Below are 57,671 nucleotides of genomic sequence, written 5' to 3'. Positions count from 1 at the left end.
TGGAATCGCACACGTGAACAGCACTGACTCCAACTCCGACTCCCACCGTCTGATCCTGCGCCCCTCGCGGATCGAGGACTACGACGACATCGCCGAGATCATGGACCGGGTCTACAAGGGCCTCGACGGTGCGTGGGAGCGGGAACAGTTCGAATCGCAGGTCACGCGCTTTCCGGAAGGCCAGATCTGCATCGAGGACAACGGCAAGGTGGTGGCCGCCGCGATCTCGCTGATCGTCAAGTACAGCCGCTGGGGCCAGAGCCACCGCTACTGGGACATCGTCGGCAACGGCTACCTGACCACGCACGATCCCAACGGCGACGTGCTCTACGGCGTCGACGTCTTCGTCCACCCCGATTATCGCGACCTGCGCCTGGGCCGGCGCCTGTACGACGCGCGCAAGGAGTTGTGCGAAAATCTCAACCTGCGCGGCATCGTCGTCGGCGGCCGAATCCCGGGCTACAAGCAGTATGCCAACGAGATGACGCCGCAGCAGTATGTCGCCAAGGTGCGCGCGCGCGAACTGGTCGACCCGATCCTGACCTTCCAGCTTTCCAACGACTTTCAGGTGCGGCGCATCGTCAAGGGCTACCTGCCGGACGACAAGGATTCTTCCGGTTACGCGGTCCTGCTCGAATGGGTCAATATCTACTACGACGAGGCCGACCAGAAGATGATCGGCGGGCGGCCGTCGGACGTTCGCGTCGGTGCCGTGCAGTGGCAGATGCGGCCGATGAAAACGCTCGACGACCTCTACAGCCAGATCGAGTACTTCGTCGACGCCGTCTCCGGCTACCAGGCCGACGTCATGCTGTTTCCCGAGTTCTTCAACGGGCCCTTGATGGCGCCGTGGAACGACCAGGGGCCGGCCGAAGCCGTGCGCCAGCTGGCCGGTTATACCGAGGCCATTCGCGACCAGATGCTGAAGTTCGCGGTGTCCTACAACATCAATATCATCGCCGGCTCCATGCCCGAGTACGACGGCGAGCGACTGCGCAACGTTTGCTACCTGCTCCGGCGCGACGGTACCTGGGACCGCCAGTACAAGGTGCACGTCACGCCCGACGAGGTGGCCTACTGGGGTCTCAAGGGCGGCGACAAGGTCAAGGTCTTCGACACCGACTTCGGCCGGATCGGCATCCTGATCTGCTACGACGTCGAATTTCCCGAACTGCCGCGCCTGATGGCCGACGGCGGCATCAACATCCTGTTCGTGCCCTACTGGGTCGATACCAAGAACGCCTACCTGCGCGTGCGCCGCTGTTCCCAGGCCCGCGCCATCGAAAACGAGTGCTACGTGGTCATCACGGGCTCGGTCGGCAACCTGCCCCGGGTCGAGAACATGGACATGCAGTATTCCCAGGCGGCGGTGTTCACGCCCTCGGACTTCGCCTTCCCGCACGACGCCATCGCCCACGAGGCCACGCCCAACACCGAGACCATGCTGATCGCCGATCTCGACCTCGACAATCTGCGCGAGATTCGTTCACACGGCTCGGTGCGCAACCTGGCTGACCGGCGCCATGACCTCTACGAGCTGCGCTGGAAGGATCGGGACGAATAACGGGGCACTAACGTGTGGGTTGTTATGATGCCCGCAGGCTTGAAGGCAGGAGAATTATTCGTGAGCACCTTCGCATGGGTCATCATCGGCCTGATCGTCGGGGCTGCGCTCGGCGCCGGCGCCGTCTGGATGTTCGCCGTTCGCCGTGCCGGACCGATGTCCGTGAACGAGATGAAGAAGGAAAACGAGCGGTTTCGCGAGGAGGTCAATGCTCACTTCGTGCAGACGGCCGAACTGATCAACGAGCTGACCGACAGCTACAAGAAGGTCTTCGATCACTTGAGCGACGGTGCCGAGCGACTGGTCGACAATGAAGCCGTCCGCGAACGTATGCCCCAGGTCGGGCACGCGGAAGTGCGCCTGCGTCATATCGGTGCGCCGAAGGACTACCGGCCTTCCGCTCAGGCGACCAAGCCTTCGGCTTCGCAAACGTCGGACAAGAAGGACGACTCGGTCAGCAAGGGCGATTCCGAAGACGACAAAGCCAAGTAGCCGAATGCGAGGAGTGTCCGTGCAGTCGTTTTCAGGGGCTTCCTAGAACCGCCGGCTGTAGACCAGCGACCACGAGTTGATCCCCTGGTTGGGGTCTTCCAGGCCTGCGTTGGAGTAGTGGATCACCCTGAGCCGAAGTGCATCGCGTTCACTCATCTGAACGCCCACGGCGAATCGGTCCTCGAACAGGGCTTGCGAGCCCAACCGGCGGTCGCCCACGAGATCGTCGCTGAAATAGGCCGCTCCGACACCAGCCTCGACGAAAGGCTGCCAGCCGTCGGCGTTGAAGCGATAGACGAACACCGGCGAGACCGAAACCGAGTGCTCGTCGCTTTCGAATCGCCCGGCTTCCCACCACGTATACGCCACGTTCCAGTAGGCGCTCAGGTGGCCGCGCTCGCTCTCGAACCAGCGCTTGTTCCAGTCGAACGCCAGACTGGCGTTGGCCGTGGTATCGCCCTGGCTGGTGAGGCCGGGAGCCAGCATCAGCTCGGCGGCGTGAGCCGAACCTGAAAACATGAAGATGAACAACAAGGAATGCAACACGAACCTGGCGGGCTGGTTGGTGATCATTTGCATGTGCGGGCTCCTCTGAGGCGAGTTGGCAATGCCGGTAGATTACCCCAATGGCGGGGTCTGGCTGTATTCGGTTTCCACGTAGTTGGGTTGTCACGCGATGACCAACTGGAAACGCTCGGATAGAACTCAGCCGAAGAGCGAATCCAATCGCGCCCGCAGGCTGTCGCGAGCGCTTCGAAACCGATCCAGAACCTCTCCATCGGACAATTGATCGGTGCGTTCTGTGGCCGGATCGGGAATCGGCCAGTGCAAGTGCTCGACGCCGCCGGGCAGGGCGGGGCAGACCTCCTCGGCGCATAGCGTGATGACAAGGTCCAGATCGGTTGGATCGAATTCGTCGATGGACTTGGAACGATGCTCCGAGATATCGATACCGATCTCGGCCATCGCCTTCACTGCCCAGGGGTTGACGGTCGACGGCTGCGAGCCGGCGCTCATCACCTCGGCCCGTTCACCGAGCATTGCCCGGGCCAGCCCTTCGGCCATCTGGCTGCGTGCCGAATTGGCGACGCACAAAAAGAGGATTCGTTGCCTGGTCATGAATTCAAAAACCCTGAATGTCCACAGATGAACACAGATAAACACAGATATTGACTGAAAAACAAAGTATGAAATCTGCGGTTGTTGATCCCGGCTTTTGGACTATCGATAGATTCTCGAACGTGGATTTGTGTGTTTTTCATCTGTGTTCATCAGTGTTCATCTGTGGACAATTAAGGTTTTAAAACGAAGCGCCCCCAGATACCGGCTACTGTCTACCGCTCAGGAGCACCCGCCGCAAACCACCGCCGCTTCAGCCACAGCGCCACGGTGACCAGGCTGATCAGCACGGGTACTTCGACCAGCGGGCCGATGACCGTGGCGAAGGCCACCGGCGAGGCCAGGCCGAATGCGGCGATGGCCACGGCGATGGCCAGTTCGAAGTTGTTGCTGGCGGCCGTGAAGGCGATGGCTGTGGTACGCGGGTAGTCGGCGTTGATCAGCCGGCCCATCCAGAAACTGACGATGAACATGATGACGAAATAGATGACCAGCGGCACGGCGATGCGCAGCGCGTCAAGCGGCAGGCCGAGCACGGCCGAGCCCTTCAGCGAGAACATGATGGCGATGGTAAACAGCAGCGCAAACAGGGTGATCGGCGCGGTGGTCGGCACGAAGGTGCCTTCGTACCAGTCGACCCCGCGTCGCTTGATCAGGATGCGGCGGGTCAGGTAGCCGGCGGCGAAGGGAATCCCCAGATAGATGAACACCGCCTGCGCGATGGTGCCGAAGCCGACATCGATCACGCTGCCTTCCAGGCCGAACAGCGGCGGCAGGACGGTCAGGAAAATCCAGGCGTAGAAGGTAAAGAAGACCAGCTGGAACAGCGAGTTGAACGCCACGAGCGCGGCCACGTACTGGTTGTTGCCGCCGGCAAGCTGGTTCCAGACGATGACCATGGCAATGCAGCGTGCCAGGCCGATCAGGATCACGCCGGTCATGTACTCGGGATAGTCGCGCAGGAAGATTATCGCCAGCGCGAACATCAGCACCGGCCCGATCAGCCAGTTCTGGACAAGCGACAATGCCAGCACCCGTTTGTCGCGAAAGACCAGCGGCAGTTCCTCGTATTTCACCCGCGCCAGCGGTGGATACATCATCAGGATCAGGCCGGCGGCAATGAGCAGGTTGGTGTGGCCAATCGAGACCGCGTCCAGCGCCTCGGGCAGGCTGGTGAACACCGTCCCGAGGACGGTGCCGGCGGCCATCGCCACGAAGATCCACAGCGTCAGGTAGCGGTCGAGGAACGACAGTCGTTTGCGGGGCGCTTCCGGCATAGGCTTGGGTCCGTGGTCAGCGTTCAGCAGCAGCTTTCTACTTGTGAAATCAGCTCGGACAGCGCGGTCAGGCGCTCCGATGAGAGTGAGTAGCATACGCGCGGGCGCTCGATTTCGCCGACCACGATGCCAGCGTCCTTGAGGATGCGCAGGTGTTCGGAAACCGTCGACTGCGCCAGGCCGATTTCGTCGACGATATCGCCGCCGATGCAGCGGTCGCGTTCCAGAAGAAGCCGCACGATCCGAACGCGAGCCGGGTGGCCCAGAGCTCGTGCGACTTCGGCGATTCTTTCATCGTGGGACATCATGAATACCAATCGCAAATCGACGATAAGCGATAGCTTATCACGAACATCCGGCAGGGGGCCCTTGTCCGGATCAGGCGCTTGCCCGGCGCTCTCTCAGTTTCAGCAGCGTCACCAGCAGTGCCGGCAGGAAGGTCAATGTGACCAGCGTGGCGAACAGCAGGCCCGCGAGTACGACCACACCAACACCGCGATACAGTTCGGTGCCCTCGCCGGGGATGAACACGAGCGGTGCCAGGCCGAACAGGGTGGTGATCATCGACATCATGATCGGGCGGATGCGGGTTGACACGGCTTCGCGCACCGCCTCGACGGCGTCGGTCATGCCCTCTCGCAGGTTACGCAGCGTGCGGTCGACGATCAGAATCGGGTTGTTGACCACCACGCCGAGCAGGATCAGGAAGCCGAGCATGGTGATCATGTCGAACGGCTGGCTGATCTCCGGGCCGCCGACCAGCGGGAGCAGGCTGCCCACCCCGTTGAGCAGGGCCAGGCCGGCAATGCCCCCCGCGATACCCAATGGCACCGAGGTCAGAATCACAAGCGGCCAGCCCCAGTGCCTGAAGATGGCGACCATGACCAGGGCACAGAGGATAATGGCAACGATGTAGTTACCCCCCAGCGCTGCGCGGGTTTCCATCAGCTGGTCGCTGGCGCCGGAGATGTCCAGGCTCATGTCGTCCGCCAGGTGGCCCTCCCGGGCGAGCCAGTCCACCACTTCCGTTTGAACCTGGCCAAGGGCAGTCTCGAGGGCGACCGAACGCGGCGGAATGATGTTGAGGGTGACGGTCCGCCGACCGTTGAGCCGGCGAATGGCGTCGGTGTCGACGGTCTCGACGACGTCGGCCAGGCTGGCCAGTGGTACGACGCCGACATCGGGGACATGCACGGGCAGCTCTTCGATGCGGTCGAGACGCTGCTCGCTGCCGGCCTGGCTGAACAGGAAGATGTCGATCTTGTCGTCGCCGCGAAAGTACTCGTCGATGAAGGCGCCGTCGGTCAGCGCCGCTACCGAGAACCCGAGGTCAGCCCCGTCGATGCCCATTTCGGCGGCGCGCTCCCAGTTGGGTCGAATCTCGACCAGCGGCTGGTCGAGTGACAGCGAAGAGGGTGAAGAGCCGAGCCTGGGATCGTCGAACAGCGTTTCGGCCCGATCGTAGGCCAGCCGCGCCACACGGTAGATATCGGCCAGCTCGCGGCCGGTGATATCGAGGTTGACGCTGCGTGTGCCGCCATCGTTGCTCGAGATGATCGAGCCGCGGCTGACGAAGGCGCGCATGCCCGGATAGGTTTCGTAATGGGATTCCAGGGCATCCATCAAGGGCTCGATGTGGCCGGGATCGATCGATTCGGCCAGCACCCAGATACTGTCGGTGCTGACCGACAGGTTGATGTAGGCGATGGCCGGTACCTCCGTCTCACCGCGTTCGAAGCGTTCCGGGTCGTCGCCGACGAAGGGCATCAGGTAGTCCTCGACCTGTTTGCCGATACGCCGCATTTCTTCGAGGTTGTAGCCCGGCGGGGCGATCATGGTCGCGAAGGTCTTGGGTTCTTCGCCTTCGGGCAGGTATTCGGCCGGTGGCGTGAGCGTGATGATGATCACGGCGACGCCGACGAAGACCGACGCAAGTGTCGCCCATCGCCGCCGGGTCGATTCGATCAGCCATCCCACACCGGAGAGAATGCGGTCGCGCAAGGCATGACCGTGCGCCCGGCCGGTATCACGCACGCCGAAGTTCATGCGTGCGCTCAGCGTCGGTACCACCGAGATGGCGACCAGCATGCTCGCCAGAATGGAGGCCGATATGGCCACGGCCACGTCGGAATAGAGCTGGCCGGCTTCCTGCCGGATGAAGAAGATCGGCGCGAACACCAGCACGGTCGTCATGGTCGATGCCAGCACCGCCGGCCAGACCTGCCTGACGCCATCCAGCGCGGCGGCCATGCGCTCCAGACCCTCGCGCCGCCGGCGTTCGATCGCCTCGAGCACGACGATGCTGTTGTCGAGCGTCATGCCGACGGCAAAGGCCACACCGGCGAGCGAGATGACGTTGATGGTCCGCCCGGCCGCCAGCAAGCCGAGAAAGGCGGCGAGGGTGCAGATCGGTACGCCGATGACACCCACCAGGGTGGCGCCGAATGAGCGCAGGAACAAAAACATCACCACGGTGGCGAGCAACGCGCCCAGGATCAGGTTCTGCCAGACATTGGCGACCGAGGCCTGCACGTAGCGCACGTCGTCGCTGGTCAGTCCCATCTGCATGCCGGCCGGTTCGAGTACTTCGGCGTTGATTCGCTCGACTTCCGGCAGGAGAGCTTGCTTGATGTCGATGACGTTGGAACCGGGTTCGCGGTCGACGGAGATGCTCATGCTCGGCTGCCCGCCTGCGAAGCTCAGGTCGCGCTGCTCGTAGTAGGACTCCTCAACGTTAGCGACGTCTTCGAGCCGTACAAGGCTGTCGTCCTGGCGATCGACGATCAGACGCTCCATTTCTTCGAGGCTTTCGAATCGCCCCACCGTGCGCAGCAGGTAGCGGCGCTTGCCCAGTTCGACGTCGCCGGCCGAAGTGTCGCGGTTGCGCCCGCGCACGGCGTCGCGCACCTGAGTGAGCGTGATGCCGCGTTCGGCCAGGGCGCCGGGGTCGACGAGAATGCGGATCTGGCGTTCGGCGCCGCCGCCGATGTTGATCCGCGACACGCCATCGACCCGCTCCAGGCGCGGGCGTACGTTGTCGTCGAGAAAGTCGTACATCAGCCGCATGTCCAGCTCGAAGGGGTTGCCCTCCAGCGGTGTGATGCGGAAGTACATGAACGAATTCTGCGAAAACGAACTGGCTTCGAGCCGCGGCTCGTCGACGTTTTCCGGATAGGAGGGCACTTGACTGAGCGCGTTGTTGACCCGGATCAGCGCCTCGTTGATGTCGGTGCCAAAGGGAAACTCCAGTTCGATCTCGGCCCGACCGTAGCTGGCCGTCGAGATCATGCGGTCCATGCTCGGGATGCTGCGCAGGTACTGCTCCTGCTCGATCAGGATTTCCTTCTCGATGTCCTGCGGTGTAGCCCCGGGCCAGCTGGTTTCCACGCCGATAACCCGCACTTCCAGGTCGGGAATCATCTGCACCGGGATGCGCAGGGCCGCAAGCACGCCCAGTACCGCAATGATCAACACGACCACGGTGACGATGACGCCGTGGCGGATGATGCCCTCGAACATCAGTTTTCACCCTCGACGATGCGCACCGTCTCGCCCTCACTGAGCACCTCGTTACCGCGGGTAATTACCCGCGCATCCTTGGGCAGTTCGCCTTCGAGCTCGACGAGATCGCCGATATTGCGCTGAACGACGACTTCCCTTTCGGTGGCGCGGTTGCCGCCATCCTCGATGATCCACACCGTCGTGGTGCCATCGGGGTAGCGCAGGATCGCGTCGCGCGGTATGCGCACGGTGGTTTCGTCGCGCTCGATCATGACCTCGACGCCGGCCGACATGCCCGGCGTGATGCGGCCGGAATCGTCATTGACCAGAAGCCGGAGCAGAAAAGTACGGGCGGTAGGGTCGCTGAGCGGTACGCGCGCGTGCACGCGGGCATCGAGTTCGCGCTCCGGATCCACATCGGCCCAGGCCCGGACAGTCACATTTTCCCGATCGCGCAGGTCCTGCCAGTAATGTTGCGGCACGCGCACGTCCAGCCAAAGCTCGTCGACCTTGACCAGTTCGACCACCGCCGACCCCGGATCCACCCATTCTCCCCGGTCGAAATGGCGCTGGCTGATAACGCCGTCGAACGGCGCGGACAGGCGATGGCGATCGAGCCGTTCGCGCTCGCGCGAGAGTTCACTTTCGGCCCGTGCCAGTGCCGCCTCGGCCAGTATGACGGCCGACTCGCGAGCTCGGCGCTCGGTTTCGGGAAAGAAACTGTCGTCGCCGAGCCGGCGAGCTTCCGCGGCCAGGCGCCGGGCTTCGGCGAGCGATGCCCTGGCCTCGTCCCGGGCGGCCTCGGCCCGGGCCACGTCCTGCTCGACCAGGCCGACGTCGAGTTCGACCAGGAGGTCGCCCCGCTCGACGGCATCGCCGGCATCGACGTGGATGGTCGAAATCAGCCCGGACTCCTGTGTCGACAGGCCCGAAACCTGGCGCGCGACCAGGTTGCCGGTCATGCGCAGCGACTCCGTGCTGCGGCCTGTGGTCGGCTGGACGGTCTGCACCGGCGTCTGGGCCGCCCCGGTCATGGTTTGGCAGCCCAGGATGGCAACCAGCAGGAACTGCACTGCAAGACGCTTCATTGATCCGAATCCATCGAGTCGAACACTCGTTGCGAGTCCAAACGGTTATCGTAGTCGACTCGCAGTGAAGCCGAGGACGGATTCGTCACATGAAGCATCAAAGAGAACGTGATCGAAGGGGATACGACGCGTTGCGATCAGACGTGGGAGTGACGGATTGAACAAGCGCTTCACACTGTTCGCCACGGCACCTCGTGGACTGCACGATCTGCTGGCGACGGAACTCACGGCGCTCGGTCTCGAGGGTGTTCATCCGCAGCGCGGCGGCGTGCTGTTCGAAGGCACGCTAGTCGATGCCTACCGCGTCTGCCTGTGGTCGCGGATAGCCAACCGGGTGTTGTTGCCGATTGCGGAATTTCAAGCCGAGGACGATGACGGACTCTATCGCGGTGTCTCGACCATCGATTGGTCGATGCACCTCGGCCCGGACAACACGTTGGCGGTGGACTTCACCGGCATCAAGGCGGCCATCACCCACAGCCGCTTTGCCGCCCAGCGCGTCAAGGATGCCGTTGTCGACCAGATACGCGAGACGGTCGGTGGCCGGCCGTCCGTGGATATTCGGCAGCCTGACGTTCGCATCAATGTCCACATGCACGGCGAGCAGGTGACCGTGGCCATCGACCTGTCCGGCGATAGCCTCCACAAGCGCGGCTATCGCGAAACCGGTATTGCCGCCCCGCTGAAGGAAAATCTCGCCGCCGCCATGCTCTACCGGGCCGACTGGCCACGGATTGCCGCCGACAGGGGCGGTTTTGTCGACCCGATGTGCGGCACGGGAACCCTGGCCATCGAAGCCGCCTGGATGGCGTCCGACACCGCCCCGGGCTTGCTGCGCACCGGGTTTGGTTTTCAGCATTGGCGCGGCCATGACGACAATGCCTGGAAGGACCTGGTCGACGAGGCCCTGGAGCGCCAGGAGAAGGGAATGGAACACCTGCCGCCGATGGTCGCGTTCGACCACGACCGCCAGGCGGTTCGCCTGGCCCTGGTCAATGTCGAGCGTGCCGGACTGGCAGGCCGTGTTCACGTCGAACGACGCGAGCTCGGGGAAGCCACCGCGCCGTCGGGCGTGCGGACCGGTCTGGTGGCCACCAATCCGCCCTACGGCGAACGCATCGGGGAACAGCACGAGTTGTTGCCGCTCTACCTCAAGCTGGGCGAGACACTGCGAAGCCATTTTCCCGGCTGGCGGGCGCTGGTACTCAACGGCGCCGGCTGTCGCATCGGCCTGCAGCCGGACAAGAGCTGGCAGTTCTTCAACGGGCCGCTCGAGTGTCGGCTGGAGCGTTTCGAGATCGGCGCCGATGCCGCCGCTTCGACCGGGGAGCAGGCGGCACCGGATCTGACGAATCGACTGCACAAGAACGAGCGCCAGCTCAGGAAATGGCGCAAGCGCGAAGGGATCACCTGCTACCGGCTCTACGACGCCGATATTCCCGAGTACGCCCTGGCCGTCGACGTTTACGGCAGCGAGTCCGGCGACTGGTTGCACGTGCAGGAGTACGAGCCGCCGAGCAGCGTCGATCCCGGTAAGGCGCAGAATCGCCTGCGTGCCGCTCTCAGCGCCATTCCGGCCGCTGCCGGCGTGCCGCCGGAGCGGATGGTCTTCAAGGTGCGGCGCCGGCAGCGCGGCAGCGAGCAGTACGAACGCATGAGCGAACAATCGCGCACGCTCATCGTGCGCGAGGGCCACTGCCGGCTGGAGGTCAACCTGACCGACTACCTCGATACCGGGCTGTTCCTGGATCACCGGCCGGTGCGACAGTGGCTGGCCGAACACGCCCACGGCAAGCGGTTATTGAACCTGTTCTGCTACACGGGCGCCGCGACGGTGCATGCTGCTCTCGGCGGTGCCCGGGCGACGACGAGCGTCGATCTTTCAAATACCTATCTCGACTGGCTGCGGCGCAACCTGGAACTGAACGGCTGCGACATGGACCGGCACCACGTGATTCACGCCGACGCCCGCGACTGGCTGGCCCGCTGCCGCAATCGTTTCGACCTGATCTTTCTCGATCCGCCCAGCTTCTCGAACTCCAAGCGCATGGACGGCGATCTCGATATCCAGCGCGACCATGCTGAACTGGTGGCCGAGGCGATGCGCTGCCTCGATCACGCGGGCACGCTGGTGTTTTCCACCAACCTGCGCAGTTTCTCGCTCGACGCGGCGATTGAACAGGCGTTCGAAGTCGAGGATCGGACGCGCTGGTCGATTCCGAAGGATTTCGAGCGTAACCGTCGCATTCACCAGTGCTGGTTCATTCGGCACCGCGAGGGCGCGGCCTCGGACGATCCCGGGCAATCAGGATTGGGGTGAACCCGCCTGCCCGGGCGCGAAGTAGAGTAGTCGCCAGTCGGCTTCCGCGGTGAATGCATGCTCGCTTGAGTACACCTGGAGTTTGCCGTCGGGAGAGACGCTGCCGATCAGCAGCCAGTCCTCGCCCGGTTCGCCCAGCCTTTCTTTCAGCTGGTCCAATTCGAAACGCTCGCTCAGGCGCGTCGTCTGGATCGTCCAGCCGTCGTCCAGTCGTTGGTCCAGCGAACGGGCGTCCACGGGCGGTTCGAAGGCAAAGTAGCCGCGCTGTTGCAGCGTCAGGCGTCGCTGCTCGTCGCTCGACTCGCTCGGGGGTGAGAGCTGGAATGTGCGGTGATGGCCGAACTCGCCGCCCAGCGCCTTGCACACCAGCGCGTTGTAGTAGTCGTTGTCGGTCGCACTCAGCAGGTAGCTGAGATGCTCGTCCTCGAGCTCGTGCTCGGCATGCTCGGACAACACTTCGCCGTAGTATGTGCGGATGCCGTCCATGCGCGCCGCTTTGAGCCGATGCCACGAGCCGTCGGCAATCAGGACATCGATGTGGAGGTCCTCGAGAACGTTGGCCAGCGCACGGGTCCAGTCGCTGGCGCCGACGATCAGCAGACCGTTTTCCTCTTCCGCGGCCAGTTTCAGCCTGCGGGCGAGCGGCCCGAGGGTCAGGCCGTGGATGACCACGGTCACCAGGATGACCAGGAAAACGAGCGGCATCAGGATTTCGGCTTCCGGATAGCCGGCGGCAACCAGCGCCGGGCCGAAAATACTGGCCGTGGCCGCGGCCACGATCCCGCGCGGCGCGATCCAGGCCATCAAGAGCCTGTCCTGCCAGCGCATGGGGGCGCCGATGGTCGCCAGAGCAATCGTCAGCGGACGTACCACGAAGAGTATGGCCAGCACGAAGAGCACCGAGGACATGCTGATCAATTGAAGATGCGAGGCGTCGAGTTGTGTGGGGATGACGATGAACAGCACCGACAGCAGAACGACGGTGAGGTTTTCCTTGAAGTGCCGCAACGGTTCGCGTTCGACCAGTTTCATGTTGCCCAGTACCAAGCCCATGATGGTGACCGTCAGCAGTCCGGCTTCGTGCTGCACCTGGTTGCTGGCCCAGTAGGCGGCGAGGACCAGCACCATCAGCATGGGTGGCTTGAGATGGGTCGGCACGGCACCGCGGCGGTAGAACCAGCCGGTCAGCCAGCCACCCAGCCCGCCGAGCAGCGCGGCGACGGCCACGGCCTTGCCCAGGCCGAGGAGTACCGATGTCCAGTCTTCGCCCGAGATCGTGAAATACTGGAAGGCCAGGACCGCCAGCAAGACGCCGACGGGATCGTTGACGATGCCTTCCCACTTCAGCAGGGAAGCGGATTCCTTGTTGAGACGCGCCTGCCTGAGCAGCGGCAGGATGACAGTGGGTCCGGTCACGACCAGGATGGCGCCGAGCACGATGGCGACCGGCCAGGTCAGGCCCGCCACGAAATGGCCGGCCAGCGCACCCAGTAGCCACGCCAGCAGTGGCCCGATGGTCGTGAGCCTCGCGACCCCGTGACCGACCCGGCGGAACTCGCCCAGCTTGAGGTCCATCCCCCCTTCGAAAAGGATGATGGCGACACCCAGCCCGATCAGCTCGGTCAGCTCTTCCGGCGCCATGGCGAAATCGATCAACCCGGTCACCGGGCCGAGCACAAGACCGCTGGCGATCAGGATCACGATCGCCGGCAACCGGATCTGCCAGGCCAGCCACTGGCTGGCCAAACCGGCGCCCAGGATGATTAAGAGCAGAGTAGCCAGATGCATCGTTGCTGTCCCCGGCCGAGGATTCTCGGTAGTGAATGCGACCGGGACATTCTAGCCACTATGGGGTTTTGGCGGGTTGGTTGGCGGAAACTGGTTGTCCAGATACAACAAAGCCGGCGCAATGGCCGGCTCTGTCTCGGGGATCCTGGTGGAGGCGGGGGGAGTCGAACCCCCGTCCGCGAACCATCTGATCCTGGTTCTACATGCTTAGCCCGCTCGATTATTTCTCGTCGTTACAACGCCCGAGGGGCAGGGCATATGTAACGACCAGTCCCTGTTTGATTTAACGCCATGCCCAGAGACGCGACATGACGCGATCCTGCTAAATGATCCCGAGTCGAAAGCGCAGGCTCAAACGGTCGGGAGCAGGCTGGGTTTTACGCAGCCATTGCGTAGTTGTCGTCGTTGGCAACTAACTTTGGTTCAGCTGGTTTTACGAGGTGAGCTGAGACCTCGGCATGCCCCAGGGTACGTCCGATCCGCGTCGAAGCCGGAACGCCCCCGAAGTCGTCAGTTAAGACTAGCAGTTTGCGTGAAAGTTCCGCAAGCGTTGGGCACATGTTCAGGGCTCGAAACGTTCGAAGGCCACGTTACTGGTGCGTCCGTTGCCCGCCGTGATGCCAGTGACCTCGCCGTCTTCGTTGCGCTGAAATTCGATGTTCACGATCGGGAACTCACCGCTGAAGCGGTCGCCGCGAATACGTGCCATCGGTATTGCTCCAAGTCGACGGTGCCGGATCACCAGGGTGTCATCCTCGCTCTCGACGGTGTAGACGGTTTGGAGCTCTTCGCTGAAATACTGGCCGGTGTAGTCTTGAATCGACGGGCCCTCGCTTTCTTCATCTTCCAGCCGAACGGCTTTCATCGCCTGGCCCTGGTGCAGGGTGAGCTCGGGCACGCTGCCGTCTTCAGTGACGTGAAACTCGAAACGTGCGCCGACTTCCTGGGCCGTAAACTCGGTTGGCGTGACGGCCTCGACGGCCAGGGCCGGTTGTCCGGTTCCCTGTACGTGCAACTGCCCTTCTTCGACGAACACATTGAGAATGAAGTCCGGATCTGCTTCGAGCTCGTAACGCCCGGTCAGGCGCGAGAGATCCCTGGATGTGAGCGAGTCGGGGTCGAAGGTGGCATCGCTGCGATTGTCGACAGCCGCCTCGGATTCGGTTTCCTGCTCGAAGTGCTCGCCGAAATGAACTTCGGCGACCAGGCGTGGAATTGCGGCCGGTAGTCCCGCGTGATTGCTGAAGACCATGTAGCCTCCGTTCAGCTCGGGGAAGTAGACGAAGTGCGATCGATGGGCTGCATCGGCTCCGCCGTGCTGCCAGCGCGTCACGCCACGATACTCGTCGATATACAGGCCCATGCCGTAGTTGGTGGCCTTGCCATTGTTGAGCTCGAAGGGCGTGGTCATCATGTCTTCAACCGCCTCTCCGCCGAGCTCGAACTGGTTCAGGTGGGTCATCCAGCGCGCCATGTCACCGACCGTCGAATAGACACCGCCGGCACCATCGGCGCCACTTATATCCTGGGTTTCGTGAAACGTTTCATCCTTCTCGGTGTAGCCGATGCTTCGGTCTTCTATGATCTGCCCGCTGCGGGAACGGATCTGCGTGGCATTCATGCCCAGGGGTTCGAACACTTCGGCTTCCAGGTACTCACCAAGGGAGCTTTCGGTCACCTGTCCGATAACCTGCGCCAGCAGCATGAAACCGGTGTTGTTGTAATTGAATTCCTCGCCGGGCGTATTCTGAAGTTCGGGTTGTCGGCGTATGACGGTCAAGGCTTCGCGTGGCTCGAACTGGTCGCCCTCCATCAGCCGCCAGCCCGCCAGCGCCAGCGTGTTGAGGATTTCCCGGTAGCCGCTGGTATGCGAGACCAGGTGACGCAAGGTCACCGTTGGCCCGAAATCCGGCAGCTCGGGGAAATACTCGCGAATGTCGTCGTCCAGTGACAGCTGATTCCGGCTGGCGAGAAGTGCGATTGCGAACCCGGTGAATTGCTTGCTCGTCGAGCCCAGGTTGGTGGGCGTGTCGATGCGAAACGGCTGATCGTGCGTGAGATCGGCCATGCCGTGGGCCGATTGGTGGACGAGTTCCCCGTTCTTGACGACGCCGATGACCAGGCCGGGTGTGGTCGAATCGTATTCGTCCAGCAGCTCTGCGAGCCGATCGGACGGCGTTTCTTCTCCGGTACTCGCCAGTACCGGGGTAGACAGCATCAGCAGGGCCAGGGAGATCAGACGCTGGCGAAAGTTTGTGATGCCCATGGTGGTCTCCTCAAGTTGCCGAAAGTGAGGCAAGCCTAGCTCGGGTGCGGGCTATCACGCATGTGCCAGACGTTGGGTCAAGTTCCCGATTCGGGTAGCGGCATTGAGCCGCAGTCGGCTTCGTTCAGTCCGGCGATGCGATTGCGTCCGGCCTCCTTGGCACGGTAGAGGGCGCGATCGGCTGATTCAAGCCATTCACGCACGCCCAGGTCCCGGTCGCCGGCCTCGGCAAAGCCGATACTGACCGATAGTTCCTCGTCGCTGAGATGTGGCAGATCGAGTTCGCTTACGTCCGAGCGAATGGCCTCGGCAACCGCTTCGGCACGTCGCGCGTCGCCGGCGAGGGCGATCGCCAACTCGTCGCCCCCGAATCGTCCCGCCACGTCGCCACGGACGAGGTGGCGGCGAATGATGGTGGATACGCCGCGCAGGGCATCGTCGCCGGTGATGTGTCCGTGCTGATCGTTGATGGTCTTGAAGTGATCGAGATCGACCAGGAGCAGGCTGACCGGCTCGCCGTCCTGGTGCCTGGACTGTAGCATGAGTTCGGCGCGCGCCTGCCAGTGTCCGCGGCTCGAAAGTCCGGTGAGCATGTCGATACGGCTCAACTCGTCGAGCTGGCGGTTCTGCCGCTGGACCTTGCGCACCAGGCGGTAGCCGGTCAGGCTCACGGCGATGGTATGGATGAGAAGGAGGGGCATGCAGACCAGAATCACGGCCATGCTCGACTCGGGCTGGAATCGGAAGCCGGTCACCAGCGCACCGCCGAGCAGACCCGCGAACAGCCCCGGAAGCGACCACAGCCAAAGGCCGCGAATGCCGGTGCTGATCTTGTCGACGGTCGCCAGGGTGATCAAGAGCACGCTGGGCAGCAGGTTGAAGTGCATCAGCGGCGCCCACAGCCCTGCCACGGCGGAGTCGATTAACAGGTTGCGCAGTTCGGCGCGGTAGGGGTTGCGGCTGCGCTGAGCCAGTATCAGGGCCAGCTGCGGCCAGATCAGTGCCGTGAAGATCAGCAGCGCCCAGCTCGGCCAGCCGGCGCCGATTTCGATCAGCACGACGCCGACCGGCGGCGCGGCCAGGCCCATGCCCAGCATGCGAAGGCGGTAGACGCGGCGCGGCATGAGACCCAGATCGCTCAGCCGAGCAAACTCGCGTAAATCCGGGTCTGTCGTGATTCGTTCCCCTTTCATCGCGTCATCATAGCGCCCGACCCGGGAGCCGCGGAAACTTCATTCAATTGTGTTTGAGAATGCGGCTCTTCTGCCGCTCCCAGTCCTTTTCCTTTTCGGCGCGCCGCTTGTCGTGCTGCTTCTTGCCCTTGGCCACGGCAATCTCGACCTTGACCTTGCCCTGTTTCCAGTACATGGCGGTCGGGATGACGGTATGCCCCTTGCGCTCGACCAGCCCGATGAGCCGGTCGATCTCGCGGCGATGTAGCAGCAGTCTGCGCGTGCGCGTCGGGTCGGGCGTGATGTGTGTGGAAACCGACGGCAGCGGCGTGATCAGGCAGCCGAACAGGAACGCTTCCCCGTTTTTGAGCAGCACGTAGCTGTCGCCGAATTGCAGCTTGCCTTCACGCAGCGCCTTGACTTCCCAGCCCTCCAGCGCAATACCGGCCTCCAGCCGCTCGTCGAGTTGATACTCGAAGCGGGCACGCTTGTTGACGGCGATGGTCGATGAGGACTGCTTCTTGGCCACGGTGTTGGTCGTATTCAGGCGAACGCAGAATGATAACTTGGATCCATGCACACCATTCGGCAACCCCGCCAACCGTTAAACTTCACACTTCACACTTCACACTGAACACTTCACACGCTTGCATGCCCGAAGTCCACCGCTCAGCACTCGTTCCCTACGCGCCGGCCCAGATGTACGCCCTGGTCCGGGATGTCGAGAGATATCCTCATTTTCTGGCCTGGGTCAAATCGGCCGAGGTGCACCGTGAGGATGAGCGTTATCAGCTGGCCACACTGGAAATCCAGGTGGCGGGTCTGGTCAGGCGCTTCACCACGCGCAACACGTTGGTGCCCGATGAGGAATTGCTCATGGAACTCGATCGTGGTCCGTTCGATGATCTCGGCGGGGGCTGGAAGTTTGCTGCCGTCGGGGACGGTTGCCGGGTCAGCCTGGATCTGCATTTCCGCGTCAGCGGCGGACTCTTGCTGAGGCCGTTCCAGCGCAACTTTTCGCGCATGGCCGATCGCATGGTCGACGATTTCACGCGTCGCGCTTACCGGGTTTATGAGCGCTGAGCGCATCTCGGTTGAAGTTGCCGCCGCCACGCCGGAGCGTCAGCTGGTCGTTCCTCTGACCGTGCCCGCGGGAACCACGCTGGCCCAGGCCGTCGCACAGGCTGATATACCGGCCCGGATCCCGGGGTTCGAGGTCAATGAGGATCGAATGGGCATTTTCGGCAAGCGCCGCCGGCCCGATACCGTTCTGCAGGAAGGTGATCGTGCGGAAGTCTATCGGCCGCTCACTGCCGATCCCAAGGAAGTGCGGCGCCAACTCGCCGAGCTCGCGCGCGCCCAAAACAGGAAAGGCTGAAGCCCCGGGCTTCAGGTGCCGGGGCCACCGCGCTCTTCGTCGCGCAACGTGTCGAGATCCTGAATGGGTGTGTCCTCGGGATTCTGCAACTCGTCCAGCGCCTCACTGGCCATGTTCTCCTCGTCGAGGTAGTTGCCCTCGATGGACGCCAGCGTATCGTTCTCGAAATACAGTGTGAGAACACGCTTTTTCGGGTTGCTGCCGCGGGACGCATAGGAGTTCATGTAGTCCCAGCGGTCGTTGTGGAACGGGCTGTTGACCGATGGCGTACCCAGGAGGACCTGGACCTGGCGCTTGGTCATGCCGGTCTCCAGCTCGGAGACGTCCTCGCTGTCGAGGACGTTGCCCTGCTGGATGTCCTGTTTGTAGACGAGAGCGCCGCAGGCACTGAGCCACAGGGCGGCCAGTACAACCAACGGACGGGCGAGTTTGATGACTGTAGGTGCGTTCAACATGGGTGGCAATGATACAATACTTATCTTGCGTACGGGCCATCCGACCGGGGTAGAGCATGCCAGGACAAAGCAGCGAACTGAAGAAAGCCGGCCTGAAGGTCACCCATCCCCGCCGGCAGATTCTGCGCCTGCTGGAGACCACCGACCAGAAACACATGACGGCTGACGACATTTACCGCACCCTGGTCGACCAGGGTGAGGAAATCGGTCTGGCCACGGTCTATCGCGTGCTGGCCCAGTTCGAGTCGGCCCATCTGGTTCGCAAGCACCTGTTCGACGACGGAACCGGTCGCTCCCAGCAGGCCTGCTACGAACTCGACGAGGGCGATCACCATGACCACATGGTCTGCCTCGAGACCGGCGAAGTGGTCGAATTCTTCGACGAAGCCATCGAAAAGCGGCAGGAAGAGATCGCCCGGGAGCACGGCTACGAAATCATCGATCACTCGATGGTGCTGTACGTCAGGCCCAAAAAAGATTGACTGAAAGTGTTCAGTGTAAAGTGTGAAGTGTAAAGAAAACAGCAGGTTGAGTGCGTCATCTTCTCTAGCGCCTCACTACTTCACACTTCACACTTCACACTTAACACTTCACGCTCTTTCCCAGCATTTCCTTGGCATGCGCGAGACTCTTGTCCGAATCCGCGCTGCCCAGCATCCGTGCAATCTCGCGTTGACGTTGTTTGCTGTCGAGTGATTCGACGGCCAGGGCGGTGGCGGCCTCGCCTTTTTCCTTGTGAACCCGCAGTTGGTGGTCGGCGCGGGCGGCGACCTGGGCGAGATGCGTGACGCACATGGCCTGGCCGTTGCCGGCGGCCTCGCGCAGGAATTGCCCGACGATGTGGGCCGTCTCGCCGCCGACACCGGCGTCGACTTCGTCGAAAATGCGCGTCTTCGGGCCGACCCGGCCACCGGTGGCGATCATCAGCGCCAGCGCTACGCGCGACAATTCGCCGCCGGAGGCAACCTTCGATAGCGGCTGGAGCGGCTGGCCGGGGTTGGCGCTGAACTCGATGACCACGCGATCGAGGCCGTGCACCGAGGGTGTCGCATCGGGTTCGGACTCGACCCTGAATCCGAACTTTGCCGTGTCCATGCCCAGCTCACCGAGTCGTTCGGTAATCAGCCTGGAAAGCGCCTCGGCCGCCTTGCTGCGCGCGTCACTGAGCTTGCTCGACGCCTTGCGCCACTTCTCCAGGCCTTGCTCGAGATCCCGGATGAGCGCTTGGCGCCGTTCGCCCTGGTTTTCGAGTGATTCCAGCCTTTCCGCCAGTTGCGCCGCCAGGGCCGGTAGCTCGTCGGGCTGGACGCGATGCTTGCGTGCCAGGTCCAGCGCCTTCTCGAGACGCCGGTTGACCGTGTCGAGCCGTTCGGGATCGCCGTCGTCTTCGCTGCCGACGCGCTCCAGGCTGTTGCGGGCCTCGTCGATGTTGATGCGCGCCTCTTCCAGCATCCTGGCGGTTTCCTCGAGTTCGGGCTCGAGTTCCCGCACCGGATCGAGTGCCTGAATGGCCTGATTGATCAGGCTCCGGGCGCCCGGCCCCTCCTCGCTGTCGAGTGCCTGGTCCGCATCGGCGACGGCCAGGCGCACGTCGTCGCTGCGCGCCAGCCGTTCCTGCTCTTTCCCGAGCGCGTCAAATTCTCCCTCGGCCAGCGCCAGGTCCGACAACTCACGCACCTGGAAGCGCAACAGATCGAGTTGGCCGGCGTCGCCGGCGGCCGCTTCCATTTCATCGAGTGCCTGGCGGGCCTTTCGCCAGTCCTGATAGGCGTCGGCGACCGCCCCGAGGGTTTTGTCATCGACCTGGCGGTCCAGCAGGCGCCGCTGCACAGGCGCTTTTTCGAGCTGCTGGTGTTCGTGCTGGCCGTGGATTTCGACCAGCCGTTCCCCCAGTTCGGCCAGCTGACCGACGGTGGCCGAGCGGCCGTTGATCCAGGCGCGCGATCCGCTCGGTGCCGTCAGAACCCGGCGCAGGATCAGTTCGTCGCCCTCGTCGAGCGCCTGTTCCTCGAGCCATTGGCGTGCCGGGTCATTTTCGTCCAGGGCGAAGACCGCTTCCAGTTCCGCCTGTTTCCGGCCTTCGGCAATCAGGCTCGATTCGGCCCGGTCGCCCAGCAGTAGTCCAAGCGCGTCGACCAGGATGGATTTGCCCGCCCCGGTTTCGCCGGTGATGGCGGTGAAACCGGGTTCGATGTCGATTTCGACTTCGCTGATGATGGCGAAATTTCGGATCGCGAGGTGACGCAGCATGCGGGTTCCGGTCGGGCCAGAAGCCCAACAAGCTAGCACTAAGCAGGCCTTCGAACAACTCCGGTTGTATTGGCCGACTGCGACCCCCATTGTTGCGCGCAGGATCAACAAGTTCACGATCAAGGCGAATCGATATGGGAGACAAGAAGGAAGCGGCCGATAACGAGCAGACGCGGTTTGACGAACAGGCGAGCCAGGCCGAGGCCGGCGACGCCGACAGCGTGGAAGAAGCGTCCTCCCAGGCTGAACCCACGCAGTCCGAATCCGCGGATGACGGTGATCCGGAACGCGAGGTCGAGAAGCTGCGCGAGGCGCTGCTGCGCACGCGTGCCGACATGGACAACATGCAAAAGCGCGCCGAACGCGACATGGACAGGGCCCGGCGTTACCAGCACGAGGCGCTCATGCGCGATCTGCTTCCGGTTATCGACGGCCTGGAGCAGGGGCTGGAGAACGCCGCGGAAGGCGACTCTGCGCGCGAAGGCCTGGAGTTGACGCGCAAGCTGCTGCTCAAGGCGCTGGAAGATCATGGCCTCGAAGTCATCAATCCCGAAGGTGAACGCTTCGATCCGCAGTGGCACGAGGCGATGAGCGTGCAGCCCAGCGAGGACGCCGAGCCCGACACCGTGCTGATGGTGCTGCAGAAAGGCTATCGGCTCAATGATCGCTTGTTGCGCGCCGCGCGCGTGATCGTTGCCAGCGAGCCTTGATGATGAACGAGCGCGTGCCCCGGCGATTGAAATGAGCGTCTCCGGGCCCCACTAAACGGCTAGAGCATTCTTCAGTGCATTTACGTACAACCGAGTTTCAAAACGAATCGAACAGGATTGAAATACCATGAGTAAGACTATCGGCATTGACCTGGGAACCACTAATTCCTGTGTTGCCGTCATGGAAGGCGGCAAGACGCGCGTGATCGAAAACGCCGAGGGCAACCGCACCACACCGTCGGTCGTGGCCTTTACCAAGGACGACGAGGTGCTGGTGGGTCAGCCGGCCAAGCGCCAGGCGGTCACCAACGCCGACCGCACGCTGTACGCGGTCAAGCGCCTGATCGGGCGCAAGTACAAGGAAGACGTGGTCCAGAAGGACAAGGATCTGGTCGGCTTCAAGATCATCGAAGCCGATAACGGCGATGCCTGGGTACAGGTCGGCGACAAGAAGATGGCGCCGCCGGAAGTCTCCGCCCGGGTGTTGCAGAAGATGAAGAAGACCGCCGAGGACTACCTGGGCGAGGAAGTCACCGAAGCGGTCATTACCGTGCCGGCCTACTTCAACGACTCGCAGCGCCAGGCCACCAAGGACGCCGGCAAGATCGCCGGTCTCGAGGTCAAGCGCATCATCAACGAGCCGACCGCGGCCGCACTGGCCTACGGCCTGGACAAGGAAGGCGCCGATCGCAAGGTTGCCGTCTACGACCTCGGTGGCGGCACGTTCGATATCTCGATCATCGAGATCGCCGATGTCGACGGCGAGCAGCAGTTCGAAGTGCTGGCCACCAACGGCGATACCTTCCTCGGTGGTGAGGATTTCGACAACCGCCTGCAGGACTACCTGATCGACGAATTCAAGAAGGACCAGGGTGTGGACCTGCGAAAGGATCCGTTGGCGTTGCAGCGCCTGCGCGAAGCCGCGGAACGGGCCAAGGTCGAACTGTCGTCTGCCCAGCAGACCGAAGTCAACCTGCCGTATATCACGGCCGACCAGGCGGGTCCGAAGCACCTGAGCATCAAGGTGACGCGTTCGAAGCTCGAGGCGCTGGTTGAGGACCTGGTCAAGCGCTCCATCGAGCCTTGCCGCACGGCGCTCAACGACGCCGGCCTGAAGGTTGACGACATCAACGAGGTCATCCTGGTCGGTGGTCAGACGCGCATGCCGGCCGTGCAGACGGCCGTGTCCGATTTCTTCGGCAAGGAGCCGCGCAAGGACGTCAATCCCGACGAGGCCGTGGCCGTGGGCGCCGCCATTCAGGGCGGCGTGCTGTCCGGCGACGTCAAGGACGTGCTGCTGCTCGACGTCACACCGCTGTCGCTGGGTATTGAAACCCTCGGTGGCGTGTTCACCAAGCTGATCGACAAGAACACGACCATCCCGACACGTGCCTCGCAGGTGTTCTCGACCGCCGAGGACAATCAGTCCGCGGTGACCGTGCACGTCCTGCAGGGCGAGCGCGAGCAGGCATCGGCCAACAAGTCGCTGGCACGCTTCGACCTGACCGGCATTCCGGCTGCCCCCAGAGGTGTGCCGCAGATCGAGGTCACCTTCGATATCGACGCTAACGGCATCCTGCACGTCTCGGCCAAGGACCAGGCGACCGGCCGCGAGCAGAAGGTCGAAGTCAAGGCTGGCTCGGGTCTGTCGGAGGAAGAAATCGAGCAGATGGTGCAAGACGCCGAGGCGCACCGCGAGGAAGACAAGAAGTTCCAGGAACTGGTTTCGGTGCGCAACAACGCCGACGCCGTCGCCCATTCGACGCGCACCAGCCTGGAAGAGCACGGCGACAACCTCGACGAGTCGACCAAAAAGCAGATCGAGGATGCCCTGGCCAAGGTCGACGAGGCCATGAAGGGCGACGACAAGGAGGCCATCGAGTCGGCCGTCAACGAACTGCAGCAGGCCGGCGCCGAGCTCTACAAGGCCGCGGCCGAGAAGACCCAGGCCGAAGAGGGCGGCACGGAAGCTGCCGGTGAACAGGGCGGCGAGTCTTCCTCCGGCGAAGACGAGGAAGTGGTCGACGCCGAGTTCACCGAAGTCGACGACGACGAGAAGAAATGATTCTTGAGTGTGAAGTGTGAAGTGTGAAGTGTGAAGGGGGCGGTTCAGCGGCCCTCTTCACCTTCGCATTTCAGCACTTCATTACTTCACACTTGACACTTAACACTTAACACTGTCTTTCATGTCCGCTGACTACTACGACATCCTTGGCGTAACGCGCGAAGCGTCGACCGACGAGATCCGCAAGGCGTATCGCCGAAAGGCGCGCCAGTATCATCCGGACCGCAATCCGGACGATCCCGACGCCGAAAACAAGTTCAAGGAAGTCCGCGAAGCGCACGACGTGCTCAAGGACGAGCAGAAGCGTGCGGCCTACGACCGTTTCGGTCATGCCGGCGTCAACGGCGGTATGGGTGGCGGCGGCGCCGGCCCCCAGGGCGGCTTCGGCGACATCAACGATATCTTCGGCGACATCTTCGGCGACATCTTCGGCGGCGGCGGGCGCCGGCGCCAGAGCCAGTCGCGCCGCGGCCAGGACCTGCGCTATACCCTGGAGCTGGACCTCGAGGAAGCCGTCTCCGGCGTCGAAAAGGAAGTCAGCCTGCCCACGCTCGGCGAGTGCCAGACCTGCAACGGTACCGGCTCGAAGGACGGTCAGCTCAACGTCTGTTCGACCTGTGGTGGCCAGGGGCAGGTGCGCATGCAGCAGGGCTTTTTCTCCGTGCAGCAGACCTGTCCGGCCTGCCGCGGCAGCGGTCGCACCGTCAAGGATCCCTGCAGTGACTGCAGTGGAACCGGCCAGGTGCGCGAGACCAAGACCCTGCAGATTCGCATTCCGGCCGGTGTCGACACCGGCGACCGTATTCGCTTGAGCGGTGAAGGCGGCGCCGGCGCCCAGGGTGGCGGCGCCGGTGATCTCTACGTGGACGTACAGGTACGTCCGCACCCGCTGTTCCAGCGCGACGGCGACGACCTGTTCTGCGAGGTGCCGATCAGCATTACCACTGCGGCACTGGGCGGGCAGATGAAGGTGCCCACCCTGGACGGATCGGTGATGCTCAAGATTCCGGCCGAGACGCAGTCCGGCAAGGTCTTTCGCATTCGCGGCAAAGGCGTGCAGTCGGTTCGATCACGGACGTCCGGTGACCTGCTGTGCCGGGTCGAGGTCGAAACACCGGTCAATCTTTCGCGTGAGCAGAAAGACCTCCTCAAGCAGCTCCAGGACACGCTCGACGACCAGCCCGAACAGAGTCCGCAGTCGTCGGGCTGGACCGACAGGGTCAAGAGCTTCTTCGACCGCATGGGCTTTTGATCGGACCTGTCATCCCGGCCGTTGCGCAAGCTGCGAGCCGGGATCTCGCACCTACCTGAACCACCGGCGTCGAATGCGGTAAGCTTCCAGCATGAGCCTGCAAGTTCTCGTCAGCGGCGCCTCCGGCGCGGTGGGCCGCGCCATCATCGAAGTCATCGAGTCCGATGACCGGTTCGTCCTGGCCGGCGAGGCGACCAGCCAGCAATTCTTCGAGCCGGACGTCCAAGCCGACGTCATCGTGGATTTTTCCCATCCCGACTTGCTCGAGCGCGTCGCGCATTTCGCTGCCCGCCGACGCATACCGCTGGTGACCGGCACCACGGCCCTGGGCGAGCCGCTACAGCACGAACTGCGCGAAATTGCCGAACACATCGCCATCTGCCAGGCCGCGAACTTCAGCGTCGGCGTCAATCTCCTCGTCAGGCTGGCCCGGCAATCGGCCCAAGCGCTGGGGGAAGACTTCGATATCGAGATTCTAGAGGCTCACCATCGGCGCAAGCTCGATGCGCCATCCGGCACGGCACTGTGGCTCGGCGAAACCGTGGCCCGTGCACGCGGTCAGGAACTGAGTGACCGGGCCGTGCATGATCGCAGCCAGCGCCGCCAGGCGCGTCCCGCGGGTGAAATCGGCTTCCAGGCCATTCGCGGTGGCGATGTCGCCGGCGAGCATACCGTCTATTTCCTGGCCGAGGGTGAACGTCTCGAATTGACGCACCGATCCAGCGATCGGCGTGTTTTCGCCCGCGGCGCGCTGCTTGCAGCGAGCCGAATCATCGATCGACCGGCCGGACTGCTGGATTTTTCCGAACTGGTACTGGAGTCCGACTGAAACGGCCAAAAAGGGTTTGACAGCCCCCATACCCTCGACTAGAATGCCCGGCTTGTTGTGGGGCCATAGCTCAGCTGGGAGAGCGCTACAATGGCATTGTAGAGGTCGGCGGTTCGATCCCGCCTGGCTCCACCAATAAGGTTTCTGAAAGCATCTCCGAAGACGTTTTCAGTCCCCATCGTCTAGAGGCCTAGGACACTGCCCTTTCACGGCAGCGACCGGGGTTCGAATCCCCGTGGGGACGCCAAATAGAAAAGGCCCGCCTTGAGCGGGCCTTTTTTATTTGACGCCCCCACTATGGGATCGAACCCACTTCCTCGAAGCTATAAGACTTCGAATAGCTCGTTAGCCAATTCGAAGCCTGTATCCCCTCGGCCACCCCCTTAGGGTTCGAACCGAGGGCCACGAAAGTGGCCCGAGCTCGCTGAAATGCTTCGCATTTCAGCCATCCCCGTGACGGCCACACGCCGCTCAATGCGGCGGGTGGCCGTGGCCACGATGAACCCCACACACAGAATTCAGTCTCGAAACCCTCCGAGCCGGCTTTTCGACGCCACCCCCTCAGGGTTCGAACCGAGGGCCGCAAAGCGGCCCGAGCTCGCTGAAATGCGAAGCATTTCAGCCATCCCCGTGACGGCTGGCGGCCGCTCAAGGCGGCGACAACCACATAGCCGACCGCCATCAGCAGCAATAGGCCGATGCGCTTGAACTTGATGCCGCTCGACATCTGCATGACACCGTGCGCCGACTCGATGTGTACCGGTCATTCCAGCGCTGGATGCCGCTCGCGCGGCGGTGTCAGTAATGAAACGGTCACGTGCAGCACGAGCGAGGCCAGAGCGCCGATGACGATGACCGGAAAGCCGCCGATCAGCGGTAGGCCGGCGAACTCGAACCAGCCGAGCTCGCCGGCCACGCCGACGCCCGATCCCCCCAGGATGGCAGCGATCGCCCCGGCAGCGTTGCCCCGTTGCCAATACAGCCCGAGCACGACCGGGACAAAAACACCGGCTGCATAGAGCGTGTAGGACATCAAGAGCAAATCGATGATGGCCTCGAAGGCCAGCGCCATCCACAGCGCCAGCACGCCGATGACCACCGTCACCCCACGCGAGATCAACAGCAACTGCCGGCCGTCGATGTCGACGTCGGGCTTGATGAGCCGGGCGTAGAGATCATTGGTGACATGCGCGCTACCGGCCACCAGCAGGGAATCGGCGGTCGACATGATGGCACCGATGATGGCGGCGATAACAATGGCGGCAGCCGCTGATGGCAGAACTTCGGCGATCAGCTTCGGAATGGCCTGTGCAGCCTCGATTTCGCCACCGAACAGCGCCCGGGCGGCCATGCCGGTGATGACGGGAAAGACGGCAAACAGCACCAGCAACAACCCGGCCAGAATCGCCGCGCGCCGAGCAGTGTTTTCGTCGCGGGCAGCGAACAGCCGCTGGTAGAAGTCCTGTCCGATCAGCGTATACATCATGGTCGGCACGATGGCGGCCAGTACCAGGCCCAGGCCGGCACCCAACGGGCTGAAGTAGGCATCACGGGAAATCGCAACCTCCAGCCCCTCGATGCCGGTGCGCATACCGACGATCCCACCCGCTTCTCCCAAGGCCATGAATGCCGCAACCGGCACGCCGATGAATACGATCCCCAGTTGAACCGCATCGGTCAAAGTCACACCCCAAAGGCCCGACATGGCCGTGTAGACGATGAACAGCCCGGTAGCAGCAATTGCCGCCCAGGTCGGATCAAGGCCGACAATGGACAGTGCCCCCTGTGCTGCCCATACCTGGGCACCGATGATGCCGATTATGGCGACCAGCGACAGCAGTGCCCCCAGTATGCGAACCACTTCGTTGCGATAGCGCAGTGCGAGATAGTCAGGCACGGTGAACATCGCCAGGCGTCGCATCCGGCGGGCGGCGACCAGGCCGAGCGCCACCAGTGAAAGTCCGACACCGGCGGCGTAGGCGATGCCCGTCAGGCCGTACTGGAACCCCCATTCCCCGGAACCCATCACGAAGCCGCCACCGAAGTGCGTTGCGCAAAGCGTGGCAGTGGCAAGCACAAGTCCCAGGCGGCGTCCGGCCAGAAGGAAGTCCGTGGTGTTGCCTACAAAGCGGCTTGCGTAGACACCCACCCCGAAGATCGCGATGAAATAGACGATCAGTACGATGATTTGAAGATCGGGCATGGTGCGATTCTACGGCGAAGATGCTACTTACAGCTTTCCCGGTGCCCAATTCGGTCTTCAGGACAACACGGAATCATTCCAGATCGACCTGATCGACTGAACCCGCGCAGGCCGCTGTTGCCAGACCGTTCGTTCAGGGCGACCCGATCAGAACGGCGCCATCGGGCAGGGCGGCCTGCAGGGCCCGGCAGTCGCCGGTGTTGGACATCCGGGGCGTCGAGGGTCCGGCATCCCAGGCCGGTGTTCGGCCGGGTTGCGGTTCGACGGGAACCCAGATCCGGCACGGACCGGACTTTTCCCACCAGGGTGCGTCCTGTGCGAACTGCGGCCCGGAGGGTGACGAGGTCGCACATGCCGAGGCCAGCAGTGCAGCGGCGACAATCAGCAGCGTCTTGGTCGTTCCGGCCGGCATGAGGTGCGTCCTTGAATGAGACCCGTCCATCGTAGCCGCCTGAAGCAGGTGTTGCCAGTTCGAGCCTGCGAGCAATCAACGACAGAACGGCAGCCGCCCCGGAGTCCGGCGCGGTTGCCGTAGCATGATCAGACGCTACGCTCTTCCTCGATCCACTTGTCGACGACCTCTTCGAGCAGCGTCAGCGGCAGCGCCCCGTGGCCCAGAATCTGGTCGTGGAATTCCGGCAGGCTGAAGTCGTCGCCGAGTTCGCGCCGGGCGCGCTCGCGCAGTTCGAGAATCTTCATCATGCCCACCTTGTAGGCCAGTGCCTGGCCGGGCATGACGAGGTAGCGCTCGATCTCGGCCTCGACCTCGCCTTCGCCCATGCCGGTATTAGCCAGCATGTAGTCGATGGCTTCCTCCCTTGTCCAGCGCTTGTGGTGCAGGCCGGTGTCGACCACCAGGCGAACGGCGCGGAACATTTCGGCCTGCAGGCGCCCGAGATTGTCGAGCGGATCGTCCTGAAAGCCGATCTCCCGGGCCAGCTGTTCTGCGTAAAGCGCCCAGCCTTCCGAATACGCGGTAAAGGGCACCAGCCGCCGGAACATCGGAATGTCGTCGAGCTGCTGGGTAATGGCGATCTGGAAGTGATGGCCCGGAATCCCTTCGTGGTAGGCGAGGGTGCGCATGCCGAATTTCGGTACCTCGGAGACGTCACGCAGATTGGCAAAGAAAGTGCCCTGGCGCTTGCCGTCCATCGAGGGGCGCTGGTAGTAGGCACCGGCCGAGGTCTCCTCGGCGAACTCGGGCACGCGCTTGACCTGCACGCCGGTTTCGGGCCGCAGATTGAAATACTCGTCCATGGCCGGGTCGATCTCGTCTAGGATCTTCTGGTATTCGGCCAGAATCTGTTCACGGCCTTCGTCGGTGTCGGGATAGAGCTGGTCCGGACGCTCGGACAGCCGCTGAACGCGTTCGCCGATGGTGCCCTCGGTCAGGCCTTCGGCGCGCAGGATGGCGTCCATCTCGCGGCCGATGCGCTCGACCTCCGCGAGGCCGATGTCGTGGATTTCCCCGGCGCTCATCTCGGTGGTCGTGTGTTGCCGGATCGCCTGCTTGTAGAAGGCCTCGCCGTCGGGCAGGCGCCACACGCCGCCGTTGCTCGTCGCCTTCGGTTCGAGCTCGCGCAGGTAGGCCAGCAGGTCCTCGTAGGCGGGATAGACCGACTGCGCCACGGCCGTTACGGCTTGCTCACGCAATTCCTCGCGGCGGTCGGTCGGCAACTCCGACTTGTCGATGCTTTCCATCTTCTCGTCGAATTCCACCACCAGCATGTGCTCATCCGGCGCGCTGTCGAGAAACCCCTCGATCTGGTCGATGACCTTGGTCACTGCGAACGAAGGCGGAAGAATGCCGCGTTCTTCGCGAACCCGGAGCCCTTCCAGCACCCCGTCGAATTTCTCGTCGAATTCATTCAGGCGGGCGATGTAGTGCTCGGCACCCAGCTCGTCCTCGACCACGTGCTGCTGAACCATGAAGTCGGGAAGGGTGCTCTGCACGCCGAACATCTGGTTGACCGGAAAGTTGTGGAAGCGCCAGCGGTCGGCTTCGGCGAGCTGGTTCGACATGAAGAAGTCGAACACGTCGTAGGAAAGCAGGTCCTGGCCCTCGTAGTCGGAGCGGTCATAGCGCTTGAAGGTTTCGTACTGCTCGCGCCAGTAGGCCAGTATCTCCTCGTTCGCTTCGGGGGAGGCGTCGCTGAGCTCCGCGTTGTGACCGCGAATCCCGAACTGGTCGAGAATCCGTAGCGAGGTCAGCATCTCCGGCTGCTGCAGGCTGAACTTCAGGAAGGCCCGCGAGTAGAACCAGTCGATCGACAGTGGCTTGAAATACCAGAAATTGACGAACAGCAGGCTGCCCGCGAGTATCAGCACGGCAAGGCTGACGCTGCCCCACTTGAGAAACTTCTTGAGCATCGAATTCGGTCCATTGAAGGTGGAAGCCGCAGGCTAACGTCCACCGCGCGGCGTACACGACTGCCAGAAGTCATGGTCGGGTTCAGGGCGTCACGACCAGGCTTCCCCTCGATTGCCGGGAGAACAGCGCGGCGAAGGCCTCGCCGGCGTCTTCCAGGGAGTAGCTGTGGGTCGGCGCCGGGTCGATGGCGCCGGTCAGTGTCCACTCGGCCAGGGTCTCGATTACCGGTGGCACCACGCTCGGGTCGGCCATGACCGTTCCGCCCCAGTTGACGCCGTGAATGCTGCAGCGCTTGAGCAGCGGCAGGTTCATGGGGATATTCGCGATGCCGTTGACGAAGCCCACCACCAGGAAGCGGCCGCCGGGTGCCATCAGGCGCAGCGCCGGTTCGGACATCTCGCCGCCGACCGGGTCGTAGACGGCATCGACGCCGCGCTTGTCCGTGGCCGCCTTGACCTCGTCGCGCCAGCCTTCGCCCGTGTAGTCGACGACGACATCCGCGCCGTGGTCGAGGCAATGCTTGCGTTTCTCCTCGCTGGAGGCGCAGGCGATGATCCTGGCGCCCAGGGCCTTCGCGCATTGGATGGCGGTCGTGCCCGTGCTGCCGGCGGCCCCGAGGACCAGCACGGTATCGCCTTCGCGAACGCCGCCGATCTCGCGCAGCCCGTACAGGCTGGTCGCCCAGGAAATGAAGAAATTGGCGGCAGCCACTGGTTCGATCCCCTCCGGCAACGGCGCACAGGAGCTGGCCGGCAAGACGACCTGCTCGGCCATGCCGCCGTGTAATGCGAACGCGGCGACCGCCTGGCCCGGGGAGAGATGAGAAACACCGTCACCGACCGACTCAACCACGCCGGCGAGCGAACTGCCGGGCACGAAGGGCAGGTCGGGCCGGATCTGGTAGTCGCCACGAATCAGCAGACCGTCGAAATAGCCCACGCCGACGCCTTTCACGTCCAGGCGAACCTCGCCCGGCCCCGGATCGGATGGAGCCGGAATGTCGCTGACCTCGATGGCCGCGGGGTCGCCGAATTCTGCGATCTGAATGGCTTTCACTGTCAACCTCCCGGGAAATTCAGGGGCCCATTATCCATGCCTGTGGAAGCATCCCGCATCGATTCCTCAAGACCCTTCCGGGTCAGTGGGCGCCTCTTTTTCGGTGGAAAAATCGGTTCCCGCGAGGACGTCCTCTAGGATGGCCTGTTCAGTGGAGCTGCGCTGTCCGGCCGGAACGGGCAGGCGGACGACCAGGTGTACTTCCTCTGCATTGGGCACATGGATCGTGACGCGCGGTTCGACCGGCGGCAATCCCAGCCCCCGCAGCTCGCTGACCTGGCCCATGTGCGCGCGCACCTCGTTGATAAAGGGTGCGCAGTGGCGTTCGGCTGCCTCGAGCAGGGCCCGGCGGGCGCCATTCCAGTCGTCCCCGCGCTTGAACGGAATGGACAGGACGTGGAAACCGAATTTCTCGGTAAAACTCTCGTTGACGATCGGTTCGGAAACGAAAAGCGCATTCGGGAGAACGATCTTGCGGCCGGTACGCTGGTGCATCGATTTGCCCGGCCCGACTTCGAGAATGGTCGTGGCCAGCAGGCTGTGGTCGATAACGTCGCCCCGAAAGTCCTTGATCTGGATGCGATCGCCCAGGTTGAAAGCGGCCGAGCCGCTCTTGAGCAGGGAGCCCGTCAGGCAGAGGATGAGTTCCTTGGTGGCCACCACGAATGCGATGGCGAGGGCGACGATGGACAGCGCCAGCGTGCGAAGCTCGTTGCCCCAGATCAGTACCAGCCCCAGCAGCAAAAGCAGCAACAGGCCATTGCGCGAATTGACCAGCCACTTGCGGCGCAACTCCGCGGCTGCGACATTGCGGCGGATATAGCGGGCCGTAAGGCTGCGCATGATGGCCACCGCGACAACGAGAATGCCGGTGCTGATGATCAGGCTGAAGACGGAATCCGGTATCGAGAAGTTCGGCAGCCAGTCCATATGAACGCTTGACTCCAAAGGCAATGTCAAAGAATAACAGCGCAGGGGGTTGAATGCGCCTTGACCCGGTCGGCAAGGGGCGACTAATCTTTCTGCGAGGGATTCAAACCTAACCGACTTCCAAAGCGAGCCAAATCGTGTCAGCGAACCGGAAAGTGGTGGAACTGCTCAAGGCCGCCGGCATCGAGATTGATGGCGGGCGTCCCTGGGATCTGCAAGTGCACGACGAGCGACTGTATAACCGTGTGCTGGGCGAGGGCTCGGTCGGCGCCGGCGAGTCCTACATGGACGGCTGGTGGGATGCCGAGCAGCTCGACGAGTTCTTTTTCCGGGTCCAGCGGGCGCGACTCGATCGCGAAATCCGCACCTGGTCGATACTGTTCCAGGTGCTGTTGAGCCGGTTCATCAACCGGCAGGATCGCCGACGCTCGAAGCAAGTCGCCGAACAGCACTATGACCTGTCGAACCGCCTCTACGAGGCCATGCTCGGCCCGACCATGCAGTACACCTGTGCTTACTACGGGCCCGAAGGCGAAGCGCGCGCGCTCGACGAGGCACAACGCGCCAAGCTTGCCCTGGTAGCGCGCAAGCTGCATCTGAAACCGGGCATGCGTGTACTCGAACTCGGCGGCGGTTTCGGCGAACTGGCCCGTTATCTGGCCGCCGAGCATGACTGCGAGGTGGTCAGCTACAACATCAGCCGCCAGCAGGTCGACTATGCGCGTCAAATCTGCAAGGGCCTGCCCGTCGACTTGCGGCTGCAGGACTATCGCGAGGCGGCCCGCGATCCCGGTGAGTACGATCGGGTGGTCAGCGTCGGACTGATGGAGCACGTCGGTCCGAAGAACTACCGTGGATTCTTCGAGCTTGCCAAGGCCCGCCTGAAGGCCGGCGGCCTGGCCCTGGTCCACACCATCGGCGGCAACGAAAGCCGTGTAACCGCCGACCCCTGGATCACCAAGTACATCTTTCCCGGCGGCGTGATTCCCTCGGAGGCACAGCTCACGCGCGCCAAGGAAGGCCTGTTCGTGCTCGAGGACTGGCACAACTTCGGTCCCGACTACGACCGCACGCTGATGGCCTGGGAAGCGAACTTTCTCGAAGCATGGCCGGAACTCAAGGAGAGTGAAGGGCTCGACGAGCGTTTCTACCGCATGTGGCGTTATTACCTGAACTGCTCGGCCGGCGCGTTCCGGGCGCGGGGCCTGAACCTCTGGCAGTTGGTGCTCAGCCACGGCGACGTGCCTCGCTATATCCCGGTTCGCTGAATCATGAGCGAAGCGAACTGGGCGGCCCACCGTGCGCGTGTCGAGTCACTGGCCGGTGCGCTGACGGACTCCGAAGGCCCCGTACGCCTTCGCAAGCGCACCAGTAACCTGTTCCGTCCGCGCGAGGCGGTGGACCGCACCGAGCTCGACGTCACCTCGCTCAACCAGGTGATCGGGATCGATGCCGAAGCCGGCGTCGCCGAAGTCGAAGGCATGACGCCCTACGTCGACCTGGTCGACGCCACCCTGCCGCATGGTTTCGCCCCTGCCATCGTCCCGGAACTGAAAAGTATCACCGTCGGCGGCGCGATGACCGGTCTGGGCATCGAGTCGAGCGCTTTCCGATATGGCTTGGTGCACCACACGGTCCGCGAAATGGATGTGCTGGTGGCCGACGGTCGTGTGCTCACCTGCTCGCCCGAACAGCACCCGGAACTATTCTTTGGTTTTCCCAACTCCTACGGAAGCCTGGGCTACACGACACGGCTTCGCGTCGACCTGATTCCGGTAACGCCTTATGTGCGGCTCGAGCACACGTCGTTCAGCGACGCGGAACAACTCTTTGCCGCCATCGCCAGGGAATGCGAGCAGCCGACTTGCGCCTATCTCGACGGCGTGTACTTTGCCCCGGGTGAATTCGTTCTGACCCGCGCGCATTTCATCGATGCGTTACCCGCGGGCGTCGAGGCAAGCGACTACACTTGGCTGCAGCAGTACTGGAAGAGCCTGCACGAACGACAGGAAGACTACCTGAGCATCCACGATTATCTCTGGCGCTGGGACACCGACTGGTTCTGGTGTAGCAAGAATCTCGGCATGCAGTTCAAGCCGCTGCGCTTCGTCATGGGGCGCAAGCGACTCAACAGCATCACCTACCAGAAAATCATGCGCGCCAGCCACCACTGGCCGCTGAGTATGCTCCAGTATTTTCGCCCTCGTACCGAATCGGTGATCCAGGACGTCGATATTCCGATCGACAATGCCGCGGCCTTCCTTGCCGAGTTCGAAAATCAAATCGGCATCCGCCCCGTCTGGATCTGCCCCTTCGTTGTGCCCGACGGCCGATTCTCCCTGTTCGAGCTTCGCACCGATACGCCGTATATCAATTTCGGCTTCTGGGACATGGTGCGCTCGAGCGAACCGGACGGTCACTACAACGCACTGGTCGAGGAACTGGTGGCCAGACACGGCGGCAAGAAAAGCCTGTACTCGCGCAGCACCTACGACGAGTCGCGCTTCTGGCAGGAATACGATCGCGAGACTTACGAATCACTCAAGCGCGAGTGCGATCCCGATGGCCGCTTCCCGGGCCTGTACGAAAAGGCCGTAGGGCAACGCTGATCGCGACGGTTTCAGGTTGCTTCAGGCGCCCCGGGAGGCGGTTCCGCACGTGCAGGTAGAGCGCGGGACTTCGAAGCCACTCGCGATGTCTCCCGATATGGTGAACCACCCAGGTTGTTGCTATCGATGGCCACGGGTCTGCTCGTGATTTGCTGGCGCGCCGACTGTGCGGCGCTTTCACCTCGGGTTTACTACGGTTCCGGGACTGACTCAAGGAAAAACAGGGTGCCTGCTGAATCAACAGCTGGTTCCGCTCCAAATCCCAGTCTTCCGATCCCGTACAGGCCTTCCGGGGTCTGATTGGCCGGGAGCAGCGTGAAAGTGGCCTGCACGAATGAGGAACCTCTAGGCAGCAACTTCAGCAGCAGATCGCCACTTTCGAGGATTTCCCACTCGAAATCGTAACCACCTTCATCCGGCCGTGGGTCGTTCGGATCATCCAGAATTGCCGACCAGCCGGTTCCGTCGAGGTTGAGCTGCAGGTAGCTGCCCGACAGAATCGGTGACATCAACCGGTATCGTCCCGGAATCTCCTCATCGGCCAGGGTGGGGGTGGGGTCATCGGCTTGCAGAATATTGTGGCTTGTCGTCTTGATCTGCCCATCCGGGAGAATGCCGCGGGTCACCACCTGGGTCGTTTCCAGGTCTCCGAACTCGAAGCTGCTTGCGCCCAGGGGGATGACTTCCACGCTGATCCCATCACCGTGCGTGATGGTGTACTCATTGCCTGTCGATGCCCATTCAAGCGCTTCACCACTGATCCGGGCGCTGGCATTGCCCCCACTTTCGAAGTCAATGATATCGAGGTTCGGCGCGCCGACCACGCCTGCATCGGATTCACAGTCCGGATCGCAGCGCGGGAAGGCCCACGAAGTGCCCTCGGCGGGGCCTGACCAGGTCACAGGGGCTGCATCGAATGTCTTTGTGGTCAAGACCGAGTGGCTGGTAGTCGTTCCGAGGGCCGGGACGTCATCAGGGCTCAGTTCCGGGTTGTCCGGTGCGGTTGTTTCCTCGCGAGTACTCAGTAGGCTGATCGGAATGGCCTCGGAGGCATTGACCATGCGCCAGTCGGCTTGAAGGGTCTTTTGAACCAACTCAACAGAGTCCGTATAGCCATCGGGGATGATATAGGAACTGATCGGAGGCATTATCGAATCACCCTCGGCAGGCAGCATGGCAATGTAGCGCTCATTGACACCGAAAAAGTCCATGTCATCGGCGAAAATGAGGTCGCCGGTTGCCATGTTTTCCCAAGTGACCAATCCGGATCCGCCGCGCGTGCTGAACTGACCGGACTGATCATTCTCGAGCTCGATGGAATAGGCTGAATTGGCGGTCGAACCGTCGCTATTTTGCACCATCAATGTACTATCGACAGGAAATTGCCCTTCCGGAACCAGGAACAGGTAAGGCTTGGATATCAATCCTTCATAGATCACCATGCGCTGCTCCGGATCGAATGCATTGACCGCATCTTTCAGGGCCTGTTCATTCAGGGACAGCTCGAGCAGGTTGCTGAAGCCCGCAGGCATGTTGTCTGCTGACTGTGACAGATGAAACAGGGTCGCGGCATCGTGGAACAGCGAGTAGACCTGGAGTCCGCGCACCAGGTGCCCGATATCGTTCCAGGTTTCGGGCTCCTGACCGTCCAGCCCGAATTTGACCAGCGAGGCGTAGGCAATAGTGCTGACGGGTGAAATCGGGCCCGTTCGGAACACATCGTTACTGTCGGAGTTGTCCGTGATGTGCTTATCTGTGTGGATCAGCCGGAAATAGCAGATGTGGTCCTGATCCCCAACACCGCAAGCCTGAATTCGAACAAGATCGTCACTGGAAATTGACTCAAATTGCGCTGAGAACCGTCCGGAATCATTTGCGACCGTCGTACTTGGAGTTTCAGTACCGTGATAAACCGTGATCTCGGCGTTTGGAAGTGCCGGCAAAGCGGTCGAGCCTTCGACGGTGACTGGCGAAAGCGCCTCCGTATAGCCGGGCAGCAGAACCAGGATCAAGCATGCCCAAAGATGCTGCGAACGCAGCTTTTCAACGAGCCCCATAAAACCTCCCTTTGCTCCCTAATACAATTCCTCCCATTCAAAACTACACCAACCACTCCCGGCTTTCAACCAGTTACGCCTTGAAGCGCCCCGGCGCTGGCCAGTAGTTCGTGGACTCTCGAGGGTTACCTACATAGGCAGTTGAGGAGACTTTAAGGGTTTCTTGATGAATCGTGCATGACTATTCCACCGTCTGCCCGAATCATGATCCAGTGTCATACAACAAGGCTGGGTCATGTCACGTGTAGCAAGTTTTATTATTCTGGTGCTTGCTGTCTCCGGACCGGTGGCGGCATCGATAGCGGATTTGACCGTCTCCAGGCAGATCGTCAGCGACGACCAGACGGTTCGTGCCGGTGAACTCATCGAATACGTCACCGACCTTCAATTCAGTGGCGGCGAAACTCGGGAATTTTCCCTGGTCGAGGTTATTCGCGAGCCTTTGCATATCGACGGCACGGTTGAGTTGTCTGTGCGCAGCGGGGCGGTCAGCAGTCGCCGGGTTGCCGTCGAGAAGCGCCGAACGACCGATGGCGTCAATGAAACCGTGGTGCGCTGGCGCGGCACCATGGCAGCCGGCGGCACCCGCATTCAATTGACCATTCCCGTGCGGGTCGAGGTGGCTTGCCGGCCGGGTCAGACACTCGCCGATCGCCGGAGCCAGGCCGTTATTGCCGTGCTCGACGGCAGTGGACAGAGAACGACGGCATCGAGCGACTACTCGGTGCAGTGTCCACCGATGGTTTCGCTGGACGATATTGCGGTCGATTTGTCGCTGTCCTTTCCCGGAGAGGAAGACGGGGCTGGAACGGAGCCGACGAGAGTCAGTGACAGCCATGACCGCTATGCCAATGTAGCGCTGCTGCAGGCGACATTGAGCAATCAGGGGCAGCTGCCGGCGACCGTCGGCGTGCTGATGGACGTACGTTCGGCAGACTCGGAGCCGCCGGGGACCGAATCCCGATATGCTCCGGTTCTGATCGATGCCGGCGAGACCCGGACCGTGGCCGTCTGGACCGATATGCGCCCGCACCTGGACGAGTCGTCGACCAGCCGGCAAGCAACGGCGCTGGAAGCCGGGATCCACTATGTACTGCTGTCCATGCTGCGGGCCGGCGAGGAGAGCGTGCGCCCGGGCCCGGACGATGAAATCCGTCACGTCTCCCGAACGGTTCGCGTTCGCGGCTGGGATCTGGGTGATGCGCCCGACAGTTCCAATCGCGCCGGCGTAGCGATGAATGCCTATCGAGATATGCAGGCCGGCTTCGCCAGCGTTTTCGATACACCGCCCAGCGCAGTGCCGGGGCCGGCCCATGCCCGGCCCCGCCCGTTGCACCTGGGCCGCTCGGTCAGTCGCGAGGCCGATGCCGATCTGGGTACGAATGCCAATATCGAGCCGGCCCGCAACCGTGCCGATCTCGACGAATTCGACGACGGCACGCAGCCCGCGTCATGGGCGCTGCGGCATTGCCGCGCCACCACCATCGATGTGCAGGTGTTCGTCAGCCGCGAAGCGGCGGCGTGGTTTGCGGCCGGGCAGCAATCCGCCTTCCTCAATGCCTGGCTGGATTTCGACCGCGACGGGCAGTGGGGGCGAGTGGCGTCCTGTCCGTCCGGGCGGGCCTTCGAACATGCCGTCATCGATTATCCGGTCGACGTCGCCGCCCTGGGTCCCGGATACCACACGCTGCAGGTTCCAACCGGGCGAATCCATTGGCCGAGCGAGCTCGCCCTGCAGCCGGCCTGGGTGCGCCTGAGCTTGAGCGAGACGCCGTCGGTCAAGACCGCCGCGGTCGGATCGGTCGAGTTCGGCGATGGACGCGGGTCCGGTGTTCCGTGGCGCTTCGGCGAAACCGAAGACTTCCTGCTCCGGCCGCTTGGCTCTGCCGGCGCCGGTCCGGACCTGGCGGTCGATCTGGGCGGGTCGTCGCGGATCCTGACCGAACCGGATAGCACGCGTGTTACCGACCAGAAGATCGAGTGGACCTGGGTCATGGACTACGCCAATATCGGCAGCCAGCGCGCCGACAATGTCGAGCGGATCTTCGACTTTCCGCATGGCATTTCCCGGGACCAGATCGAGGCCGGCTCGACGTTTGCCCTGGTCAAGCCACGCCGCGATGCGCAGACCATTTACTCCAGCCTGCAGCCCGACGAGTACAGCATCGAGGAAAATCGCGTCCGCTTCGAGCCGGTCAACCTGGCACCGGGCGAACGGGGACGCCTGGTGGTGCAATTCCGCCCCGAGATTGGTGATGAAGTGATCGTTGGCGATAACTTGCGCGCGGAGCCGGTCGACTGGACCGTGCATGCCGAGGCGATCACGCAAGGCGATATCAACACCGATAACCATGTGACCAGTTTTTCGGAAGTCTCCGGCCTGGGCATGCTGACCGAATGGCCCGAGCACGGCCGCATCGCCGCGCGTTCTCCGAATTCACCGTTCTGGGTGCCGCGCGGGACCACCAACCAGTCCGAGTTGACATTGGGCGGCTTCATTCCTACAGGCGAAACGGCCCAGTACGTCAGCGAGGAAGGCGACTACTACCAGGAACAGATTGCCAACGAGGGGTACGTCAATCTCTGGATTCAGGTCATCGCCAGCACCACGGATGACAGCCGTGCCGGCGACTACATCGCACCCGGGGTGTACGTCGAGGAGACTTCGCTCCTGGATGATGGTCGCTGGCAGCTCGACTTGACCAACCTGCCCGACGCCCACTACCGCATTGCCGTGGGTGATCCGTATGCCTGCGACGACTCGGCCGCCCGCCTGGCGGATGATCAACAGGACCGAATCGGTGAACGCGCCCGGCGCGACGGAACGGCCATGGCCGCTTGTGGCGTGTTCACCGTCGACAGCAGCCTGCCGATCGATCCGATCAGTCTGGGTTTCGTCGAGGTGCCCGCGGATCAGGCCGCGACGATCATGGCCGACGACGATGGGCGACCGCTCATTCCGGGTCCGGTGATTCTGCCCGACACCCTGGGATTTTCGCGCGGCGACTGGTCGGTGCGGCTGCCGGCCTCGGCCGAAGGCAACGAATACATCGCCGTGTTCGGCCTCAAGCCGTCGCTGATCGATGCGGACCCGCGTCTGATCGACCGCTACGGTGAGCAGCAGCGCCGGTTCAACGCGGTCGAAACCGCCGTCCCGGCCTTTTACCAGACCGAGTCCTTCTTCTTCGACGAGGCCGATGCCCTGTTCGGAAAACAGACCACGGCAGGCCAATCGCGTAGCGAGACCGATACGCCAGACGAGCGCGAACTGATCGTCAAATTGACCCTGGGCGACATGGATATCGGATTTGCCGGCCGCCCGGCTGTGGCCCGGCACGGGCAGGTGTGGAAGGCGCCGGCCGGCGTCGAAACCGGAGGTCTGTCGAACGAAAGCGCCCCGGAAATCCGTATCGATCTGCTGGTCGGCGTTCCGTTGCGGGGCGAGATGCTGTTTGTGCCCTGGAACGGTGAGCCGTACGGTCAGACAGGCAGCATGTATGTCCAGAGCAGCCTGGAAGGCGCCTATCCGTTCAGCTTCAGCGTGCCACGCGGTGTCTACCAGCTCGTGGCGCAGGCCGATGGTTATCAGATGCATCGCAGTCCGCCGTTTATTGCCGAAGGCCCGATCGAACGCGGCCTCGTGTTGCAACCGATTTCGAGCAATGCACCGGACCGGGTAATCATGATCGAGGACCAGGGTATGAGCCCGGCCTGGTCCGAGGTCCGCCCGGGTGGGACGGTTCGCCTGGTCAATCTGAGCTCACGCGCGCTGGTGCTCGGAGTCGAAGAGTCGGACGAGGCGCTGTCCTGGCGCAGCGGTCAACTGCAGCTGGGTGAATCGTTGGACCTGGTGGCCGGCGAAGACGGGCTGTTTACCGTCACCAATTCCGCAGATCCGCTGACGATGGTGGAGTTGCAGGTCGCCGAACCGGGTGACTCAATCTTCCGTGATGGGTTTGAAAACTGATCGATCAATCGACGACCGGACGTGAGGCGCGGCTGTTCAACCTCATCTGCGATGTTCCTGCCCGTACACCGGCCCGAGTGCCCGCTCGGTTTCGTGCTGAGCATGAGCACAACTTCCGGCGTCGTCCTGTTGACCGTGTTCGGCGCAGTCATGGCGCTGGTAATCGTCGCCATTCATCGCTTCATCGGCTTGCCCTTTCAGGGGGCTGTCCCGCGGAAGCAGCAATCATGAGCGGTAGGCGGACCTGCGACGTTTGGCAAGTCATGCTTGGCGCGGGATGACCGGCGGCGGCCGGCGGGACTGGCTTAGGGCGACGCCGCCGAGGATGAGGGTGCCCGCGATCATCATGCCGGGTGTGACGGGTTCGCCCAGCACCAGCCAGGCCCAGGCGACGCCGAACAGGGGGACCAGGTAGGTTACGGTGGCGGTACGGCTCGGGCCGATGGTGTCGAGCAGCCGGAACAGGAAAGCGTAGGCGATCCCGGTGCAGAGCACACCCAGCGTGATTGCGCTGGCCCAGACGGTGGCGCTCAGCGATTGCTCCGGCCAGTTCCAGATCGCGAGGGGCGAAAGCACGACGGCGCTACACGAAAGTGTGGCACCGCCGAGCGCAACCGGCGGCAGGCCGGCGAGGTGGCGTTTCACCAGGTTCCCGGCCAGGCCGTAGCAGGCGGCGGCCGTCGTGGCCGCCAGCGCGGCCCAGCCGACCGGTACACCTGCCATGGGCATGCCCACCATGACGATGACACCGATGATGCCCGAGGCCAGGCCGAGGCCGCGGCGAATGCCGATCTTTTCGCCGAACATCATTCCGGCGAAGAGCACCGCGAACAGCGCCGTCATGCTGTTGGCAATCGCGCTGATGCCCGCCGGCGCGATGGCCGTGGCCCAGGCGAACAGGGTGAATGGAATGGCCGAGTTGATCAGTCCAATCCCGAACAACACGTGCCATCGCCCCCTTAAGCGCTTGCGCGCCCGCAAGACGAAGGGCAGCAGCACCAGTGCGCCGAAGGCCAACCGGATCTCGACCAGGGCGAAGGGCCCGAACTCCGGCGCGGCCACGCGCATGAGCAGGAACGAGCCACCCCAGATGGCGCCGAGCAGCACCAGCTCGGTCATGGCCTTGAGTTCATCGGCGAGAGGATGCGTGACTTCGTTCATCGTTAAGTTCTGAAAATCCGGCTGGGCGAATCGGAACCGGAGAGGATACCGCGGGGAAGACGGTCCGGGGCATGAAGCGGTTGTGGGCCACTCCAGAGGAAGTTTGCGGTTGCATCCAGCTAGTATTTCGAGTATTCTGGAAATATGAAAAGTCACTCCGGACAATTGGATTCGGCCGAGGACCTGGCGCCCGTGTTCGCAGCGCTGGGGCAGGGCGCCCGTCTGGAAGTCATGCGACTGTTGTTGGCGGCCTATCCGGACGCCGTGGCGGCCGGGGAGATCCAGGAGAAGCTGGGAATTCCGGCCTCGACGCTTTCGCATCACCTGCATCGACTGCGTGAAGTCGGGCTGGTGGTCTCGGTGCGGGAGAGTCAGTGGATTCGTTACGCTGCCCGGGACGACACCCTTCAGGCCCTGCTCGATTTTCTGTATTCCGAGTGCTGCAGCCGCAATTCGGTGGTGGACTCGGACTTCGCTGGTCGCTGTTGCTAGGCTGATTCTTCCATGGTTTCAGTGGCCTTTTTCGTCCATTTACTTCGATAATTGCAGAATTACAGGAGTACCAAATGAACAAGACGCACATCTCACTCGACGTAAGGAATCTGGATGCAGCCCTGGCCTTCTACCGGAATTTCCTGCAGGCCGAGCCGGCCAAGGTTCGCCCGGGCTACGCCAATTTCGAACTGGACAACCCGCCTTTGAAACTGGCGCTGAATCAGGCGAACGAGGGTTCCGTTTCGCACCTGGGTGTTCAGGTGGCCGATCGCGAAGCGGTATTCCAGTCCATCGAGCGGCTCCAGGCGGCGGGCCTGGAGACCCTGGTCGAAACGGATACGGATTGCTGCCACGCCGTCCAGGATAAGGTCTGGATTGCCGATCCCGACGGGCACCGCTGGGAGGTGTTCGTTGTCAAAGGGGATGCGCACAATCCCGAAGCCGAGCCATGCGATTGCAGTTGCAGTGCGTGAGGTCCCAGAAGGGGCGCGAACCCGGTTCTTGCCGGGTTCGCAAACTATGAATGTGCCCGGCTGTGCTTTGATTGCCGTTATACCCGTACGCTATCGGTAGCATGAAAACAATTTATTTTGCAAATCGGCGGCGCTTCGCTATCATCTCGGGGTTGTGATTCAAGTTGGTCGCGCGCACTGTCTGCGTTGACCCGATTCAAAAAGCACGCTAAACCGGAGGAGAGAAATGGATACTGAAGCGAAATGCCCGTTTGCACCGGCGAAGTTCCGGCACACCGCGAGCGGTGCGCTGTCGAACTCGACCTGGTGGCCCGAGAGCCTCAACTTGCGGATTCTCAACCAGAATTCGGACAAGGTCGACCCCATGGGCGAGGAATACGACTACGCCCAGGAGTTCGAAAAGCTCGACTATGACGCGGTCAAGAAGGACCTCCACGCTTTGATGACCGAATCGAAGGACTGGTGGCCGGCCGACTACGGTCACTACGGTCCGTTGTTCATCCGCATGACCTGGCACGCCGCCGGCACCTATCGCGTGACCGACGGCCGTGGTGGCGGCTCGACCGGCAACCAGCGTTTCGCACCCCTCAACAGCTGGCCCGATAACGGCAACCTGGACAAGGCCCGTCGCCTGCTGTGGCCGATCAAGCAGAAGTACGGCAAGCAGCTGTCCTGGTCCGACCTGCTGATCCTGGCCGGCAACGTCGCGCTCGAATCCATGGGCTTCAAGACCTTCGGTTTCGGCGGCGGCCGCGAGGACGTCTGGGAGCCGGAAGGCGATGTCTTCTGGGGCCCTGAAAGCGAATGGCTGGGCAATGAGCGCCACCGCGAAGACGGTGAGCTGATGGGTGCGCTGGCTGCCGACCACATGGGCCTGATCTACGTCAATCCCGAAGGGCCCGACGGCAATCCCGATCCGGCCGAAGCGGCTTCCTTCATCCGGCAGAGCTTCGCTCGCATGGCCATGGACGACTACGAAACCGTCGCCCTGATTGCCGGCGGCCACACCTTCGGCAAGTGCCACGGCGCGGCCCCGGATTCGCACCTGGGTGCCGAGCCGGAAGCCGCTCCCATCGAACAGCAGAACCTGGGCTGGAAGAGCGACTTCGGCACCGGGAAGGGCAAGGACTCCATCACCAGCGGTATCGAGGGTGCCTGGACCCAGACTCCGACGAAGTGGGACATGACCTTCTTCGAGAACCTGTTCAACTTCGAATGGGAAAAGCACAAGGGCCCGGGTGACTCCTGGCAGTGGCGTCCCGTCAATGACGAAGCCCAGGGCATCGTGCCTGACGCGCATGATCCCAATGAGACCCACGCGCCGATGATGCTGACTACCGACCTGGCGCTGAAGGTCGATCCCGACTACCGCAAGATCTCGGAGCATTTCTGGAAGAACCCGGACGAGTTCGCCGATGCCTTCGCGCGGGCCTGGTTCAAGCTGATCCATCGCGACATGGGCCCGATCGATCGCTATCTCGGCCCCGAAGTGCCGGACGAAGAGTTGATCTGGCAGGACCCGGTACCCAAGGTTGATCATGACCTGATTGACGACAACGACGTTGCCGAACTCAAGGGCAAGCTGCTCGACTCCGGTCTGTCGGTCTCCGAGCTGGCCTTCGTGGCCTGGGCCTCGGCCTCGACCTATCGCCACACCGACAAGCGCGGCGGCGCCAACGGCGCACGCATCCGCCTGGCCCCGCAGAAGGACTGGGAAGCCAACCAGCCCGAGAAGCTCGACGGCTGGCTCGACAAGATCGAGAGCGTGCAGAAAGCCTTCAACGATGCCCAGTCGGGCAACAAGAAGGTCTCGCTGGCCGATCTGATCGTGCTTGGCGGCGTGGCTGCGGTGGAGAAGGCGGCGAAGGACGCCGGCTTCGACGTCACCGTGCCGTTCGAACCCGGTCGCACCGACGCAACCGACGAGCAGACCGACGCCGAGTCGTTCGAGTGGCTGGAGCCGGAAGCCGACGGTTTCCGTAACTACCTCGGCCACACGCACGACCGGCCGCAGGAAGAACTGCTGGTCGACCGGGCGCACTTGCTCGGCCTGACCGCGCCGGAGATGACGGCCCTGGTCGGCGGTATGCGTGCGCTTGGCGCCAACCACGACCAGACGTCGCACGGCGTGCTGACCGACCGGCCGGGTACGCTGACCAACGACTTCTTCGTCAACCTGCTCGACATGAGCACCGACGTTAAGGAGACCGACCGGGATGGCATCTACGAAGGCCGCGATCGCGAAAGCGGCGAGGTCAAGTGGACCGCCACCCGCAACGACCTGGTCTTCGGTTCCAACTCGCAGCTCCGCGCGGTGGCCGAAGTCTATGCCAGCGAAGACGGCAAGGAAAAGTTCGTCCACGACTTCATCAATGCCTGGAACAAGGTGATGAACGCGGACCGCTTCGACCTGGCCTGATCCGGCCTGTAAGAGTCGTCAGCAAGACGAGACCCCGACGCCCACCGGGCGCCGGGGTTTTTTGTCTAGATTTTTAAGCCTATTCCTTCATGTGACTGAGTTCGTCGACCCGGACCCAGATGTCGGCATGGTAGTCCTTGATCGACTCGCGGTCGGTTTCGCGCATCTTCATGAATGCTTCTTCGCCGAAGTGTTCCTCGAGCATCTTCCAGAAGCCGTTGTCGCCGTCGAAATCGGCAAAGCTGGTCACGGGCGAAACAACGTAAATGCCGCTGCCGTGTTCTCCACCGATGGCTGAATAGAAATAGAAGGGGTCGCCCCACTCATTCTCTTTTGCGGCCTCGGTGTACTTCTTGACGTTTTCGAGAAAGGCACGTCGGTCCTCGAGTTCGAAGCTGGTCACCCAGGCGATCGAGCGATCCTTGTCGTCGTCGACGTGATGGCTGTGGTCTTCGAGGTAGACGTCGAAGGAGGCGTAGACCTTGTCGACGGTGTCATGATAGCGGTCCTTGAACTGCCCGTAGCAGGCGTCGAGTTCCGTATCGTCGTCGTCGAAATCGGCCCAGCGTTGGTTGTTGACCACGAATGCATAGCGATTGACGTTGCCGGTTTCGGCCTGGTAGACGGACCACTCGGCATCTTCGTCGGCTTCCTTGATGCACTCGTTCCACTCGGTGACGACTTCCTTGTACGCGTCATGCTTGTCGCCCTTGACGTATTCGAGATAGACGCGCTGAACCCAGTCTTCGGCTTCTTCGTGGTTGTCGGCAAATGCCGGGCTGACGGCCAGGGCCAGGCAAGCGATGCTGATGATATTGAATTTCATGGTAGTACCTCCCGTGAAGGACAGTTAGAAAGGCGAGATCACCATCCACGGCGGCGGAATACCTGTCGAAATCCTTTCAACCGGGTTTCATGAAACCTGCGCGCCTCGCCGGCGCCAATCTGCCGTATGATTTCAGGCCATGTCGGCCTATTTCGTCATCATTTCCCTGATCGTGGTCGGGCGATTGCTGGCACGCTTCTTCCCGCCCAGCGCGCCGGAAGTGCTCAATCGCGTGGTGATCATGTTGTGCCTGCCGGCGCTGATCTTCATCCACGTGCCGACCCTGGAAGCCAGCACTGCGTTACTGCCCTTGGTGATCGTGCCCTGGGCCTTGCTCGCCGTGAGCGTCGTTATGGTGCTCTTGCTGGCGCGCTGGCTGGCACTCAAACGCGAGGCGGTGGCCGTCCTGTTGCTGTTGCTGCCGCTGGGCAATACCTCGTTTCTCGGCTTTCCCCTGGTCGAGGCCCTGCTGGGCGAGGAGCAGGTGCGTTTCGCGGTGGTCTACGACCAGTTCGGTTCCTTCCTGATCGTGTGTACACACGCGCTTTTCGTGCTCGCCTGGTTCGGCAGCGGACAGCGTCCGGCGGTCGGGGACATGGCAAAGCGGATCGTGACCTTCCCGCCCTTTATCGCACTGGTCGGCGCACTGCTGCTGGGCAATGCCTGGTTCCCGGAGTGGCTGATGAACCTGGCGCACAACTTCGCCGACATGCTGCTGCCGCTGGTTACCCTGGCGATCGGCATGAGCCTGCATCTGCGCCTGGTGCCGGAGTACCGTCGGCCATTGATGATCGGTTTGCTGAGCAAGCTGTTGATCCTGCCGGCCGTGGCGCTGGGCATCATCCTGCTGCTCGACACACGCCCCGACATCGCGCGCGTCGCCCTGCTGGAATCGACCATGCCGCCGATGATTACCGCCGCCGCGCTGCTCTCCGCGGCCCGGCTGGCGCCGCCATTGGCTTCCGCGTTGGTGGCCTGGGGTGTATTGCTGTCAGCGGTGACCGTGCCCCTGTGGTACATGCTCGGCGCGCAACTGCTATCGTGACGCCATGAGCAGGCGTCTACGGGGCCACGTCCACCAGACCTTGCGCCGGGCCACGGCGGCAGCCCATCACGAACTGGACCATCACCCGTTGATGCAGCGGCTCACCAGCAGTGATCTCAGCCGCGCGCAGTACGCTGAATCGCTCGCGGCCATGCACCGACCGCACGCGCAACTCGAACGGCAGGTTCATGAAAGTCGCCACCATCCCGGGTCGGGACTCGAACTGTCCGCGCGTCTCGAACGCCTGGAAGCGGACCTGTTCGAATTGGGCCGGCCCGTTCCCCCACTCTCGCAGAACCGGCTGGAGGATTCGGATGAACGCGCGGCCTGGTGGGGCCGGGTGTACGTACTGGAGGGGTCGCGCCAGGGCAGTGCGGTTATTGCCAAATGCATCCATTCCAGTCTGGGCGATACCGTTCCCTGCCGTTTCTTCGGCGAGGCGACGGCGCCCCACGACTACGCTGTTTTGCTGGCGACTCTGGAGCACGAGCTGGAAGAAGATGAAGCACTCGAGCAGGCTGTTGCAAGTGCCCGGGCGGCATTTACCGCCTACAAGGCCGGCCTGGATTTCCTCGAAAGCGGGAAACATGACGTCCAATTGCGTTAACTTGACCGTCAGTAGCGGCTGCTGGAGAGAAGGGTAGGGTGATGGACGAGCGGGAACTGGATGCCGCGCTCGAAGCCTGCGAGCGTGAGCCGGTGCATATTCCGGGCGCGATTCAGCCGCATGGCGCGCTGATTGCCATGGACGAACAACTCGAGGCGGTGCGCCAGGTCAGCGCCAATCTCGAATCCATCCTCGGGGTACCGCCGGAGGATGCGCTCGCCATGACCCCCGAGCAGCTGTTCACTCGCCGCTGGCTCGACCAGATTCGCGCCCAGCTCGACACGCGCAACCGTTACGGCGCGCTGGTTGTTTCGCTGCGTATCCGTGGTCGGGCGCGGCGCTTTAGCCTGCTGCCCTATCGCAGCGAGTCGCGCGTGGTGGCTGAACTCGAACCGATGTCCGGTCATCCTGAACGCTGGCTCTTCGGCGCCCTGGCCGACTGGCAGACCGAGCTGTCCGGCTACACGACGCGCGATGGATTGCTCCGGGGACTGACCGCCCTGGTGCGCGAATTGGCCGGCTACGATCGGGTCATGATCTACCGGTTCGACGAGGACTGGAACGGCAGCGTCGTTGCCGAAAGCCGGGTCGAAGGCGCCGACAGTTATCTGGGCCACCACTTTCCGGCCAGCGACATTCCCGCCCAGGTCCGTCGGCTCTATAGCGTCAAGCGCGTTCGCGACATTCCGGATGCGGCGGCTCAAGCCGTGCCCCTGGTGCCGCCGACCGATCCCGTCGACGAATCACCCCTCGACCTCTCGCGCGGCGTTCTGCGTGCGGTCGCGCCGATTCACGCCGCCTATCTGGCCAATATGGGTGTGACCGCCTCGATGTCGATTGCACTGCACCTGGATCGTCAGTTGTGGGGATTGCTGGCCTGCCACGCCGCCTCGCCCAACATCCTGCCGCCGGCGCTGCGTGATGCGCTGCGCGCCATGGTGCAGACAGCCTGCTTTCAGCTCGAACTGATCCAGGCGCGCGAGGAAGCCGCGCTGATTCAGCGGGCCAACGACAGTCGCGACATGCTGGTCGACCAGCGTGGCGAGTTCTCCGAGCCGGAAGAAATCGTGGCGCGGCACGGGCCGGCCTGGCTGCGGGTCTTCCATGCCAGTGGTGCGGTGCTCGTCGCGGGAGATTGGAGCGCCAGCGCGGGCACCGTGCCGGATACCGAGTCAATCGAAAGCATCGTCGCCTGGCTAGGCGAGCACCATTCCGGCGACCTGGCCTGGTCATCGAATGAGCTCGGCAAGACCGGACTGGCCGAGTTCTGCAAACCCGCGCGGGCCGCGGGCCTGCTGGCGGTGCCTTTGCCGGTCCAGAATCCGCGCGACGCCTGGCTGTTGTTCTTTCGCTCCGAGAAGGCCGAAACCAGAATCTGGGCGGGTAATCCCGCAAAGGCGATCGATCGGGAAAGCGGCCGACTGTCGCCGCGCCAGAGCTTCGAGGCCTGGAAGGAAACCGTGCGCGGACAAAGTGCCCGCTGGCTGCCCGTTGAGCGGCGTGCCGCCGCCGATCTGGCCAGCGATCTTGCGGTGCTGGTCGCCGCCGGCGAGATCAGTCGGCTCAATCAGCGCTTTGAGCGCCTGGCCACCAGTGACCACCTCACCGGCCTGTGGAATCGCTACCGCATGGAAGAGGCCATCGACCACGAGGTCTCCGTGGCCGAACGCTACGGTCGACCCTGCGCGCTGGTCATGTTCGATATTGACCATTTCAAGCGCTTCAACGATACCTGGGGGCACGACGCCGGCGACGAGGTGCTCAAGCACGTTGCCAGGTCCGTCTCGACCCAGCTGCGCGACACCGATCACGTTGGCCGCTGGGGCGGTGAAGAATTCATCGTGCTATCCGCCAATACCGGGCTCGAAGGTGCGACCCACTTGGCTGAACGGCTGCGAGCCGCGATCGAGGTCCTGGAAATCCGGGACTACGGCAGCGTCACCGCCAGCTTCGGCGTGGCCGTACACGAAAAGGGCGAGCAGAGCCGCGAGCTGGTCAAGCGTGCCGACCGGGCCCTGTATGCCGCCAAGGAAGGCGGACGCAATCGGGTCGAGCTCGCGGACGGTTGAGTCAGCCGTCTGCCGACACCAGCCGGAACCACTGGTCGACCAGGCGACTGCCGGTCTCCGCGAGTGAAAATGCCGAGGTGTCCAGATGCCAGCCATGAATCAGGCCGCGCAGGGTTGCGTGGAGCAGTTGGTTGGCGTCTTCGGCACTCAGCCCCGGACGCAGCTCACCGGCGCTGCGTGCGGCTTCGAATCGGGGCAGGGTGGCGGCCACCGCCTCGCGTGAGAGTTCGGCCAGCATCCCGACCGGGTTGATATCGGCAAAGAACTCGCAACGATGCAGCAGGATGGCGTGAACGCGCTTGTACTGCGGGCGTTCGAGCCGATCGATCGCCTGCAGGCAGGCCAGGCGAATCTCGTCGAGATGGCCCTCGGCCCGCTGTTCGTCGGGTATGGCCTCGACCAGTTCCTCGAAGGGCATGTGGACGCGCTCGAGCATGCTCTGGAACAGGTCGGCCTTGCCCTCGAAGTGCCAGTACAGGGCCCCGCGCGTGACACCGGCGGTGTGGGCGATTTCGCGCAGGCTGGCCCTTGCGACCCCCTTTTCGTAAAAGACCGCCTCGGCGGCATCGAGCAGGGATTCGCGGGTGGCTTCGGCTTCGGCCTTGGTTCGGCGTGCCATGACTTAGGCGTCTCCGGAACTTGATTCGGTACGCCGCCGCCGGAGCCAGTCCGAGAAGTCCTCGAACAGCTTGTAGAACAGCGGCACGAACAACAGCGCCAGGGTAGAGGCGAAGATCATGCCGCCGACCACCACGGTGCCGATCTCCTGGCGGCTGTTCGCGCCGGCGCCGCTGGCGATGACCAGCGGGAAGGTGCCGATGATGAAGGTGAATGCCGTCATCAGGATGGCCCGGAAACGCTGGCGAGCCGCCGCCGCGGCCGATTCGAAGGCACTCATCCCCGATGCGCGGTTCTGGGCGGCGAACTCGACGATCAGGATGGCGTTCTTGGCGGCCAGGCCGATGAGCACCAGCAGCCCCACCTGGAAGTAGATGTCGTTGGGAAAGCCGCGCAGCATGGCCGCCAGGGCCGCGCCGAGCACGCCGAAGGGTATGGCGGTGGCCACGGCCAGCGGCAGGGTCAGTCGCTCGTACTGGGCGGCGAGGATCAAAAACACCATCACCAGGCCCAGGGCGAAGGCGAGTGTGCCGGCACCGGCGGCGGCATCGAGCTGGTAGGCCTCGCCGGTCCAGCCGGGTAGTACGTTGCGATCGTCGATTTCGGCGTCGAGCACTTCCTGTATGGCGGTCTTGGCCTCTCCGGTGGTGTAGCCGGGGGCGGCGTCGGCCATGATCTTGGCCGCCGAGTTGACGTTGAAGCGGTTGATGATATCCGCGCCCGACGTTCGCTCGAGACGGACGAGGGAACTGAGCGGAATCATTTCGCCGCTGTTCGAGCGCACGAAGACCTTGTCAAGGTCCTCGGGGGTGCTGCGGAACTCGCCTTCGGACTGCAGGTTGACCTGCCAGTTGCGCCCGGACAGCGTGAAGTCGTTGACGTAGAGCGAGCCGAAGGTGGCCTGCATGGTCGAGAACACCTGGCCGATCGGCACGCCGGCGGCCAGCGCCTTGTCGCGGTCGACTTCGGCCCGGTAGCGCGGGAAGGAGGTATCCAGCGTGGTGCGCGCATTGGTCAGCTCGGGGCGCTCGTTGGCTGTGGCCATCAGGCGGGCGGCCAGGGCCTGGATTTCAGCGGTGTCGGCATCGCCGCGCACTTCCAGGTAGCCCTCCACGCCGCCGGTCAGCGACAGGCCCTGGATCGGCGGCGGGGCGAACGAGATCACGAACCCGTCGGGCATCTGCATGCCCATGCCCATGATGCGTCCGGTCATCGACTGGGCATCCTGGCCCGGACCTTCACGCTCGCTCCAGTCGGCCAGGTTGGCGAAGCCGGCACCCGAGTTGGTGCGCTGGCTCATGGAGATGATGTCGAAACCCGCGAAAGTGGTGAAGTCGTCAATCTCGTCCATCGCCAGCAACGACTCGGAGAGCCGGTCGCGAAATTCGACGGTGCGGTTGAGCGAGGCCGAGGGCGGCAGTGAGTAGGACACCAGGGCCACGCCCTGGTCCTCGGCCGGCACCAGGCCGGGGGCGAGGCGCTGCATCCCGAGCACGGCCAGCACGATGACCAGCACGAACAGCCCGACGCCGATGACCGAGCGGCGCAGCAGCCATTCCACGCTCGCCACGAAGCCGTTGGTGAATTTCTCGAACCCCTTGTTGAACCACTGGAAGGGTTTGGACACGTCGCGCCGTTCGCCGTCGAGCAGCAGCGCGCACATCGCCGGCGTGAGGGTCAGTGCGACCACGCCGGAGACGACCACCGACACCGCGATGGTCACCGCGAACTGGCGGTACAGCTCGCCGCTCATGCCGCCCAGGAAGGCGACCGGGGCGAATACCGCCACCAGCACCAGCGTGGACGACACCACGGCGCCGGCGACCTGCTGCATGGTCTGGACCGAGGCCTCACGCGCTTTCATGTTCTTCTCGTGCATCAGCCGCTCGACGTTTTCCATCACGATGATGGCGTTGTCGACCACGATCCCGATCGAAAGCACCAGCCCGAACAGCGTGAGCAGGTTGATCGAAAAGCCCATCGCCAGCATGCCGGCGAAGGTGCCCACCAGCGAGACGGGAATGGCCAGTACCGGGATGAGCGTCGCGCGCAGGTGCTGCAGGAACACAAAGGTGACCAGAACCACCAGCAGCGTGGCGATGACCAGCGTGGTGAAGACCTCGCGGATCGAGATATCGATGAATTCGGTGGTATCGAAGGGAATGGCGTAGTCCAGGTCCGCCGGGAAGCGGCCTCGCGCTTCGTCGAGGGCATCGCGCACGCGCTGGGCGGTTTCCAGCGCGTTGGCGCCGGGCTGGAGGTAGATGCCGATCGGCACGCTGGGCTGGTCGTCGTAGGTGGCCGAGAAGTTGTAGTCCTGGGCACCGAGCTCGACCCGGGCGACATCGCCCAGGCGCAGCACGCTGCCGTCGGATTGCGAGCGCAGGATGATCCGTTCGAATTCCTCGGCGTCGGCGAGCTGGCCGCTGGTCGAGACCGCCATGGTGAAGGCGGTGTCGTCCGGCGCCGGTTCGGCGCCGAGCCGGCCGGCGGCGTACTGCGCGTTCTGGTCGCGCACCGCGCCGGCCACGTCGGCCGGGGTCAGCCCGAACTGGGCGAGCTTGTCGGGCTTGAGCCAGATCCGCATCGAGTAGTCCTGGCGGCCGAACAGCGAGGCATCGCCCACGCCGGGCACGCGCACCAGCTCGTCGAGCACGTTGAGCAGCGCGTAGTTGGACATGAACAGGGCGTCGTGCGAACCCTCGGGCGAGTAGAGCACCGGTACCAGCAGGATGTTGGTCGAGCGCGACTCCACGCGTACACCCAGCTGGCGCACGGTCTGCGGTACCCGGGGCAGGGCCGCCTGCACGCGGTTGTTGACGTTGATGGTGGCCTGGTCGGGGTCGGTGCCGATCTCGAACGACACGGTGATCGTCAGGGCGCCGGAGTCGGTGGCGGTCGACTCCATGTAGATCATGTCGTCGACGCCGTTGATCTCCTGCTCGATGGGCGCGGCAACCGTCTCGGCGATGACATCGGCGCTGGCGCCGGGATAGTTCGCCTGGACGACCACCTGCGGCGGCACCACGTCCGGGTACAGTTCGATCGGCAGGGCGCGAAGCGCCGCGCTGCCGGCCAGCACGATGATGATCGAGATGACCGAGGCGAAGATCGGCCGGTCGATGAAGAATCTGAGCATGATCAGGCGTCGCCTTGTTCGCTGGCGGATTCGGGGTTCGCTTCGACGGGTTGTGCCTGGACCGGCATGCCGTCGCGCAGGTTGTTCAGTCCGCTGACGACCACGCGCTCACCGTTCTCCAGCCCGGAAATGATGATCCGGCTTTCTCCGCTGGTCGGGCCCAGTTCGACGAGCCGGGCGCTCACCGTGTCGTCGTCGCCGACGATGAACAGGCGCGCCCCGTCGGCCCCCTGCGCCACGGCTTCGCGCGGCACGCTGAAGACCTGCTCGAATGACCGCGTGGTCATGCGAATGCGGACGAACTGGCCGGGCACCAGTTCGCCGTCGGTGTTGGGAAACACGGCCCGCGCCGACACGCTGCCGGTGCGCGGGTCGATGGTGGCGTCGGTGAAGTCGACCCGTCCGGGCGTGGCGTACTCGCGGCCGTCGGGCAGTTCCAGGCGGGCGGTCTGCTCGGTGGTTTCACCGCGGCCGTGCATGGCCTGGCGTGCACGCTGCTGCATCACCGCGTCACGCTCGGGCAGGGAGAAGCGCACGTGTACCGGATCGGTCTGCGTGATGGTGGTCAGCAGAGCGCCGGTGCTGATCAGGCTGCCCTCCGAGACCGTTTCGAGCCCGGTGACGCCCGAGATCGGCGCGGTGACCCGGGTCCAGTCCAGATTGAGCTGTGCCGAAGCCAATCCGGCCCGGGCCAGCGCCACGCCCGCCTCGGCCAGTTCCAGTGCCGATTGCGCCTGGTCGCGATCACGCTCGCTGACGGCATTTTGTTCATACAGCCCGCTGATTCGGCGCCATTCGCGCTGCGCCTGGTTGTAGCTGGCCCGGGCGTTGGCCAGCTCGGCTTCCGCCCGCTGGACGGCGATCTCGTAGCGTTCGGGATCGACCCGGAACAGTTCGTCGCCGGCGGCGACTATCTGGCCCTCGTTGTAGAGCCGCTCGAGCAGAATGCCCTCCACGCGCGAGCGCACCTCGACCTCGCGCGAACCGCGCACCCGGCCGGCGTATTCCGCCTCGGTCGTGACATCCGTGGCTTCGACGGTCGTGAAGCGGACCGGGGGAGGTGGCTGCTGCTGGTCCTGCTGGGGCTCGGAACAGGCAGACAGCAGCAGAATGACCGCAAACACGGCGGCCATGTCCCGGACCCGGGTTCCGGTACGGCAGAAAAACGTCATGTTCGGTTGACTCCGGTCTGATGGGATTGAATCGGACGGGCAGGGCGTCCTTCGGCAACCGCACAATTATACATACATGGATGTATGTTTTGTAAATAAGGCAGCCCCGCCCCTGTCGTCCCGGAACCCGCCCCGTCTTGTCGTCCCGGAAACGGCGCAGCCGTTATCCGGGACCTCGCACTCATCGGCGGGCACTGAGCCAGGCTATGCCGGAGGCAGGCGTGCGAGGTCCCGGCTCTCCGCTTCGCTCCGGTCGGGACGACACGGGGGCTGTCGTCCCGGAAATCGCGCAGCGATTATCCGGGACCTCGCACCCCTCGGGTTGCACGGCTCCAAACAATCCCCCGCCTCTTAACGTGCAATTCCTACATCTGCGAACGCTGAATTCCGATCGATCCGAGCATGGCGCATCGCCAACACTTCATAAATGGATCGTCAGTACTACGTCTACATCCTGACAAACCGTTTGCGAGGAACGCTCTACATTGGCGTCACCAATGATTTGGTTCGGCGGGTGTGGGAGCATCGACTGGGCAGGGTTTCGGGGTTTACCCGCAAATATCGCTTGCGTCGGCTGGTTCATTTCGAGGCATGTGGCGACATCTGCGCCGCGATCGAGCGAGAAAAGCGGCTCAAGCGCTGGCGCCGGGCGTGGAAGTTGGCGTTGATCGAGCAACAGAATTCCGGTTGGCGGGATCTGTTTCCGGAGTTGGCGGAGTTCGACGGCGCTGGTTCGTCAGTGCCTTACTGAGATAGGCCGTGCAGGGTGTTGGCGTGCGAGGTCCCGGCTCCTCGCTCCGCTCGGGCCGGGACGACACGGGATTGCGATTGTCGCCGCGGACACGCCCCCAGCGTCCTGAAAACGGCTCCCCCTGTCGTCCCGGAAGCTGCGAAAGCAGCTATCCGGGACCTCGCACTTATCGGCGGGCACTGAGCCAGGCCGTGCAGGGCGTTGGCGTGCGAGGTCCCGGCTCCTCGCTCCGCTCGGGCCGGGACGACACGATATGAGCTAGTACGGCGCGTGGCCGGGGGTTCTGGGGAACGGAATGACGTCGCGGATATTGGTCAGGCCGGTGATGTAGTTGAGCAGGCGTTCGAAGCCGAGGCCGAATCCCGAGTGCGGGACGGTGCCGTAGCGGCGCAGGTCGACGTACCAGCTGTAGGTCTCGGCATCGAGGCCGTGCTCGGCCATGCGGCGCTCGAGTATGTCCAGGCGTTCCTCGCGCTGCGAGCCGCCGATGATTTCGCCGATGCCGGGGGCGAGCACATCCATGGCCGCGGCGGTCTTGCCGTCGTCGTTCAGGCGCATGTAGAAGGCCTTGATCTCGTCGGGGTAGTTCTTGACCACCACCGGCGCCTTGCAGTGCTGCTCGGTCAGGTAGCGTTCGTGCTCGGTCTGCAGGTCCAGGCCCCATTCGGCCGGATACTCGAACTTCTTGCCGGACGCCTTGAGGATATCGATGGCCTCGGCGTAGTCCATCTGCACGAATTCGGTCTTGATCAGCTTCTCCAGACGGGTGACCGCCTCGGGCTCGATGCGCTCGGCGAAGAAGGCCATGTCCTCGCCACATCGATCGAGCACGCGCGTGAACACGGACTTCAGGAAGTCCTCGGACAGGTCGGCCAGGTCGTCGAGGTCGGCGAAAGCCACTTCCGGCTCGACCATCCAGAACTCGGCCAGGTGGCGGGCGGTGTTGGAGTTTTCCGCCCGGAAGGTCGGGCCGAAGGTGTAGACCTTGCTCATCGCCAGGCAGTAGGCCTCGACGTTGAGCTGACCGGAGACCGTCAGGAAGGCCTCGCGGCCGAAAAAGTCCTCGCCGAAATCGACCTTGCCGTCGTCGGTGCGCGGCAGGTTCATCAGGTCCAGCGTGGACACGCGAAAGAGCTGGCCGGCGCCCTCGGCATCCGAGGAGGTGATGATCGGGGTGTTGATCCAGTAGTAGCCCTGGCTGTCGAAGAATTCGTGAATCGCCTGCATGGCGGCATGACGCACCCGGGTGACCGCCCCGAAGGTGTTGGTGCGCGGGCGCAGGTGGGCGACCGTGCGCAGGAATTCAAAGCTGTGCTTCTTGGGCTGGACGGGGTAGGTATCGGGGTCGGTGACCCAGCCGATGACCTCGATTTTCCCGGCCTGGATCTCAACCGACTGGCCGCGGCCCTTGGACTCGACCACGGTGCCCCGGCAGCTCAGCGAGCAGCCCGAGGTCAGATGCCGGACCTCGTCCTCGTAATTGGGCAGCGCCTGGTCGGCCACCAGCTGCAGATTGCCTTGCGTCGAGCCGTCGTTGAGGTGGATGAAGGAAAATCCGGCCTTGGAGTCGCGCCGGGTACGCACCCAGCCCTGGACGGTGACTTCGGAACCGACGGCGATTTCGCCGCCGAGCACCTGCTTGATGCTGGCAGTCTGCATGGTGTTGAGAGTCCTTATTCGTTGAAAGCTGTCGCGCGAGCCGCAATAATACCCAACATGGCTACGGCAACCCAAGAAAACGCAAGCGAATCCGGCATTCTTCTCACCGAATCGGCCGTCGAGCGGGTACGCGAGTTCCTCGAGCGCGACGGGGGCGTCGGACTGCGCATCGATATCCGCCGTACCGGCTGCTCGGGCTACGCCTACGATGTGGGGCTGGCGCACGAGGTCGAGGAGTCCGACCACGAATTCGAGCAGGACGGCCTGAAAGTCGTCGTCTCGGACAAGGCCATGCCCATGGTCGCCGGCACCACGGTGGATTTCGTCAACGAGGGCCTGGTGCGCGAATTCCGCTTCCGCAATCCCAATGTCACCGGCGAGTGTGGCTGTGGGGAAAGCTTCACCGTCGGCGGGTGAATCACGCGCTGTCGTCCCGGAAACGACTCCCCCTGTCGCCCCGGAAATCGCATTCCTTGTCGTCCCGGAAGCTGCGAAAGCAGCTATCCGGGACCTCGCAG

The 57,671-nt window shown here is 63.2% G+C and carries 46 protein-coding genes, 2 tRNA genes and 1 other RNA gene; 24 read left to right on the top strand and 25 right to left on the bottom strand.

Annotation, left to right across the window (positions count from 1 at the left end):
- Positions 1–13: 13 nt before the first annotated feature.
- Both DZK26_RS08775 and DZK26_RS08770 read left to right on the top strand, forming a co-directional pair.
- A complete protein-coding gene (locus tag DZK26_RS08775; protein WP_258870792.1) occupies positions 14–1,564 on the top strand; it encodes a bifunctional GNAT family N-acetyltransferase/carbon-nitrogen hydrolase family protein in 1,551 nt (516 codons plus the stop codon).
- A gap of 60 nt (positions 1,565–1,624) precedes the next feature.
- Entirely contained in the window at positions 1,625–2,056 is a 432-nt protein-coding gene (locus tag DZK26_RS08770; RefSeq protein WP_181918214.1) for a YhcB family protein, read from the top strand.
- A gap of 42 nt (positions 2,057–2,098) precedes the next feature.
- Here DZK26_RS08770 and DZK26_RS08765 read toward each other — a convergent pair whose 3' ends face one another.
- From DZK26_RS08765 to DZK26_RS08740, 6 genes are all read right to left on the bottom strand, one after another.
- Positions 2,099–2,635, bottom strand: a complete 537-nt coding sequence (locus DZK26_RS08765; protein ID WP_220336949.1) for an acyloxyacyl hydrolase — start codon at positions 2,633–2,635, stop codon at positions 2,099–2,101.
- A 126-nt stretch (positions 2,636–2,761) separates the two neighbouring features.
- Positions 2,762–3,175 (bottom strand): arsenate reductase ArsC, encoded by a 414-nt coding sequence (locus DZK26_RS08760; RefSeq protein ID WP_116896741.1) that lies wholly within the window; start codon positions 3,173–3,175, stop codon positions 2,762–2,764.
- A 215-nt stretch (positions 3,176–3,390) separates the two neighbouring features.
- A complete protein-coding gene (gene arsB, locus DZK26_RS08755) occupies positions 3,391–4,452 on the bottom strand; it encodes an ACR3 family arsenite efflux transporter (RefSeq protein WP_116896742.1) in 1,062 nt (353 codons plus the stop codon).
- Positions 4,453–4,475: 23 nt separating this feature from the next.
- The gene (locus DZK26_RS08750) at positions 4,476–4,760 is read right to left on the bottom strand and encodes a helix-turn-helix transcriptional regulator (RefSeq protein WP_220336951.1); all 285 of its coding nucleotides are present in this window, start codon (positions 4,758–4,760) and stop codon (positions 4,476–4,478) included.
- 70 nt (positions 4,761–4,830) lie between these two features.
- Positions 4,831–7,971: an efflux RND transporter permease subunit gene (locus DZK26_RS08745; protein ID WP_116896744.1), complete on the bottom strand. Its 3,141-nt coding sequence runs from the start codon at positions 7,969–7,971 to the stop codon at positions 4,831–4,833.
- Entirely contained in the window at positions 7,971–9,041 is a 1,071-nt protein-coding gene (locus DZK26_RS08740; protein ID WP_116896745.1) for an efflux RND transporter periplasmic adaptor subunit, read from the bottom strand. The genes DZK26_RS08745 and DZK26_RS08740 overlap by 1 nt, the downstream gene beginning before the upstream one ends.
- Positions 9,042–9,198: 157 nt before the next feature.
- Between DZK26_RS08740 and rlmKL the strand changes: the two genes are divergently transcribed.
- A complete protein-coding gene (gene rlmKL, locus DZK26_RS08735) occupies positions 9,199–11,361 on the top strand; it encodes a bifunctional 23S rRNA (guanine(2069)-N(7))-methyltransferase RlmK/23S rRNA (guanine(2445)-N(2))-methyltransferase RlmL (RefSeq protein WP_116896746.1) in 2,163 nt (720 codons plus the stop codon).
- Here rlmKL and DZK26_RS08730 read toward each other — a convergent pair.
- The 5 genes from DZK26_RS08730 to smpB form a co-directional block, all read right to left on the bottom strand.
- Positions 11,347–13,149: a sodium:proton antiporter gene (locus DZK26_RS08730; RefSeq protein ID WP_116896747.1), complete on the bottom strand. Its 1,803-nt coding sequence runs from the start codon at positions 13,147–13,149 to the stop codon at positions 11,347–11,349. The genes rlmKL and DZK26_RS08730 overlap by 15 nt on opposite strands.
- Before the next feature lie 146 nt (positions 13,150–13,295).
- Positions 13,296–13,652: a transfer-messenger RNA gene (gene ssrA / locus DZK26_RS08725) on the bottom strand.
- Between the two features lie 59 nt (positions 13,653–13,711).
- Positions 13,712–15,415: a serine hydrolase gene (locus tag DZK26_RS08720; protein WP_116896748.1), complete on the bottom strand. Its 1,704-nt coding sequence runs from the start codon at positions 15,413–15,415 to the stop codon at positions 13,712–13,714.
- Between the two features lie 77 nt (positions 15,416–15,492).
- Positions 15,493–16,608: a diguanylate cyclase gene (locus tag DZK26_RS08715; protein WP_220336953.1), complete on the bottom strand. Its 1,116-nt coding sequence runs from the start codon at positions 16,606–16,608 to the stop codon at positions 15,493–15,495.
- A 43-nt stretch (positions 16,609–16,651) separates the two neighbouring features.
- Positions 16,652–17,116, bottom strand: a complete 465-nt coding sequence (gene smpB, locus DZK26_RS08710; RefSeq protein ID WP_116896750.1) for an SsrA-binding protein SmpB — start codon at positions 17,114–17,116, stop codon at positions 16,652–16,654.
- A gap of 122 nt (positions 17,117–17,238) precedes the next feature.
- Here smpB and DZK26_RS08705 point away from each other — a divergent pair, with 122 nt between their 5' ends.
- Both DZK26_RS08705 and DZK26_RS08700 read left to right on the top strand, forming a co-directional pair.
- Positions 17,239–17,670, top strand: coding sequence for a type II toxin-antitoxin system RatA family toxin (locus tag DZK26_RS08705; RefSeq protein WP_181918215.1), 432 nt, complete (start codon positions 17,239–17,241; stop codon positions 17,668–17,670).
- Positions 17,660–17,965 (top strand): RnfH family protein, encoded by a 306-nt coding sequence (locus tag DZK26_RS08700; protein WP_116896752.1) that lies wholly within the window; start codon positions 17,660–17,662, stop codon positions 17,963–17,965. The genes DZK26_RS08705 and DZK26_RS08700 overlap by 11 nt, the downstream gene beginning before the upstream one ends.
- 11 nt (positions 17,966–17,976) lie before the next feature.
- Here the strand turns inward: DZK26_RS08700 and DZK26_RS08695 are convergent, their stop codons facing one another.
- Entirely contained in the window at positions 17,977–18,420 is a 444-nt protein-coding gene (locus tag DZK26_RS08695) for an outer membrane protein assembly factor BamE (protein ID WP_116896753.1), read from the bottom strand.
- Between the two features lie 56 nt (positions 18,421–18,476).
- On the opposite strand from DZK26_RS08695, the gene fur reads away from it, so the two are divergent.
- Entirely contained in the window at positions 18,477–18,902 is a 426-nt protein-coding gene (gene fur / locus DZK26_RS08690) for a ferric iron uptake transcriptional regulator (RefSeq protein WP_116896754.1), read from the top strand.
- Between the two features lie 100 nt (positions 18,903–19,002).
- On the opposite strand, the gene recN is transcribed toward fur, so the two are convergent.
- Positions 19,003–20,670 (bottom strand): DNA repair protein RecN, encoded by a 1,668-nt coding sequence (gene recN / locus DZK26_RS08685; RefSeq protein ID WP_181918216.1) that lies wholly within the window; start codon positions 20,668–20,670, stop codon positions 19,003–19,005.
- Between the two features lie 134 nt (positions 20,671–20,804).
- Between recN and grpE the strand changes: the two genes are divergently transcribed.
- The 6 genes from grpE (at position 20,805) to DZK26_RS08655 (ending at position 25,773) form a co-directional block, all read left to right on the top strand.
- On the top strand, positions 20,805–21,380 hold the full coding sequence (gene grpE / locus DZK26_RS08680) for a nucleotide exchange factor GrpE (RefSeq protein ID WP_116896756.1): 576 nt from the start codon (positions 20,805–20,807) through the stop codon (positions 21,378–21,380).
- Between the two features lie 127 nt (positions 21,381–21,507).
- Positions 21,508–23,445 (top strand): molecular chaperone DnaK, encoded by a 1,938-nt coding sequence (dnaK, locus tag DZK26_RS08675; protein ID WP_116896757.1) that lies wholly within the window; start codon positions 21,508–21,510, stop codon positions 23,443–23,445.
- 121 nt (positions 23,446–23,566) lie between these two features.
- The gene (gene dnaJ, locus DZK26_RS08670; RefSeq protein WP_116896758.1) at positions 23,567–24,697 is read left to right on the top strand and encodes a molecular chaperone DnaJ; all 1,131 of its coding nucleotides are present in this window, start codon (positions 23,567–23,569) and stop codon (positions 24,695–24,697) included.
- 91 nt (positions 24,698–24,788) lie between these two features.
- The gene (dapB, locus tag DZK26_RS08665) at positions 24,789–25,526 is read left to right on the top strand and encodes a 4-hydroxy-tetrahydrodipicolinate reductase (RefSeq protein ID WP_116896759.1); all 738 of its coding nucleotides are present in this window, start codon (positions 24,789–24,791) and stop codon (positions 25,524–25,526) included.
- Positions 25,527–25,585: 59 nt separating this feature from the next.
- A tRNA-Ala gene (locus DZK26_RS08660) sits at positions 25,586–25,661 on the top strand.
- A gap of 36 nt (positions 25,662–25,697) precedes the next feature.
- Positions 25,698–25,773 (top strand) — tRNA-Glu (locus DZK26_RS08655).
- A 516-nt stretch (positions 25,774–26,289) separates the two neighbouring features.
- Here DZK26_RS08655 and DZK26_RS08650 read toward each other — a convergent pair.
- The 5 genes from DZK26_RS08650 to DZK26_RS08630 form a co-directional block, all read right to left on the bottom strand.
- Entirely contained in the window at positions 26,290–27,729 is a 1,440-nt protein-coding gene (locus DZK26_RS08650; protein ID WP_116896760.1) for a sodium:solute symporter, read from the bottom strand.
- A 133-nt stretch (positions 27,730–27,862) separates the two neighbouring features.
- Entirely contained in the window at positions 27,863–28,141 is a 279-nt protein-coding gene (locus tag DZK26_RS08645; RefSeq protein ID WP_116896761.1) for a hypothetical protein, read from the bottom strand.
- Between the two features lie 128 nt (positions 28,142–28,269).
- The gene (locus DZK26_RS08640; protein ID WP_116896762.1) at positions 28,270–30,099 is read right to left on the bottom strand and encodes a DUF885 family protein; all 1,830 of its coding nucleotides are present in this window, start codon (positions 30,097–30,099) and stop codon (positions 28,270–28,272) included.
- 82 nt (positions 30,100–30,181) lie between these two features.
- Positions 30,182–31,156 (bottom strand): NADPH:quinone oxidoreductase family protein, encoded by a 975-nt coding sequence (locus DZK26_RS08635; protein ID WP_181918217.1) that lies wholly within the window; start codon positions 31,154–31,156, stop codon positions 30,182–30,184.
- A gap of 66 nt (positions 31,157–31,222) precedes the next feature.
- Entirely contained in the window at positions 31,223–32,086 is an 864-nt protein-coding gene (locus DZK26_RS08630) for a mechanosensitive ion channel domain-containing protein (RefSeq protein WP_116896764.1), read from the bottom strand.
- A 137-nt stretch (positions 32,087–32,223) separates the two neighbouring features.
- Here DZK26_RS08630 and cfa point away from each other — a divergent pair, with 137 nt between their 5' ends.
- Together cfa and DZK26_RS08620 are read left to right on the top strand one after the other, a co-directional pair.
- The gene (gene cfa / locus DZK26_RS08625) at positions 32,224–33,354 is read left to right on the top strand and encodes a cyclopropane fatty acyl phospholipid synthase (protein WP_116896765.1); all 1,131 of its coding nucleotides are present in this window, start codon (positions 32,224–32,226) and stop codon (positions 33,352–33,354) included.
- 3 nt (positions 33,355–33,357) lie between these two features.
- Positions 33,358–34,695 carry an FAD-binding oxidoreductase gene (locus tag DZK26_RS08620; protein ID WP_116896766.1) on the top strand — a complete coding sequence of 446 codons (1,338 nt, stop codon included), beginning with the start codon at positions 33,358–33,360 and terminating at the stop codon, positions 34,693–34,695.
- Between the two features lie 191 nt (positions 34,696–34,886).
- Here DZK26_RS08620 and DZK26_RS08615 read toward each other — a convergent pair whose 3' ends face one another.
- Positions 34,887–36,752 carry a hypothetical protein gene (locus DZK26_RS08615; RefSeq protein WP_116896767.1) on the bottom strand — a complete coding sequence of 622 codons (1,866 nt, stop codon included), beginning with the start codon at positions 36,750–36,752 and terminating at the stop codon, positions 34,887–34,889.
- Positions 36,753–36,987: 235 nt separating this feature from the next.
- On the opposite strand from DZK26_RS08615, the gene DZK26_RS08610 reads away from it, so the two are divergent.
- Both DZK26_RS08610 and DZK26_RS14580 read left to right on the top strand, forming a co-directional pair.
- On the top strand, positions 36,988–40,719 hold the full coding sequence (locus DZK26_RS08610) for a hypothetical protein (protein WP_147306566.1): 3,732 nt from the start codon (positions 36,988–36,990) through the stop codon (positions 40,717–40,719).
- Between the two features lie 102 nt (positions 40,720–40,821).
- A complete protein-coding gene (locus DZK26_RS14580) occupies positions 40,822–40,950 on the top strand; it encodes a hypothetical protein (RefSeq protein WP_258870793.1) in 129 nt (42 codons plus the stop codon).
- 30 nt (positions 40,951–40,980) lie between these two features.
- Here DZK26_RS14580 and DZK26_RS08600 read toward each other — a convergent pair whose 3' ends face one another.
- Positions 40,981–41,880 carry a DMT family transporter gene (locus DZK26_RS08600; RefSeq protein WP_116896770.1) on the bottom strand — a complete coding sequence of 300 codons (900 nt, stop codon included), beginning with the start codon at positions 41,878–41,880 and terminating at the stop codon, positions 40,981–40,983.
- Positions 41,881–42,024: 144 nt separating this feature from the next.
- Here DZK26_RS08600 and DZK26_RS08595 point away from each other — a divergent pair, with 144 nt between their 5' ends.
- The 3 genes from DZK26_RS08595 to katG all read left to right on the top strand — a co-directional run bounded on the left by DZK26_RS08595 (position 42,025) and on the right by katG (position 45,267).
- Positions 42,025–42,372, top strand: a complete 348-nt coding sequence (locus DZK26_RS08595; RefSeq protein ID WP_116896771.1) for a helix-turn-helix transcriptional regulator — start codon at positions 42,025–42,027, stop codon at positions 42,370–42,372.
- A 74-nt stretch (positions 42,373–42,446) separates the two neighbouring features.
- Positions 42,447–42,848 (top strand): ArsI/CadI family heavy metal resistance metalloenzyme, encoded by a 402-nt coding sequence (locus DZK26_RS08590; protein WP_116896772.1) that lies wholly within the window; start codon positions 42,447–42,449, stop codon positions 42,846–42,848.
- Positions 42,849–43,074: 226 nt separating this feature from the next.
- Positions 43,075–45,267, top strand: a complete 2,193-nt coding sequence (katG, locus tag DZK26_RS08585) for a catalase/peroxidase HPI (RefSeq protein WP_116896773.1) — start codon at positions 43,075–43,077, stop codon at positions 45,265–45,267.
- 79 nt (positions 45,268–45,346) lie between these two features.
- On the opposite strand, the gene DZK26_RS08580 is transcribed toward katG, so the two are convergent.
- Complete coding sequence (locus DZK26_RS08580; protein ID WP_116896774.1) at positions 45,347–46,093, bottom strand: hypothetical protein; 747 nt, start codon at positions 46,091–46,093, stop codon at positions 45,347–45,349.
- A gap of 139 nt (positions 46,094–46,232) precedes the next feature.
- On the opposite strand from DZK26_RS08580, the gene DZK26_RS08575 reads away from it, so the two are divergent.
- The 3 genes from DZK26_RS08575 to DZK26_RS08565 are packed head-to-tail and all read left to right on the top strand — an operon-like array spanning position 46,233 to position 49,814.
- Entirely contained in the window at positions 46,233–47,138 is a 906-nt protein-coding gene (locus tag DZK26_RS08575; protein WP_116896775.1) for an AEC family transporter, read from the top strand.
- Between the two features lie 4 nt (positions 47,139–47,142).
- Positions 47,143–47,745, top strand: a complete 603-nt coding sequence (locus DZK26_RS08570; RefSeq protein ID WP_116896776.1) for a biliverdin-producing heme oxygenase — start codon at positions 47,143–47,145, stop codon at positions 47,743–47,745.
- A gap of 41 nt (positions 47,746–47,786) precedes the next feature.
- Entirely contained in the window at positions 47,787–49,814 is a 2,028-nt protein-coding gene (locus DZK26_RS08565; RefSeq protein WP_116896788.1) for a sensor domain-containing diguanylate cyclase, read from the top strand.
- 1 nt (position 49,815) lies between these two features.
- Here the strand turns inward: DZK26_RS08565 and DZK26_RS08560 are convergent, their stop codons facing one another.
- The 3 genes from DZK26_RS08560 to DZK26_RS08550 are packed head-to-tail and all read right to left on the bottom strand — an operon-like array spanning position 49,816 to position 54,743.
- Positions 49,816–50,433 (bottom strand): TetR family transcriptional regulator, encoded by a 618-nt coding sequence (locus DZK26_RS08560; protein ID WP_116896777.1) that lies wholly within the window; start codon positions 50,431–50,433, stop codon positions 49,816–49,818.
- Between the two features lie 3 nt (positions 50,434–50,436).
- The gene (locus tag DZK26_RS08555; RefSeq protein WP_116896778.1) at positions 50,437–53,571 is read right to left on the bottom strand and encodes an efflux RND transporter permease subunit; all 3,135 of its coding nucleotides are present in this window, start codon (positions 53,569–53,571) and stop codon (positions 50,437–50,439) included.
- A 2-nt stretch (positions 53,572–53,573) separates the two neighbouring features.
- Positions 53,574–54,743, bottom strand: a complete 1,170-nt coding sequence (locus DZK26_RS08550; RefSeq protein ID WP_116896779.1) for an efflux RND transporter periplasmic adaptor subunit — start codon at positions 54,741–54,743, stop codon at positions 53,574–53,576.
- A gap of 427 nt (positions 54,744–55,170) precedes the next feature.
- Between DZK26_RS08550 and DZK26_RS08545 the strand changes: the two genes are divergently transcribed.
- Positions 55,171–55,494: a GIY-YIG nuclease family protein gene (locus DZK26_RS08545; RefSeq protein ID WP_116896780.1), complete on the top strand. Its 324-nt coding sequence runs from the start codon at positions 55,171–55,173 to the stop codon at positions 55,492–55,494.
- A 258-nt stretch (positions 55,495–55,752) separates the two neighbouring features.
- Here DZK26_RS08545 and asnS read toward each other — a convergent pair whose 3' ends face one another.
- The gene (gene asnS / locus DZK26_RS08540; RefSeq protein WP_116896781.1) at positions 55,753–57,153 is read right to left on the bottom strand and encodes an asparagine--tRNA ligase; all 1,401 of its coding nucleotides are present in this window, start codon (positions 57,151–57,153) and stop codon (positions 55,753–55,755) included.
- 57 nt (positions 57,154–57,210) lie between these two features.
- On the opposite strand from asnS, the gene DZK26_RS08535 reads away from it, so the two are divergent.
- On the top strand, positions 57,211–57,570 hold the full coding sequence (locus DZK26_RS08535) for an iron-sulfur cluster assembly accessory protein (RefSeq protein ID WP_116896782.1): 360 nt from the start codon (positions 57,211–57,213) through the stop codon (positions 57,568–57,570).
- Positions 57,571–57,671 lie beyond the last annotated feature (101 nt).

This window comes from Wenzhouxiangella sp. 15190, from assembly GCF_003417465.1.
Lineage (GTDB): Bacteria > Pseudomonadota > Gammaproteobacteria > Xanthomonadales > Wenzhouxiangellaceae > Wenzhouxiangella.
The sequence above is the reverse complement of the archived record's forward strand: the minus strand, read 5'-3'. Positions and strand labels throughout refer to the sequence as shown.

Coding starts and splice junctions, on each gene's coding strand:
- DZK26_RS08595 (WP_116896771.1), top strand. CDS start 42,025: ATGAAAAGTCACTCCGGACAATTGGATTCGGCCGAGGACCTGGCGCCC.
- grpE (WP_116896756.1), top strand. CDS start 20,805: ATGGGAGACAAGAAGGAAGCGGCCGATAACGAGCAGACGCGGTTTGAC.
- DZK26_RS08730 (WP_116896747.1), bottom strand. CDS start 13,149: ATGCATCTGGCTACTCTGCTCTTAATCATCCTGGGCGCCGGTTTGGCC.
- DZK26_RS08765 (WP_220336949.1), bottom strand. CDS start 2,635: ATGCAAATGATCACCAACCAGCCCGCCAGGTTCGTGTTGCATTCCTTG.
- DZK26_RS08720 (WP_116896748.1), bottom strand. CDS start 15,415: ATGGGCATCACAAACTTTCGCCAGCGTCTGATCTCCCTGGCCCTGCTG.
- DZK26_RS08575 (WP_116896775.1), top strand. CDS start 46,233: ATGTCGGCCTATTTCGTCATCATTTCCCTGATCGTGGTCGGGCGATTG.
- DZK26_RS08610 (WP_147306566.1), top strand. CDS start 36,988: ATGTCACGTGTAGCAAGTTTTATTATTCTGGTGCTTGCTGTCTCCGGA.
- DZK26_RS08565 (WP_116896788.1), top strand. CDS start 47,787: ATGGACGAGCGGGAACTGGATGCCGCGCTCGAAGCCTGCGAGCGTGAG.
- katG (WP_116896773.1), top strand. CDS start 43,075: ATGGATACTGAAGCGAAATGCCCGTTTGCACCGGCGAAGTTCCGGCAC.
- DZK26_RS14580 (WP_258870793.1), top strand. CDS start 40,822: ATGAGCACAACTTCCGGCGTCGTCCTGTTGACCGTGTTCGGCGCAGTC.
- DZK26_RS08560 (WP_116896777.1), bottom strand. CDS start 50,433: ATGGCACGCCGAACCAAGGCCGAAGCCGAAGCCACCCGCGAATCCCTG.
- DZK26_RS08645 (WP_116896761.1), bottom strand. CDS start 28,141: ATGCCGGCCGGAACGACCAAGACGCTGCTGATTGTCGCCGCTGCACTG.
- DZK26_RS08600 (WP_116896770.1), bottom strand. CDS start 41,880: ATGAACGAAGTCACGCATCCTCTCGCCGATGAACTCAAGGCCATGACC.
- DZK26_RS08650 (WP_116896760.1), bottom strand. CDS start 27,729: ATGCCCGATCTTCAAATCATCGTACTGATCGTCTATTTCATCGCGATC.
- DZK26_RS08740 (WP_116896745.1), bottom strand. CDS start 9,041: ATGAAGCGTCTTGCAGTGCAGTTCCTGCTGGTTGCCATCCTGGGCTGC.
- dnaJ (WP_116896758.1), top strand. CDS start 23,567: ATGTCCGCTGACTACTACGACATCCTTGGCGTAACGCGCGAAGCGTCG.
- DZK26_RS08550 (WP_116896779.1), bottom strand. CDS start 54,743: ATGACGTTTTTCTGCCGTACCGGAACCCGGGTCCGGGACATGGCCGCC.
- recN (WP_181918216.1), bottom strand. CDS start 20,670: ATGCTGCGTCACCTCGCGATCCGAAATTTCGCCATCATCAGCGAAGTC.
- DZK26_RS08695 (WP_116896753.1), bottom strand. CDS start 18,420: ATGTTGAACGCACCTACAGTCATCAAACTCGCCCGTCCGTTGGTTGTA.
- DZK26_RS08580 (WP_116896774.1), bottom strand. CDS start 46,093: ATGAAATTCAATATCATCAGCATCGCTTGCCTGGCCCTGGCCGTCAGC.
- DZK26_RS08640 (WP_116896762.1), bottom strand. CDS start 30,099: ATGCTCAAGAAGTTTCTCAAGTGGGGCAGCGTCAGCCTTGCCGTGCTG.
- DZK26_RS08630 (WP_116896764.1), bottom strand. CDS start 32,086: ATGGACTGGCTGCCGAACTTCTCGATACCGGATTCCGTCTTCAGCCTG.
- dapB (WP_116896759.1), top strand. CDS start 24,789: ATGAGCCTGCAAGTTCTCGTCAGCGGCGCCTCCGGCGCGGTGGGCCGC.
- asnS (WP_116896781.1), bottom strand. CDS start 57,153: ATGCAGACTGCCAGCATCAAGCAGGTGCTCGGCGGCGAAATCGCCGTC.
- DZK26_RS08750 (WP_220336951.1), bottom strand. CDS start 4,760: ATGATGTCCCACGATGAAAGAATCGCCGAAGTCGCACGAGCTCTGGGC.
- dnaK (WP_116896757.1), top strand. CDS start 21,508: ATGAGTAAGACTATCGGCATTGACCTGGGAACCACTAATTCCTGTGTT.
- fur (WP_116896754.1), top strand. CDS start 18,477: ATGCCAGGACAAAGCAGCGAACTGAAGAAAGCCGGCCTGAAGGTCACC.
- arsB (WP_116896742.1), bottom strand. CDS start 4,452: ATGCCGGAAGCGCCCCGCAAACGACTGTCGTTCCTCGACCGCTACCTG.
- DZK26_RS08620 (WP_116896766.1), top strand. CDS start 33,358: ATGAGCGAAGCGAACTGGGCGGCCCACCGTGCGCGTGTCGAGTCACTG.
- DZK26_RS08555 (WP_116896778.1), bottom strand. CDS start 53,571: ATGCTCAGATTCTTCATCGACCGGCCGATCTTCGCCTCGGTCATCTCG.
- DZK26_RS08545 (WP_116896780.1), top strand. CDS start 55,171: ATGGATCGTCAGTACTACGTCTACATCCTGACAAACCGTTTGCGAGGA.
- DZK26_RS08760 (WP_116896741.1), bottom strand. CDS start 3,175: ATGACCAGGCAACGAATCCTCTTTTTGTGCGTCGCCAATTCGGCACGC.
- DZK26_RS08535 (WP_116896782.1), top strand. CDS start 57,211: ATGGCTACGGCAACCCAAGAAAACGCAAGCGAATCCGGCATTCTTCTC.
- DZK26_RS08715 (WP_220336953.1), bottom strand. CDS start 16,608: ATGAAAGGGGAACGAATCACGACAGACCCGGATTTACGCGAGTTTGCT.
- DZK26_RS08705 (WP_181918215.1), top strand. CDS start 17,239: ATGCCCGAAGTCCACCGCTCAGCACTCGTTCCCTACGCGCCGGCCCAG.
- DZK26_RS08745 (WP_116896744.1), bottom strand. CDS start 7,971: ATGTTCGAGGGCATCATCCGCCACGGCGTCATCGTCACCGTGGTCGTG.
- DZK26_RS08590 (WP_116896772.1), top strand. CDS start 42,447: ATGAACAAGACGCACATCTCACTCGACGTAAGGAATCTGGATGCAGCC.
- DZK26_RS08615 (WP_116896767.1), bottom strand. CDS start 36,752: ATGGGGCTCGTTGAAAAGCTGCGTTCGCAGCATCTTTGGGCATGCTTG.
- DZK26_RS08570 (WP_116896776.1), top strand. CDS start 47,143: ATGAGCAGGCGTCTACGGGGCCACGTCCACCAGACCTTGCGCCGGGCC.
- DZK26_RS08700 (WP_116896752.1), top strand. CDS start 17,660: ATGAGCGCTGAGCGCATCTCGGTTGAAGTTGCCGCCGCCACGCCGGAG.